The following is a 56,921-nucleotide window of genomic DNA, read 5'->3' as shown; positions in this document are numbered from 1 at the left end:
CGATTGCGGCGCGTGTTCAGTCACGGTTGATGGCCGTCTGGTCTGTTCCTGCCTGATGCTGGGCGCTGAGGCCGAGGGTAAGACCATCGAAACCGTCGAAGGTATCGCGGATGGGGATGTGCTGCATCCGCTGCAGCAGAAATTCATCGAACATGCCGCCCTGCAATGCGGCATCTGCACGCCGGGCATTCTGGTGGCGGCCAAATCGCTGCTGGAGAAAAACCCCAACCCGACCGAGGAAGAAACCCGGTACTGGCTGGCGGGTAACCTGTGCCGCTGCACCGGCTATGACAAGATCATTCGCGCCGTCATGGAAACGGCAGAAGAATTGCGGGAGGCTTCGTAATGGCACTGGACGATCGTAAAACGGATTTCACCTTTGTCGGCACCCGTCCGAACCGCCCTGACGGGTTGGACAAGGTGACAGGCCGCGCCAAGTTCGGCGCGGATATGTCGGCACCGGGGATGCTGCACGGCGCCATCCTGCGCTCGCCCCATGCTCATGCGCGGATCGTGAAAATCGACACGTCGAAGGCTGAGGCGCTGAAAGACGTCAAAGCCGTGGTGACACGCGCTGATTTCGCCGACGTGCCGTTCAAGCCCGGTTTGGCGGGCGAATTCTGGAACGTGCTGGAAAACGTCATGGCGGGTGAGAAAGCTCTCTATGATGGTCATGCGGTGGCTGCCGTGGCGGCGACCTCGGCACTGGCCGCGCGGGATGCGCTGAAGCTGATCGAGGTCGAGTATGAGGTGCTGCCTCATGTGACCGACGTAGACAAAGCGATGGCCCCGGATGCGCCGGTCATCCGCGAAGGTGCGGCGGATTATTCCGTGCCCGAAGGGATGCATCCCAACGTCGTGCGGTATCACGAAAGCGGTCATGGCGATGTCGATGCAGGCTTTGCCGAGGCAGATCTGGTCCTCGAAGACAGCTTTGTCACCGAGGCGACCCATCAGGGTTATATCGAACCCCACGCCTGTCTGGGCCTGCTGGGCAGCGACGGCAAAGGTGAGCTTTGGTGCACCACCCAAGGCCATTGGATTGCGCAAAAGACATGTGCGGCGTTGCTGGGCATCGAAACCTCGCAATTGCGCGTTACCGCGTCCGAGATTGGCGGCGGCTTTGGCGGCAAGACCACGGTCTTCATCGAACCGGTCGCGCTGGCGCTGAGCCGCAAGGCGAACCGCCCGGTCAAGCTGGTCATGACCCGGTCCGAGGTCTTCCGGGCGACGGGGCCAACCGCCTCGGCCTCGATGGATATCAAGATCGGCATGAAGAAGGACGGCACGATCACCGCCGCGCGGGGTGAGTTCCGTCTGCAGGGCGGCGCGTTCCCCGGAGCACCCGGCGATATGACCGCCATGTGTGCCTTTGCGGCCTATAACCTGACCAACGTCAAACAGATCGGTTATGACGTCATGGCCAACCGTCCCAAGCAAGCCGCTTATCGCGCGCCCGGCGCGCCGATGGGGGCGTTTGCGGTCGAGTCGGTCATTGACGAGATGTGCAACAAGCTGGGCCTCGACCCGATTGAGGTGCGTCTGAAGAACGCCGCGCATGAGGGCACCAAGGCCAGCTATGGCCCGCGCTATGAACGCATCGGTCTGGTCGAAACGCTCGAGGCCGCCAAGGCGCATCCGCATTATTCGGCGCCGTTGAAGCCGGGGCAGGGACGCGGCGTCTCCTGCGGCTTCTGGTTCAACCACGGGGGTGAAACCTCGGTAACCTTGGCATTGTCCGAAGACGGATCAGCCCAGTTGATGGTGGGCACACCCGACATTGGCGGATCGCGCGCGTCTATGGCGCTGATGGCGGCTGAGGTGTTGGGCATTCCATATGAGAACATCCGTGTCACCGTCGCTGATACCGCCTCGCTGGGGTATAACGACGTCAGCCATGGCAGCCGAGTGACCTATGCTTCGGGTCTGGCGACGATCAAGGCGGCCAAACACGCGGTTGAAAAGCTGTGCGAACGTGCAGCGGCCAAATGGGATATCCCGGTTGAAGCCGTAAAGTGGGAAAACGGTTGCGCCGTGCCTTCGGGCCCGAACGCGGGCGACTTTGACCCGATGCCGCTGGCGGATATCACGGCCAAAATGGGGCGCACCGGGGGTCCGATCTCGGGCCATTTTGAGGCGACGCCCGAAGGCGCAGGCGTGTCCTTTGGCACCCATATTGTTGACGCCGAGGTCGATCCGGAAACCGGCAAGACCACGATCACCCGCTACACGGTCATTCAGGACGCCGGTAAGGCGATCCACCCGACCTATGTCGAGGGCCAGTTCCAAGGCGGTGCCGCGCAAGGTATCGGCTGGGCGCTGAACGAGGAATACATCTATGGCGAGGATGGGCGGTTGCAGAACTCGATCTTCCTTGACTATCGCATCCCCGTTGCCAGCGACCTGCCCATGATCGACACGGTGATCGTCGAAGTGCCCAACCCCGGCCACCCCTTCGGTGTGCGCGGTGTGGGTGAGACGGGCATCGTGCCGCCCTTGGCCGCCATCGCCAATGCTGTGTCCAACGCGGCTGGCGTGCGGATGAAGCAACTGCCAATGTCCCCGCCGCGCATTCTGGCGGCGCTCAAGGACAATGGTTGAGGTCCACCTCTGGTCCGGCCTCCGGTCTTTGACCGGGGGTCAGCAAGTGGTGGAGGTCGAGGCCAAAACCACCGGCGATCTGTTGCGGGAACTGATCCGGGCGCATCCGCAACTGGAAGGCCCGATCGAGGCGGGCGTGTCCATCGCCATCGACGGACGCGTCATCGCCACCGGCCTGACCGAACCGATCCCCGAAGGCAGTGAAGTTTACCTAATGCAGCGTCTGCGCGGCGGTTAGGACGGCGACCAAGGCTCGCGCCCGACCATGCGGTCGGCCTCGGCCGTGATGTCATTCATATGTTGTTCAAGGCTAAGGCGCAGCGCCTCAATCTGCTCGTCCGAGGCTTTGCGCGGCACGGTTTCCGTCCATTCCCGGCAAATAAACACGCCCTTGTTGCGCCAGGGACGCGGCATTAGCAGACGATCCCATGTGCCCGCCTCGCGACCATGTTCCGCGGAAAAGGTGATCCCGAACACCCGCTTGCCCGATGTCCTCGCCCAGACCAAAGGCACCGTGGATAGCACCCGTTCTGGCCCGCGCGGGCCATCAGCAGCAATGCCTATCGAAATGCCCCGCTTGATCTTGCCGATCACTTCGCGTGACACAGCAATATTGTTGGCGTTCTTGCTGGTCATGGCGATTGTGTCCATGCCGAACAGTTTCTGAACCCGCCCCACCATACTGCCGGCCCGCGCAGACGAGGTGATCGAGCAGATGCGCCCCTTGTCCAATGGATAGAAATAGGGCGACTGGGCAAGGCGTTGATGCCACAGAACAACGATAACCGGCTCGCCCTTTTCGGCCAGATGATCCAGTTCCTCATAGCCGATGCGCTGCCATTCGGTGTTGCGATGGACCAGCCGGATATACCACGCAATGCGCCGCGCGGCCCAGTTCAACAGGGCTTCACTGTCGGCTATCTTCGTTCGGATGCTCACGGGCGGGGTCCTTCTGCTGGCGCAAAACGTGTCTTATAGAACTCAACGTGACGCGCAACTTGTTTGTCAGCTACAGAAGTGGTGTGGAATCTGAAAAAGCCTCTTGAGTCCGCCGCGCGGCTGGCATATCTGATGCGCACCTTAGGGGTATAGCTCAGTTGGTAGAGCGACGGTCTCCAAAACCGTAGGTCGCGGGTTCGAACCCTGCTGCCCCTGCCAAATTACACTTCGTATCAGTATGTCGGGAGATCGGATCCCGGGATCCGAGGCTTTTTGTGTCAATACGCAACTAACGGACGGTGTTGACACTGCGCGTAGAACGGGCAGATTCGTAATAAAATTACGAGGCTCAGATATGGACGCACCTATTATCCAACTTGTTCTTTTGCTCTTGTTGTTGATTTTCGTGATCTGGCTCTATGTTCTGCCGATCACGATGGCGGGACGCCGCAACCGATCCGGCCTCATCTGGTTTCTGATAGGTCTTGTCGCATCACCCTTATTGGCCATCCTGTTGTTGCTTGCATTGGGTGACGCACCAGGGCGACCAACGGCCTGACCGTACGCGAAGGTAATGTAATTTGCTCCAAAATCCCTGACGACGGACGGTCAATTTGGGCTATTCCTTCGCATTCCGGTTTCCTCGGCCCCGCGATTGGCATATTGTCCGGTGAAACACCCAAGGGCCGGATGAGGATACATGTCGCGTTTCGATGGATATTTCCTGCGACAATTGCTGATTCTGTTCGGCTTTTTCACTCTAATTCTGGTGGGGGTTTTCTGGATCACTCGCTCGGTCAGCCTGTTTGACCGGGTAATCAGCGGCGGTCAGTCGGCGCTTGTGTTTCTGGAATTCACCGCCCTGACTCTGCCGACGCTAATCCGAACCGTGATGCCAATGGCTGTATTTGCTGCGGCCGTCTACGCAACTAACCGGCTGAGTCGTGAAAGTGAACTGACCGTAATGCTGGCGACCGGGTCCAGCCCGTGGCGCCTTGCGCGCGCGGTTTTCCTGTTTGGTCTTGTGTCTGGCGCCATGATGGCGTCGATCAGTGTTTTCCTGCGCCCTGCATCGGTCGAACAGCTGGAACTGCGTCAGGCCGAAGTCGCAGGCGACGTGACCGCTCAACTGTTGAACGAAGGTGAGTTTCTGCACCCGACCACTGGCGTCACGGTATATATCGGTCGGATTGATCTGGATGGGACTTTGCACGAGGTCTTTGTGTCCGACCGCAGGGATGAGGCAACTCCCGTGAGCTACTCCAGTAAAACGGCCTATCTGGTCAATGGCGGTTCGGGTATCCATCTGGTTATGGTGGACGGTGTTGCTTTGCGCCTGGATCAAGAGGGCAAAACGCTTTCTTCGACACTGTTCGAGGACGCCTCGTACGACATCTCAGGGTTAACGAACACCAATCGGATGACAGAACGAAGCCTCGAGGCGATCCCGACCAATGAGCTTCTTCAAAACCGGGCGGAAATATCAGCGGCGGAAGGGTTCACTGAGGGCGAATTGATCGAGGAGCTGCATCAGAGGTTCTCGTGGATTGCCATTTGCGTCGCCGTTTCGATGGCCGGATACGCAACCCTGATGCTGGGTAGTTTTTCGCGATTTGGCCTATGGCCGCAGATCTTCGGTGCCTTTACGATTTTGGTGCTTTTAGAAGGTGTGCGCGGTTTTGTTTCGCCCATTGTCGTTGCCGATCCGGGGTTATGGATCGTGCTGTATTTGCCGGCAATTATCGGTATCCTGATATCATGTCTGTTCCTGCTGATCGCAGGGAGGCCGTTGGTAAGAGGGCGGTCCAGACTGCGGCAAACGTCTGCGGCTTAGACGGGTTTTCTCAGATCAGTCAGGCAATCCCGAATGTTGTCAAACGCGGGGCTGGAACGGCGCGTGACCAGATAGAGTGGCAACATCAGATCGCGCGCGTCGGGCACAGCCGTCAATTCGCCAGATGCCAGATGGTCGGCGATAACGTAGTCTGGAAAATAGCCGATCCCGCCCCGCCGCAGGATATAGCGAAGCGCCATCATGCAATTGCCCAAGAACACTGTTTGCCCAGATACGCTGCGTGCAGCCGAGCGGACGTGGTCCTGATAGACCTCACCCAGTTCAAGGTTGACGAAAACGGGGTCGCCGTTTGGCGTTGGGGACTGCACAAGCCGTAGGCGCTCTGGGGCTAGTTCGTCAGAAATGATCCGTGTGTCTGACGGTCTTTCGTGGGTAAGGGCCGCGTCCAATACATGAGTGGAGACCGCGTCGATCATGTCCAGATCATGGTCGTAGTTAAGGGTCAGTAGCAACTGGCCCAGTTTCTGCTCAAATCGAACAGCAAGATCGACAAGCAATGGATCCCAGATGCTGAGTTGCGCTCCAAGACGCAGAGCTATCCGGTTTGTCGATTGAGCAGGCAGATCCCGCGAAGCAAAGGACCACAGAGACAACATCTGCTCGGCATAGGGGCGGAATTGTCGCCCAAAATCAGTTAGGGCGGTGCCACCTGCACCGCGGTTAAACAGCTGTTTTCCGGTCGCTTCCTCGATCGACCGGATACGGGCACTGACTGCGGTCTGTGTCACGTTCAGCTTGCGGGCGGCGGCGTGGAACCCGCCGGTTTCGGCCACGCATAGGAAAGTCTCGAGCGCTGTAATTTGCATGTCGAAAGTATTTTTTCATCGAATTGATAAAATCAAATCATTTTTTTGGAGGCATGGTTCCGCGCTACTCTGTGGTGAACGATGTGCATAAGGACCGTGCCATGCTGGACAAAAGCCACAAACCCACCTGGACCAGTTTCGAAGAGGCGACGAAAGCCGATTGGGATGCGGTCATGGAGTATGAAGAGGCGTACAACGCCGCTTTGCCCGACCGTATTCTGGACGCGATCCGGTCGCTGGACGAGGAGTGGACGCCATACCCGGTCAACCGCTATCAGCATAGTCTGCAGGCCGCGACCCGCGCCTATGAGGATGGCGCGGATGAGGAACTTGTCGTGGCTGCTCTGATCCATGACACCGGCGATATCCTGTCGCCCTACAATCACGGTGAGCTGTCAGCGGCGATGATGAAGCCCTATGTCAGTGAAAAGACCTATTGGATTTTGAAACATCACTGCGTGTTTCAGGGCTATTACTATAACCACCACCTTGGTGGCGATCGAAACGCCCGCGACAAGTACCGCGACAGCCCGTACTGGGAGGATTGCCGCTATTTCTGCCATGAATATGATCAGAAGGCGTTCGACCCGGACTACCCGACCAAACCGCTGGAGTTCTTCGAGCCCATGCTGCGCCGTGTCCTGAACAAGGGCGAGGGGCATATGGAATTGAACGAGACTTCCGAAGGTTAACAGGACGCCATCAGCCGATAGACGATCTGCGCGGCGGTGAAATCCCACGCCGCGTTGCCATCGGGGGCCAATTCGACCACGTCAAAGCCCACGCATTTGCGGCCTTTCAGGGCATGTTCGACCAGCCGCAGCGCCTGATAGTATCCCAAACCACCCGGAACCGGGGTGCCGGTAGCAGGCATCAACGAGGGGTCAAGCCCGTCCACGTCAAAACTAACATAGACCAGCTCGGGGAAATCCTCGGGCAGGTCGACGGCGTGGATATTGCCTGTGACCAGCTCCTCGGCATCCACATGGAAGACGTGGTTTTTCAGACGGCTTTGCGCCTCTTCGGTGGAAAAGGCGCGGACGCCGAATTGGGCCAGCTTAATGCCTTCTTCAGCCAGCAGATGCATAACTGACGCGTGCGAATGCTTCTCGCCCTGATAGGCATTGCGCAGGTCGGCATGGGCGTCGATCTGGACGATGCCGACGGGCTGGTTCAGCGCCCGCGCCACGCCCATCACCGCGCCGTAGCTGAGCGAGTGCTCTCCGCCCAGCGTCACCGGCACTTTGCCGGCGCGAATTGCGGCCTCGGTGCGTTGCGCAAGGCGCTCCATGATCTCGGCCAGGGAGGCATCGCAGTCGATGGCTGGTTCGGTAAAGATACCCTCGACACAGGGTTCCGAGTGGCCGGTGATCCGCTCCAGCTCGTTGCTGGCCTCGATGATCGCCTCGGGCCCTTTGGCGGTGCCTGATCCGTAGGACACGGTGCGCTCCAGCGGCACGGGGATCACGCGGAACCGCGCGTCTTCGGTGCGTTCAGACGCGGTCAGTTCACTGTCGAGGAAAATGCTCATGAGAGGCGGTCCTTAAAGTCGTCATAGCCGAATTGTTTGATGATCTTCAGCTCGTCCGTTTCGCTGTTCCACAGGGCGATGGTCGGCAGGGGCACGCCATTGAAGGTGTTGGTCTTGACCATCGAGTAATGCGCCTGATCGAGGAAGGCAAAGCGCTGACCGATCTGCAGCGGTTTGTCCCATGTGTAGTCGCCGATCACGTCACCGGCCAGACAGGACGGCCCGCCCAGGCGGTAGGTATGGCCAGTCTCGGCCTCATCCATTAGGGCGGGGCGGTAGGGCGCCTCGATCACGTCGGGCATGTGACAGGTGGCCGAGATATCGGTGATAGCGAGATTCATGCCATTGGTGGGCAGGTCGAGGATTTCACCGACCAGAATGCCCGCGTCCAGCGCAACGGCTTCACCGGGTTCGAGATAGACATCGACGCCATGCGTTTCACGGATGGTCTTGATGAAAGCGATCAGCCCTTCGCGGTTATAATCGTCGCGGGTGATGTGGTGTCCGCCGCCGAAATTCAGCCATTTGAGCTGACCGAGGAAGGGTTTGAGTTTTGGTTCGACCGCATCCCATGTCCGTTGCAATGGCTCGAACCCCTGTTCGCAGAGCGTGTGCATGTGCAGCCCGTCGACGCCGCTCAGGGTCTCGGCGGTGAGTTGGCTGACGGGTGTGCCGAGGCGCGAGCAGGGAGCGCAGGGGTCGTATTTGGGGATCTCGCCTTCGGAATGTTCCGGGTTGATGCGCAGTCCGACCTGAACGTTTGCGGCTTGGGCTTTCGTGAGAAACCGGTCTTTTTGCGCGGGCGAATTGAAGATGATGTGGTCCGACAGCGACAGGATTTCTTCTATATCCGCGTCTTTGTAACCAGCGCAAAAGGTAGCGACTTCACCGCCATATTCCTCGCGGCCGAGGCGGGCCTCGTAGATGCCACTGGCGCAGGTGCCGCTGAGGTGCCGGCGCACCAGCGGGGCGAGCGAGAACATGGAGAAGGCCTTGAGCGCGCTCAGGACATGCGCGCCAGATTTTGTGCCGATATCGGAGAGGATGCGCAGGTTTCGCTCGATCGCCTTTTCGTCGACCACGAAGCAGGGAGTGGGGACGCGGCTGAGGTCGAAATTGCGAAAGGCACCGGCGTCGCCGGCTTGGGTGGTCATCATGTCGGACATGTCAGGCGTCTCCGATTGTGGAGAAGCCGGGGGGCCAGCCCCCCGGTCCCCCCGAGGTATTTTTAGCCAGATGAAGCAGGGCGACCGTGGAGGGCGCCCGCGCGGATCAGAAGGTGACCGGGCCGTCGAGCTCGTGGACCTGCCACGGCAGGCCGTGGGTGTTCAGCATGTCCATGAAGTCATCGGGATCGAGCTGTTCCATGTTCCACACGCCGGGCTCGGTCCAGTTGCCTTTCAGCACCTGTGCCGCGCCGATCATTGCCGGGACGCCGGTGGTGTAGCTGACGGCCTGAGAGCCGACCTCGGCGTAGCACTCCTCGTGGTCGCAGATGTTGTAGATGTAGAAGGTCTTTTCGCCTGAGCCATCCTTGGCCTGACCGGTGGCGATGTCGCCGATGCAGGCTTTGCCTTTGGTTTCCGCGCCCAGATCGCCGGGATCGGGCAGCAAGGTTTTCAGGAACTGGATCGGGATGATTTCTTTGCCGTCATGCATCACCGGGTCGATGCGGGTCATGCCGACATTTTCCAGCACTTTGGCGTGAGTGATATAGGCGTCGCCGAAGGTCATCCAGAAGCGGGCGCGCTCGATCTCGGGGAAGTGGGTGGAGAGTGACTCCAGTTCCTCGTGATACATCAGGTACATGTTCTTGGGGCCGATGGCGGGGAAGTCGAACTCGACTTTGTGGGTCATGGCGGGGCTGGTTTTCCACTCGCCGCCTTCCCAGTGGCGCACTTCAGCCAGCACTTCGCGCAGGTTGATTTCCGGGTTGAAGTTGGTGGCGAATTCCTGATCGTTGCTGCCGCCATTGGCGTCCAGTACGTCGATCTGGCGGATCGTGTCCAGCTTGTGTTTCTTGAGCCATTTGGCGAACACGCTGGTTACACCCGGATCGAAGCCCGAGCCGAGGATGGCGGTCAGACCGGCCGCTTTGAACCGCTCCTGATAGGCCCATTGCCAGTGGTATTCGAACTTGGCCTCATCCTCGGGCTCATAATTCGCGGTGTCGATATAGTGGATACCGGCCTCAAGGCACGCATCCATCAGCACCAGATCCTGATAGGGCAGGGCAAGGTTCACGAGGATTTCCGCCCCGGTTTCCTTGATCAGCTTGACCGTGTCTTCGACCTTGTAGGCGTCGAGCTCGGCGGTTTTGATCTCAACGCCGACGCGGTCCTTAACGGCTGCGGCGATGGCATCGCATTTCGATTTCGTGCGGCTGGCCAGTGTGATCTCGGTAAAGATATCCGAGTTCATCGCCATCTTGTGCACGGCTGCGTGCGATACGCCGCCTGCGCCGACAACCAGTGTTTTGCCATTCAAAGTTCCCATGGGGGTCATCTCCTCTCAGGGGGTTATTCGTAATAGGTGTAGCCGTTGATGGAGTCGCGATAGGCGCTCATCAGGGTTTTGCGGTCCTTGGCCATCAGAGTACCGGTCGAGATCGCCTCGTCCACCATTTTGCGGAAGGCGGCGACGCAGTCCTGGGGGTCGAACTCGACATAGGACAGGACCTGGCTGATCGTGTCGCCCTCTTGTTCGTGCAGCAGGTCAAAGCCGCCATCGGCGCGCAGGTCGATGGTGACAACGTTGGTGTCGCCGAACAGGTTGTGCAGATCGCCCAGCGTTTCCTGATAGGCCCCGACGAAGAAGACGCCCATGAAGTACTCACCATCCTCAGGCAGGGAATGCACCGGCAAGCTGGGTGAGACGCCATCGGCCAGAATGAACCGGTCGATCTTGCCGTCGCTGTCGCAGGTGATGTCGGACAGAACGGCGCGGCGGTCGGGGGTTTCGTTCAGCCCTTGCAGCGGGACGATCGGGTGAAGCTGGTCGATGGCCCAGACGTCCGGCAGCGACTGGAACAGCGAGAAGTTGCAGTGATAGATATCGGCCACTTTCTCAAGCTGATCATCCACATCCGTGTCCAGTTCGTCACTGGCCGCCAGCGCCTTGAGGCGCGCCATCAGCGACAGGTAGATGCGCTCGGCGCGGGCCATCTGGCGCAGGTCCACATAGCCCCGGCGGAACAGGGCGCGCAGTTCGTTGCGGTAGAAGGTGGCGTCGTTCCAGCATTCCTGCAGACGGTCTTGGCTGAGGTACCCGTGAACGGCGGCAAGGTCGGCGACCATGTGATGATCGTCGGGTTCAACCTCGGGGCCTGTGGGCGCGTCATAGAGCGTGCTTTCCAGCACGTTGAAGACCAGCATCGACGAGGTCGCCACCACGGCGCGTCCGCTTTCGGTGACCAGTGTGGGGTGCGCAATTTCGGCCTCATCCATGGCATAGGCCACGGTTTCGACCACATTGGCGCAGTATTCCTCAACCGTGTAGTTGATCGAATTTTCGGCGGCCTTTTTCTCACCAGTATAATCCACGCCCATGCCGCCGCCGAGGTCCAGATGGGTCAGCGGCACGCCCTCGCGCGTGAGTTCGGTATAATACCGGCACGCCTCACCTACGGCGCGGCGCACATCGTTGACGTCCTGCACCTGAGAGCCCAGATGCGAGTGCTGCAGCTTCAGGCAATGCAGCAGCCCCGCCGCCTTCAGCTTGTCCACCGTGGCGACCAGTTGGTCCGTGTTCATGCCAAAGGCCGAACGGTCGCCCGAGCTTTCTTCCCATTTACCGCTGATCTGGTTGGTCAGCTTTACTCGCACACCGATCAGGGGTTCGATGCCCAACTCGTTGTAAACCTCGATCACCGTGTCGGCCTCTTTCGGGCTTTCCAGAACGATGACTGTGTTGAAGCCGATCTTGCGGGACAGGATGGCCAGTTGGATGAACTCGGCATCCTTGACGCCGTTGCAGACGATCAGCGCCTCGGGGGCCAGACGATGGGCCAGCGCCACGACCAGTTCGGGTTTCGATCCGGCTTCAAGCCCATAGTTGTATTTCTTGCCGAACGCGACGATGCGGTCGACCACCTGCGCCTGTTGGTTGACCTTGATCGGAAACACGCCGCGATAGGGGCCTTTGTAGCCCACCCGCGCGATGGCGTCGGCAAAGCTCTCGTTCAGATGCGCGATCTCATGTTCCAGATAGGAACTGACCCGCAGCACCATCGGCGCCTTGATCCCCCGGTCATCCAGATCGGCCAGAATACCCGGCAGGCTGATCGCAGCCGCGTCGGGGGCCAGTGGGTTTCGCAGACCGATCTCGCCCTGCTCTGTCACCTCGACAAGGCCCTTGCCCCATTTCTCAACTCCGTAGACGGAATGCGGTGCGTCGGGCGTCTGTTTCAATCAAGTCAGTCCTTTGATCCGTGGGGGTGCAGTTTTGCGCCTGCCCATACGGCAGCAGTTTGATTCGTCCAAGTGTAATCTATGTGACGGGAACTGACGAAGTTACGCGCAAGTGCCGACCGGGATCAAGTGATTGTCCCACTGGCAGTCCGGACGTGCCGATATGCGGGCGGTGGCCGCCAGCGCGCCGACCAGACCGGTGCCGGTGGTAAAGACGAACCCATCGGGGCCGGTGCCGATACCGCAGACATCCTCAAGCGCGATGGCGGCGGTCAGGGTGCCGGTGGCGACGTTGAACTGATGCAGCGCATTGCCGCGTGGGCAGGTGATGGCGACGCTTTGACCGTTGGCGGCAAAGGCGATGCTGCCGGCATAGCCTTGCAAGGTACTCTGCTTGGCTTCAGGTGCGGCCAGCAAGCGTGGGGCCGTTCCACGCCGGTGCAGGCCGAGCAGCGGGGGGTGCTGCGTCGTGCCCCCCTGCCATTGCATCGCAAATGCTACCAGTCCGTCAGCCCGAACAGCCAGATGGCGGATCGAGTTCTTGTGCAGCACCCGAGGCAGTGTGACTTGCTCTTGCACGGCTCCAGCCATGTCCAGATAGGTCAGGCTTGGCTGCATCACCGGCAGGTTCAGCTTGGCGCGGCCGGTCTCGGGGTGGGTTTCGATCCCGCCATTGGCCACCACCAGCGTCTTGCCATCGGGCATCAGGCGCAGGTCATGCGGACCAACCCCGCCCGAGGGAAATTCGCCCAGCCGGGTATAGCGGGCCGTGTCCCAGACGCCGATCACACCCGTGCCCGCCTCATAGTCGTTTTCGGTGGTGAAGAGTTGCGAGCCATCCGCTGAAAACACGCCGTGGCCATAGAAATGGCGACCTTCGGGTGCCTTCAGCCGCGCCATCTCAGCACCTGCCGCGCAGTCGATGACCACGGCGAAAGTACCTGGTCGTCGGGCAAACGCGACGGCCTGCGCGCGGGATGGGTGGGCAGCTGCAGCGTGGCCCCGAGCTGGCAGCGGAAGGGAAAATTGGATGTCACCGTCTACTGCTAGCCCGACAAGCCGGTAGGAGTCGTCTGGAAAGAGCGCAGCGGCTAGAAAATCAGGCGCGCCGACCTCTGCCCAACCGCGCATCGGGACGAGACCTGTAGCCACCAGACCGGCCAGAAAATGACGTCGGTTGGTCATCCGTCAATCCCCGTCCAATGAGTTGAACCCGGCGCTGATACCCAAAGTCGGGCCTAGCCGAGTTGCGGCAATCTGACGGGCATCCTCGATTGACTGCTGCAGAGCCTCGATACGTAGCCGTCCTTGCGGTGACGACACTCCGCCAAGTGTCGGATCATCCAAGGATTGTGCGCGGAGGATTGCTTTTTCCAATGCACGATTGAGATCGGCCGAAATTTCGGGGTGGTTTGCGGATAGATGTGTCGCCAGGTCTCTCAGTGCGATCAAAGATAGCTCTACGTGCCTCAGCGAGCGGCCAGAGCGACGTGCCTCGGCGCGCTTGGGACGGGGTCGGTCGAAAGTCCCCATCGGACGCCCCAAACGTGTTTGGGCGGTGAATTCCAGCCCTGTGACCAGCGATTTATATAACTCTTGCAGGGCTTCGTTATCCGAACGGTAAGGGCCATCGGCACCTGGCTGGGTCAACGATGGCGCGTAGACTTTCCAATCTTCCGACATGGCGTTGGCGTTGCTGTTGATGTCAGTGGTGATGGCACGAATGAGCGCGCAACGATAAACCTTGGTTCCCTGGTCCGAAAACTGAGGTTCGTAAATCATCTGTTCCAAAGCAAAAAATCCGCGACCGGCGATCGAGGTTTCAGCGAAGAGCCCAGGGGTTGCGACAGCGGTGTCCTCCGAAGCAATCAGCCCGGACAACGCTTTGGCTGTGAACCCTTTGGTGTCAGGCCAGAAAGCCAAAGCAAACGCACGGTCGTCCACTTCGGATGGACCAAACCTAAGGTGGCTGGCGGAAATCCATTTGTCAAAAGCAGCGTGATAAGCGGCGCGCAGTTCAGACGATTCAGGTGTACAATCTGCCTGCGCTGTTGCGAAGAGCACAAAGGTTGCCTCTGACAATTCAGAAAATCTGGGCAGTATGTGTTCTTCAGTCACATCCGCAAGAACTTGCCCACGATCCTGTGCCGACACCACTGCAGGCAGACATATTGATAGGGCCAAAGCGAATTTACGCATCATAGACTCTCTAGAAAGCGGATCAGGGCGTCGCGATCGGGTTTTGGCATGGCAACAACTGTGTCACGAGCGGCCTGTGCTTCCCCTCCGTGCCACAAGATCGCTTCGAGCAGCGAGCGTGCGCGCCCGTCATGCAGAAACTGGGTATGACCCGAAACCTGTTGTGTCAGGCCCACTCCCCACAGAGGAGCAGTGCGCCATTCCCGGCCTGTGGCCCGCGCTTCGGGGCGATTGTCGGCCAAACCTTCGCCCATATCGTGCAGCAACAGATCGGTGTAGGGCCAGATCAATTGGAAACTGTGCTCGGGGCGGTCTTCCAAGCGGTGAGTCACATATGACGGGGTGTGGCACGACGTGCATCCCGTTTCGTGGAACACCTGTTTGCCGCGGAGAACTTGTGGATCGTCCAAGTTGCGGCGCTCGGGCACCCCCAGATTCCTGCTGTAAAAGGTGATCAGGTCCATTCCTTGCTGGTCGATCTCGAAAGTTCGGTCGTCGCCATCGCCATGCGGCGCCTTCACGCAATCCACTTGCAATTCAGTACAATCGCCGTGGCCAGCTGGATAAAGCGGGCTTGAAATTCCGATATCTCCGGCAAAGGCCGCTGCCGATTGCTCCATGATCGTGGGCATTCCGGCCTTATGGCCGAAGCGGCCCATCATGGGCTGTGCATATTCTGTAGCCCAAACGATATTGGGTCGTCCGGAAATGCCGTCTCCGTCTGCGTCGTCGGGATCGGTCTTGGCCAGTAGGTCTTCGACCGGAATCGCTTCCAGCAATCCCAAGCCGATCATTTGTGGCGCGACCCGCGGGCTAAGCATGGCCTGAGGGTGTAACGGCCCGTAACCCAGATCTGCCGCGACATATGTCGGTTTGCGCAGCGTGACAGTTTCGCCATCTGCAAGCGTAACTGGGATGTCCTCATAGGTGATGTCCAGCCGGTATTCTGCCGGATGGCCGGGCAGTGCCAGATCCTGCATCTGCCCGCCATAGTTTGGTTCAGGCTGCGTGGCGATGTAATCTTCGATCTCGGTAGGGTTGGCCCCGCCGGGGATCGAGATGCGCAGGAACATTGATACTGCGCTGTCATTCGGCCCATTTGGCGTATGACCGCGCCCGTCTTTAATGTGGCATCGCTGGCACGACCGCGCATTATAGAGCGGGCCCAGCCCATCTGACGCCAAAGTCGATGACGGAGAAGAGACCCAGAGCTTTTTGAAAAGCCCATTGCCGACCTTGAAGTCCAGCTCCTGTTCGAACTCCAGATTGCCTGACGGTTGCGAAAACGCGTCCGCATCCGTGCGCAAACGAACAGTCGCCGCCCCTGCGGGTAACTCTTCGAACTGTTGCGGTGCGCTGAAATCTTCAGGCGGGGCGGTCACTTTGGCGATCCGCGCGGCCTCGTCTTCGGTTCTCGGCAGAAAGTTGAGGTGAAGGTCCTGCAATTCGCCAGACAGTGAGGGGGTGGCCGCCAAAGCCGCCACCGCCGCGATCGAAAGCTTACTCGCCTTCGTCCATTTTCGATGCGTTGAGATGCGCATAATTGGCTTCGCCAATCCTTTCATACAGATCAAGCTGCGTTTCGAGGAAGTCGATGTGACCCTCTTCGTCGCTGATCAATTCTTCAAACAGGGACATGGTTACGTAGTCCCCGGCTTCGCGGCAGTATTCGCGGGCCTCAACATACAAAGCGCGCGCGTCGTGTTCGGCGGCCAGATCGCACTCCAGTGTTTCTTTGGGCGTCTGTCCGATCCGGAGAGGGTCCAGCTTTTGCAGGTTGGGGTGGCCTTCCAGAAAGATGATCCGTTCGATCAGTTTGTCTGCGTGGCCCATCTCTTCGATGCTTTCCTCGCGGCTTTTCTTGGCCATATGGCCAAGACCCCAATCTTCCTGCAAACGGTAGTGAAGCCAATACTGGCTGACCGCTGTCAGCTCATGCCGCAGGGATTTGTTGAGGTATTCGATTACTTTGGGGTCGCCCTTCATCTGCACTCTCCTGTGATACTTCGCTGCGTAACGCGCGAAGTTGCATGGGGACTTCCAGCTTATCGCTGGAACGCATGGTGTCTAGGAAAAGTGGCATGCATCCGCCACAATCCGCTGATTTTCCAAGGGCATGATAGATTTTGCCCGGGGTGATCACTGCATGGGGGTCCGACGCGCGCATCCAGTCGATCGCGGCATGGATTTCGGTGTCCGAGATGTTCGTGCAATGGCAAACGATCATGGCAAGGCGCCTTAGGCTGATAATCTGACTATAATAGTTGGTTAATTGACAGAAGTCCTGCGTCATACTGTCATTCAGCTCTCAAAAGCCCGAGAGGCGGCGGTGAGCCGCCTCTCGGCCAAGGTCATTGAAATACTGCGTTCGGGTTATCCAGACTGTCCGAACCTTCGATGCTGATCTGATCCAGCTCCAGCGTCGTAACGATCCGTTCGATCGTTTTGGTCTGATCGACCAGACCGTTCACGCCGCCCATGATCAAGGCTTCGCCACCTTCGTTGCCGCGTTCCAGCATCTGGTCATAGGCAAAACCGGCTTCAGCAGTCGATTTGATCAGGCCCAATGCCTGCATGGTGTTGGCCAGCTTAACCTTCATCTCGGCGTCCAGCGCCGGGTTGGTAGCGGTGACCAGATCAGACAGTGACGCGCCCGAGATCGGCGTTCCGTCGATCCGGGTGTAGCTGCCCAGATAAACGTTCTGGATGCCCAAGCCGTCGTAATAGTGGCTGTTATGGGTGTTGTCGGAAAAACAATCATGCTCTTCTTCGGGGTCGTTCAGCATCAGGCCAAGACGCATCCGCTCGCCCGCCTGTTCGCCATAAGACAGCGAACCCATACCCGTTAGAATTGCGCTGACACCTGCAGCTTCGTTTTCGGTCAAAGCAACGCGCGCGTCACCACCTTCGGCCCACTGGGCTGCCATCCACTCCAGATCGCTGACTAACAGGTCGGTGGCTGCGCTTAGGTATTGACCGCGTCGGTCGCAATGTCCGCCGGTGCAGTCGTCACCTTGGGCAAAATCGGTCCACGGACGGTCACCTGCGCCAGCATCATGGCCGTTCAGGTCCTGACCCCACAAAAGAAACTCGATCGCGTGGTAACCGGTGGCCACGTTTGCCTCGATTCCGTCTGCTTCGTGAAGGGTTTCTGCCAGCAATTCAGGCGTGATTTCCGATGCGTCGATTGTTTCGCCGGATAGTGTAAAGCTTGGGTTGGCGATGACGTTCAGTGCTGCAAACTCGTTTTCATCGGACGGCCCGCCGTAGGTGGCATCGACATAGTCGATCAGACCTTCGTCCAGAGGCCACGCGTTCACCTTGCCTTCCCAGTCATCAACAATGGCGTTGCCAAAGCGGTAGACCTCGGTCTGCTGATAGGGAACACGGGCGGCGATCCATGCCGCGCGGGCGGTGTTCAGGGTTGCATCTGACGGATTGGCGATCAGCGCGTTCACTGCAGATTGCAACGTCTGGGCTGCAATCAGGCTGTCTTCATACTTGGCTTCGGCAATATTGGCGTAAGTGGTCAGAACATCAGTTTTCGCCGGGGCAGCGACCGCAGAAACGGCGCAAAGTGTCAGGGCGCTTGTGGTTGCAATCAATCTGGTCATTGGGGGCAGGTCTTTCATCTCAGAAATTCAGATCCGGCGCCACGAAAGCGTCGGTTGCCTGATAACTGAGTGAATTAGTCAGCAATGTCAACCTGAGTTTTACTGTCAGGTATTTGGGTGTAGAGACTTCCCCAAATATAGTGGGCTTCCATCTTCAAGGCCGCACCTGTAGGAGGTACAACCAGTTTAAGTTAAAGTTAGTTGATTGGTTTTTTTGTGCGTAGGATTTGTTTTTCTACTGTTTTCGCGGCACTGTCGTTTTTATTTTTCAGCCAGGCCGGTCCGGCAACAGCGTGGCGCGATAGAGAGCCGAGTAGTGACGCAGTTCACTCTGGTTCCCGTCTTCTGATATCCATGAAAGTCGCCACTTTCGATGTGTTAGGCGACGTCTCTGCCAGTGAGGTTGCCGACGACAACGTGCTGATCGCTCGGGTGATCTCGGATTTGTCGGACCCACATGGATTTTTGGGCCTTCCGGTCGAAGCCGATTGTTCAGTGACGTCTGCGCGTGTGGTTCTTTCGGGTCATGGGCTAGGTCGCGGGACCTTGGTGGCCGGTGATGTTTTGGATTTGAAGTTCGAAGCGAAGTATGAAGTTGCGTGCCAGGATGCAGCTGTGTTGAAGCGCTTTGGGGAAACTCTTACCCCTTTTGCCAACACCAAAGGTTTCAGCATCCATATGGCAGATGCGGGTTTGTCCTTGCAAAGCTCCTGAAGTGCGGGGCCAAGCTGGGTGTCAGGAATTACTTCAGCCCGGCTCAGTCTTTAAAGGTAATGCGACTCCAGACGCAGTCATGATCCGAGAGTGGCTTTCCATCTTTTGATATGGACGTCACGATACCTGTCTCTAACGGGGTCAGTTTCCGACCAGCCAGCCAGTCCAGTTTCATCTGACGTTCGGGATGCGGCGTGATAAGGCTGGGGCGTGTGGTGAAACCCGGCGCGGTGAAACCCCAATCATAGCCCTGAGACTCGGCCAATCCGAACAGGGTTTCGTCCCTCCAATCAAAGGCGGGGGGTATATGATTGCCGGTGTTCAGGTCTCCTCCGATCAGAACGGGCAGACCGGGCGCGAATTCGTCTATAGCTTGCAACAGCTTCTGGAATTGACCGAAACGATGCGCAGCATCGGCATTGCTTTCCAGATGTGTGGACACCAGACATAAAAGCCCACGGTCGGTTGGAACCACCGCAGCGATCGCCATGCGACCTCCGATTCTTGGCTGCTCTGGGTCAGCGGCGCCGGAATCGGTGCAGAACCAGTGTCCGTGATCGTCCAGCCGGATCAGCGCCGTACGTTCGAACGGAACCGAGGACAAGATCGCGTTGCCATGCCAACCGAGAGAATTGGTAGCGTCCGTGCAATAGGCGCGTTCGGTTGCCCCGCCCAAGCCAAGTTCGTGAAACTCGACTCCGAAAGCGTAGGTCATGCCAAGTGCGCTTGCCATCACCTCGGTCGTGTGCCGTTGCGCCGTGCGGGCCATGCCGTGGTCCACTTCGGACAACAGAACGACATCAGGAGAAACACTTTGCAGATGCGCGGCCGTCTCTTCCGGAAACAAACAGCGCTCAACGTTCCAGGCGGCGACCGTGAATTCTGACGGCAACTGGTCTGCCTTAGGTGTTCCACCGACCTGGACAGCATTCAATGCCGGAAGATCACCAAGCAAATGGCGGTGTGTTTGTGCCGTGCGATCCGCCGACAGGATTGTGGCCCGCTGGTTCGGTGAAACCGCAGGTAGCGTCGCAAGGGTTTGAGTAATCACAGGCGCAGCCCCGTATCCTTGTCGAACAGGCGTAGTGCTTCGGGCTTCAACTTGATCCGTGTTTCACCTGTATGGGCTGTATCTTCTTTACCAATCATGACCGAGAACGGCTGGTCATCGATCCGCCCATGCAGCAGGCGATGAGCGCCCAATTCCTCAAGGATATCAACATGAAACTTCACCTGGCCTTGGTCGTCCAGCTCTACATCTTCGGGGCGTATTCCCATTGTGATCGGGCCGCTAAACGCCTCAGGGGCGACCATTAACCCGTCATACCCATTTATTTTGACCTGTTTCTGATCGATTTCAGCCCGGATCAGGTTCATCGGTGGTGCCCCCATGAACGAGGCCACAAAGGTCGAGGCGGGGTTGTGATAGATCTCGGACGGCGTGCCGATCTGTTCGATCCGGCCCGCGTTCAGGACGATGATCCGGTCGGCCATCGTCATCGCTTCGACCTGATCGTGGGTGACATAAACGGCGGTGGTACCAAGGCGGCGCTGCAGGGCCTTGATCTCGATCCGCATCTGGTTGCGCAGCTTGGCGTCGAGGTTCGACAACGGTTCATCAAACAAGAACAGCGCCGGGTCACGCACTACGGCACGGCCCATGGCGACGCGCTGGCGCTGACCGCCTGACAACTGCGCCGGTTTGCGGTCCAGATACTCGGTCAGGTTCAGCATCTTGGCGGCGTCTTCGACCTTGGCCGCGATCTCGGAGGCCGGGGTGCCGCGATTCTTGAGGCCATAACCGATATTCTTGCGGACGGTCATATGCGGATATAGCGCATAGTTCTGGAACACCATCGCAATGTCCCGATCCGCCGGGTCCACATCGTTGACCACCCGATCGCCGATTTTAAGCGTACCTTCGGTGATGTCCTCCAGCCCCGCGATCATCCGCAGCAAGGTAGACTTGCCGCAGCCCGAGGGGCCGACCAGCACGACAAACTCGCCGTCCTGAATGGTGAAGCTGGTGGTCTGAACCGCCTGAAAGCCGTTGGGATAGACCTTGCGGATGCCCTCTAATGAAACCTGAGCCATGCGCGTATTCCTTATTTGTCGGATTCTGTGAGGCCCTTGACGAACCAGTTTTGGAAAAAGACGACGATCGCCACGGGTGGGATCATCGCGACAATGGCCAGCGCCAATGCCTGCCCGTGTTCTGGGATCTGACTATCTGTGTAGGACAGCACGATCTGTTTGATGCCCCGGACCAGGGTGAAAAAGCTCTCATCCGTCGTGATCAGCGTGGGCCACAGATATTGGTTCCATCCAAAAACGAACATGATGATGAAGATCGCCGCGATCATCGTCCGGCTAAGCGGCACGAGGATATCGACAAAGAACTTCCATGGGCCTGCGCCGTCGATCCGGGCGGCCTCGGCCAGCTCCTCAGGGACGGACATGAAGAACTGACGGAAAAAGAACGTGCCGGTTGCGGAGGCGATCAGCGGCACGATCAGCCCGGTATAGGTGTTGGTCAGACCCAGTTTCTGGATCGCCTCGTATGAGGGCAGGATGCGCACCTCCAGCGGCAGCAACAGGGTGGTGAAGATCACCCAGAAGGCCAGCGTGGCAAAGCGCAGGCGGAAATAGACGATGGCATAGGCCGCCATCATCGAGATGATAATCTTGCCCACCGCAAAGCCAATGCCCAGAATGAACGAGTTCATCAGCATCAGCATCCCGTCGACCGTTTGGGTAAAGCCGCCCTTTTCGAACATGGCGGAGTGAAAGTTCTTGCCCAGATCGTCGCCCAGCGTCAGCTGCAACCCCTCGCGGTGGATCGTTACCGCATCGTGGCTGGCCGTGGTCAGCGCCAGCAGAGGCGGCAGCATCATCAGCAGCGACCCGAGGATCAGAACGGTGTGATCGCCGATCGCGCCCCATTTGATCCGGCGGGGACGATGGGTTTCAACGGGAGTTTCGAGTGTTGTCTCAGCCATGTCCAAAGCCCTTACGTATAGTGAATCCGGCGTTCCACCAGCCGGAACTGAAACACGGTCAGCAGCAGAACCAACACCATCAGGATGACCGATTGTGCCGATGATCCGCCCAGGTCGTTGCCTCGAAAGCCGTCCAGATAAACCTTGTAGACCAACGTCATCGGGTTGTTGCCCGGCTCGCCTTTCATCAATGCGTCGATGATGCCGAACGTGTCGAACAGGGCGTAGGTGATGTTGATGATCAGCAAGAAAAATGCGGTGGGGGCCAGCAGCGGGAAGGTCACTTGCCAGAACCGTCCAGTGGCGGATCGGTTGTCGATCATCGCGGCCTCGCGCACCGATCGGGGGATGGATTGCAGGCCGGACAAGAAAAAGATGAAGTTCACCGGGATCTGCTTCCAAACGGCCACGATGACCATAGCGGTTGCAGTTGCGTTGTAATCCACGCCCAGTTTGAAATCCCACCCGAACATCTGAAAGAACTTGGTCAGCGGTCCGGTGCTTTGATCAAAGAACAGGATACCCATGAAGCCCGCGACCGGCGGCGCGATGGCATAGACCCACATCAGCAGCGTGCGATAGGTCTTGGCGCCTCGGATTACCTTGTCTGCCTTCACGGCCAGCAACAGCGCGATGGCCAGAGAGAAGAACGTCACCAGAACCGAGTAGATGATCGTAAATCCGGCGACACGCTTGTACTGGTCGTTGCCTACAAGCGACGTGTAGTTCTCGCCACCCACAAAGGTCGAGCCAAACCCGAAAGGGTCCTGCAGATAGAATGAGGATTGCAGTGCCCAGCCCGCAGGCCAGTAGAAAAAGATGGCGATGATCATTAACTGTGGCAGCAGTAGCGCCACAGGCAGCCAGATATTGTCGAAGCCCGCACGTTTCATTGAGTGGTCCAGTAAGAAAAAAGAGCGATGGCCGCGCCGTGATAGCGCGACCATCCCTGGGGGTGATACGGGTGCTTAGCCCTGGGTCTTGGCGAAGCGGGCCAGCAGTTCGTTGGCTTCCTCTTCGATGGTTTTGAACGCGGTTTCCACGTCGGTTTCACCGGTCAGGATACGGCCATATTCGCGGTTCATGATGTCGCGGATCTGAACGTAAAAGCCCATGCGGTAACCCTTGGTGTTGTCGCCCGCCTTGTCTTGCAGCTGGTTGACGCCAACTTCGGCAGCCGGGTAACGGTCATAGTGGCCGTCTTTCTTGGCAACTTCATAAGCGGCCTCGGTGATCGGCACATAGCCGGTTTCCTGATGCCAGAAATACTGGGTTTCAGGCGCGGTCAGGAAGCGGAAGAATTCGGCCGTGGCTTTGTTTTCCTCGTCCGATTGGCCGGACATAGCAAACAGAGCCGCACCACCGATAAAGGTCTGTGTAGGCTCGGCGGTCACTGCTTCCCAATAGGGCAACTCGGTCGCGCTGAATTCGAACGGCAGATCTTTCTGCAGCAGGCCGCCGAACGAGCCCGAAGAGCCCAGCCACATGGCCACTTTGCCTTCCTCGAACGGCTTGGCGTTGTCGCCCCAGCCGGTGCCGTACCATTCGAACAGACCGTCGTCTTTCCATTCGGACACAGCGGTGAAGTGCGCTTTGATCGCGTCGTTGTTCACCAGAATCTGTGTGTCGGTGCCGTCATAGCCATTGTTGTTGGTGGCAAACGGCAGGTTGTGGCGCGACATGAAGTTTTCGGTGAAGATCCAGGGCAGGTGCGACTGGCTCAGTGCGATGTAGCCTGCGTCTTTCAGCGCGGGGGCGGTTGTCGCCTGGAACTCTTCCCAGGTTTTCGGCGGGGTCACGCCTGCCGCTTCCAGCGCGTCGACATTATAATACAGGATCGGTGTCGACGAGTTGAACGGCATGCCGATCATCTTGCCGTCGCTGTCGGCATAGAAGTAACGCACACCGGCGATATAGTCGTTGATGTCGAAGTCGACGCCATTGTTGGCCAGAAGGTCCTGAACCGGGATGGTTGCGCCCTTGGCTCCGATTACGGTCGCGGCACCGGCGTCGAACACCTGCATGACGTTGGGCTGTTCGCCCGCGCGGAAGGCGGCGATACCTGCAGTCAGGGTTTCCTCGTAGCTGCCTTTATAGACCGGAGTGATCTTGTATTCGTCTTGCGAGGCGTTGAAATCCTCGGCCAGTTTGTTGACGGTTTCGCCCAGCTGGCCGCCCATGGCGTGCCACCAGGTGATTTCGGTTTCGGCAAAAGCCGCAGTCGCGGAAAAGGCGACGGCCGCAGCGGTTGCGCAGAATGTCAGGTTGGTCATGTCTCTCTCCGGTTTGGTGGTTCCCGCGTTTGCGGCCAACACACCAGTTCGCGGGGCTGGTGCCCCTTGCAGCAAAAAAAGCAGAGCAAACGGACATGGTCCGCTTGCGAATGCACAGTGTGTGCACACGTGGTCACATACGCAGTTCCTGTGACAGTTCGGTGAAAGATTTATTGCAATATTGACAAATTATATGGAAACGGAGGACAGCTTAGGGGTGGCTGACGACAACAGTAAACCTGCCGAAAGGCCCCGCCGTGTAACGGCGCAAACCGTCGCTGACGCCGCCGGGGTTTCGCGGTCTGCCGTGTCGCGCGCGTTTACTCCGGGCGCGTATCTTGATGCGGGTAAGCGCCGGAAAATTCAAGAAATTGCCACACATATGGGGTATCAACCAAATGCGTTGGCCGCAGGGTTGAAGGGCGGACGCTCGCATCTTGTGGCGGTGTTTGTTGGCAATATGCGCAGCGCGTATGACTCGGAATTCGTGCATCGTTTGGTCGGTCGATTGAATGCTTTGAACAAGTGGCCGGTCCTGATTGATGGTGAAGATGATCGGGCCGGCTCCGCTATCGACCAGGTGCTGCGCTACCCGCTGGACGCTTTGATTCTGCGCGGCGGCAGTATGCCTGAATCGGTAGTGACGCAATGCAGTAAATTCGGCGTCCCAATGATCTCATCAGGGCGCATCGTGGATGCATTGGGCGTAGACAATGTATGCTGCAGAAACGCGCTAGGTATGCAGATAGCGACTCGGGCTTTGGTTGATCGCGGTCGCCAGCGATTTGGTTACATCGCGGGTGCGTCGGGATTTGGGTCCTCCGCCGACCGTCAAGCCGGTGTTTTACAAGCTTTGCGGGAAGCTGGACTTTCACTACTGGTTGAAGAAGCCGGAGAGTTCACGGTCGAAGCTGGGTACTGTGCAGCGGTCAGGATGTTTGAAACTCATCAGTTGGATGCACTTGTTTGCGCCAATGATGCAAGCGCAATCGGCGCCCTAGCAGCTGCGCGAGAGCTGGGCTTGGATGTGCCGGGTGCACTGTCGATTGTCGGTTTTGATGACATTGAAATGGCGGGCTGGCCCATGTTTAATCTGAGTACAGTAAACAATCCAATTGACGAGGCTGTCGAGCAGGTCATCTGGCTGCTAGAGCGGCGTCTCGCCGACCCGGCAAAAGAAAGTGAGACAGTGTTGATTGACCCCTTCTTCGTTCCGCGTGGGACACACTGAAACGTGTGGGAAGAAATGGTAGCGGAGGTCCGTCTTGGACACAAACCCCACACATTAACACTCTGTAAAATACGGGTACCGTGACCTTCAAGGGGTAAGCCGAAAGGTCAATTGTCGTAGCGGTGCCCTGACTGGCGAATTCGTTCAAAGAGATTGGCCTTCACCGGGGTGCTCTGCGTTGAAGGCCGTCGCTATTGCGGCAAGGGGAACGTCTTACATGGCCTCCAAGGTATGCTGGAGGCCATTTCGAATGTGATCTTCCAACAGCCTCTTCGCCGTGTCGGCGTCTCTGGCCAGCGCGGCATCGAACATGCCCTTGTGCTCCTTGACCGCTTCTTCGCCGCGATAAGTCAGCACAAGCATTTGATACCGCAAGTACTTGTCGTAGATGATGGAGTGCAGAGACAGAAGGTTCTTGGAGTTACAGGCTGCGATCATCGCTTGGTGAAACTCCCAATCATATCGTTTCCAGGTTTCTTTCTCGGACTCGTCGCCCTTGAGAAGCTGCTGTTCCATCAGGTGCAGTTTGTGGTGTGCGGCAACGAGGTTGCCTTCCCAGTCAGTGTCGCCATTCACAATGGACAACTCCAACGCGTGGCATTCCAACAGGACACGCAGCTCTGATATCTCGATCAGGTCTTCACGGGAGACCGGTGTAACCAGGAACCCCCGTTGCTCGGGAGCTTCGACAAATCCGTCGCTGGCGAGCCTGTTCAGCGTTTCACGAAGTGTCGAAAGGCTTGCCGAGTAGCGTTCCTTCAAAGCGTCCAGCTTCAGTTTGGAGCCGGGTTGCAGCTCTCCGAAGATGATATCCCGCTTGATGCGCTGATAGGTGCTCGCACCTATCGTAGACGGCTGTTTCGCCATGCGTTTCACCCGATATTATCAGTTTCCTCGTTGAATTAGCATTTTTCGGAGACATCAGCAATCCAAACTGATGTATGGTAAAAATAAAAATATCATACATTATTGCGGAATCGCGAAAACCCCAATACGGTCGTGGCCAAGTTGGGCAAAAGCAGCCTGATCGCAATCATCGGTTTCGGGATTTTCCGGACCCTCCGGAAGGAAGCAAAGTGTCTAAGAACTTTCGCATTGCCATTGTCGGCATTGGTCTTGTTGGACGCCGCCACGCAGACGCTATCCGAGCGTTGCGCCATGTTGATCTCGTCGCGGTGGTCGACCCCAGTGATGAAGGTCGTGCTTACGCCGTTGAACACGGGGTCGCATGTTACGAGACCCTAGAGGAAATGTTTGCAAATCAGACGCCGGACGGAGCTGTGCTTGCGACCCCGACCACGCTTCATGTCGAACAAGGCCTCAAGTGTGTTCGACGTGGTTGTCCCGTTCTTGTCGAAAAACCGATCGCCGTAGAAGCCACCGCTGCACTTGAGCTTGTTCAAGCAGCGGAGAAGGCCAATGTGCCACTGATGGTCGGACATCATCGTCGACACAATCCTCTGATCCGGTCAGCTAAGGAAGCCATTGTCGATGGGAAGATTGGAGATGTGCGCGCTGTCCATGCGAATTGCTGGTTCTATAAGCCAGACGAGTATTTTGATGCTGCGCCCTGGAGAAAGAAACCCGGTGCAGGGCCCATCTCGGTCAATCTTGTCCACGACGTTGATCTGCTGCGGTACCTGGCCGGAGAAGTCATGACCGTACAGGCTCAGTCGGCTGCATCGCAGCGGGGTTACGACAACGAAGATGTTGCCGGTGCTCTGTTGACGTTCGAAAGCGGGGCGATAGGAACCATAAGTGTGTCCGACAGCATCGTTGCGCCATGGAGCTGGGAGATGACGTCTCAGGAATATCCAATCTATCCTTCAACCACTGAGAGTAGCTACATGATAGGTGGCTCTCATGGTTCGTTGTCCGTTCCCGATCTCCGCCTATGGAGTTACCAGAGAGAGCAAAGGGATTGGTGGACGCCAATCTCATCAACCGCGCTGAAGAAGGGTGCCTCTGACCCCCTGGTCAATCAGCTTAGGCACTTTGTTGAAGTAGCTCGACACGAAGCAGAACCGATTGTGTCTGGATGGGAAGGCTTCAGAACGCTTCAAGTTATTGAAGCTATTCAGAATTCCTGCAGAACAGGTGGAACGGTCAGGATCAAAAACTCACAAAAAACACCAATGGTAGGTATGACAGCAGTGTAAAATATCAGATATTTTGTAAAAAATCTTGCAAAATGTCCAAAATAGGTCAAAACTCTGAATCGCAAAAAAGAAGCATCATGATGTCTCAGGGAGGAGCAAAGTGATTACCAAACTTACCCGCCGGGCTGCTGTATCAGCCCTGGTCGCAACCGGTGTTCTGTTTAGCGCAACAAGTGGTGCGCTGGCGGAAGACAAAGTGCAACTTCGCCTTGCAACATCAGGATCGGAGACCGATCAGCGCTCAGTCGCTATGGCCGAGGTTTTCGCGCCCATGGTCGCTGATTTCGCAAGTTATGAGCCCAGTTATAACGGCACGATTTTCGCTCAGGGTACTGAGCTGGATGCCATCAGCCGGGGTAACCTGGAAATGTCGATTACCTCGGCGCAGGAACTGGCACAGTTCTTCCCCGAGTTTTCGATCTTTACCGCAGGCTATGTCCACCAGGACGCCGCGCATCAGGTGGCTGTCTTCAACGATCCCTTGATGGATGCCTTTAAGCAAAAGGCCGAGGAAGAACTGGGCGTCAAACTGCTGTCGGTCATGTATCTGGGCCGTCGTCAGGTGAACCTGCGCCAGCCCAAGGATGAACTGACTGTCAGCACCCCGGCTGATCTGGAGGGTGTGAACCTGCGGATGCCGGGCACAGATGCGTGGCAGTTCCTTGGCAAAGCGCTGGGTGCCGCCCCGACCCCGATGGCGTTCTCGGAAGTTTACACCGCTTTGTCGACCGGTGCCGTTGACGGTCAGGACAACCCGTTGCCGACCGTGGTTGACGCCAAGTTTTACGAAGTGACCAATCAGATCATCCTGACATCGCACTTGGTCGACTTGAACTATATCGCCATCGGCAAAGAGGTTTGGGACGGGTTGACGCCGGAACAGCAAGCCAAGGTTCAGGAAGCTGCGGACGCAGCAGCTGAATCAGGCCGTCAGAAGCAGCTTCAGAAAGAAGAGGATCTTGTCAGTTTCCTGAAAGAGCAAGGCATGGAGATCTACGAACCCGATCTCGCGGCGTTCCGCGATCAGGTACAGTCTATGTATCTGGAAAGCGAGTTCGCGGGCTCATGGCCCGAAGGCGTTCTGGATCAGATCAACGCTCTGGGCAACTGAGCCCAGCAAGACAAGGGAGGGAGAACCATAATGAAAGCCTTTATGAAGGGGTTCTCCCGACTGACCGAAGCGATTGCCGGCGGGATGCTGGCGGCAATCTTCCTGATCTTCCTTCTCCAAATTCTTCTGCGGTACTTCTTTACCCCCGCTGGCTGGACTCTGGAATTGATCGGCATTCTTTGGGTCTGGGTGATTTTCTTCAGCTGCGCTTTCATCGTGCGCGAACGGGATCACGTGAAGTTCGACATCATCTATCTTTCGGTGCCGATGCGCGTGCGGCAGGTCTTTGCGATGCTGGCGGCCGCGGCGATTGTGGTCGGGATGCTCTACAGCTTCCTTCCGACGTGGGACTACATCGACTGGATGAAAATCCGCAAAACCTCGACTGTGCGCAATCCGTTCTCGGGTGAAAAGATACCGCTGCGCACCGTGTTCTCAATTTATGCGGTGTTCATGCTGGTCGTGGCCGCGCGGTATGGATGGCTGTTCTTTGACATCTTGCGTAATGGCCCACCTAAAACCGAGCTGGAACTGGTCGTTGGGTACAACGTGGTTGACGATCATCCCCGCGTCGACGGTGAAGACGACGAGGAAGCAGACAAATGAGTTTTGAACTTCTTTCCTGCCTGCTCGCTCTCTTTCTTCTGGCAGGCATTGGGACACCTATCGGCTATTCCATCCTCTTGGCCTCATTGGTGTATCTGGGCACGGCCGGATTGGACGTCGCCCTCGCGGGCGAGAAAATCCTGCAAGGCTTCTACAAAAGCACGATCCTGCTTGCCGTGCCTTTGTTCATCGTCGCCGCGAATATCATGAACGCTGGTTCGATCACGGACCGTCTGCTGAACTTCTGCGTCGCTGCGGTCGGGCGGTTCAAGGGCGGCCTCGGGCACGTCAACGTGGTTGCGTCGTTGATTTTCTCGGGCATGTCCGGCTCTGCCGTCGCGGATGCTGCCGGGATCGGCAAGATCATCATTGAGATGATGACCAAGGATGGCCGCTACAGCCGAGGTTATGCTGCTGCTATTACCGCGGCGTCGGCGACGATCGGCCCGATCATTCCGCCCTCGATTCCAATGGTCCTTTACGCGCTGGTGTCGAAAGCCTCTATTGGGTCCTTGTTCCTGGCTGGCATTCTGCCTGGCCTGATTATGGGCGTCGTTCTTATGGCGATGAACTATTATCTGGCCGGAAAGCGCAACTTTGCTTTGGAAGAACCTGTTCCACTGCGTGAATTGCCTGCAAAAACCGCCAACGCATTTCCGGCACTGCTGATGCCCGCAATCCTGCTGTACGGCATATATGGCGGCGTAACCACTCCGACCGAGGCTGCAGCCGTGGCTGCGTTCTACGCCCTGTTACTGGCAGCGTTGTTCTACCGCGCGCTGACCTTCCGTGGCCTCTACCAAGTGTTCGTCGACAGCGCGCGCTCCTCCGCCGCCGTCGGGGTGGTCATTGGTGGCGCGTTCATTCTGAACTTCATCGTCATTCAGGAACAGATTCCACAGTCGATCTCGGCACTGCTGGAGGGTTCGGATATTAGCCCGATTGTATTCCTGATCCTCGTAAACCTGCTGATCCTCGCGCTGGGATGCGTGTTAGACGCAACAACGATCATCCTGGTGATCGTGCCCCTGTTCATTCCAACCTGCGAAGCGCTCGGGATTGATCTGGTGCATTTCGGAGTGCTGGTCGTCGTGAACTCAATGATCGGTTTGATCACGCCGCCCTATGGCATTCTACTCTTTGTGATCAACGCCGTGACGGACATTCCACTGCGTGAAATCATCTCGGAAATCTGGGCTTTCCTCGCGGTTCTCATCTTCGCCTTGGTGATCATGATGCTGATGCCGGATCTGGTTCTATGGTTGCCGCGTATGTTTGGATATCAGGGATAATGTGCCTCTCGGTTTCGACAACGTCGATCCCCGGTGATCTGGCCGAAAAACTAAGTGCTATCGCTGAAGCGGGATTCGGGGGTGTCGAATTACACGAACCGGATTTGACCGCTTTTGACGGATCGCCATCGCAAGTCCGCGAAATTGCATCAGACCTCGGTCTGAAGATTTGCCTGCTTCAACCCTTCCATAATCTTGAAGGCCAGCCCGAAGCCGGACGTGAGCGCGCCTTTGATCGACTGAAGCGCAAACTCGACCTGATGAGCGAGCTGGGAACGGAATTGCTGCTTATCGGGTCTGCCTTCGAGGTCGATGTCGCCGCGACCGAAGAACAGGTAATCGCAGATCTTGGCGAGGCGGCCCAAATCGCTAAAGAAATGGGGATGCGTCTGGCCTATATGGGCTTGCCATGGTCGGATCTTGTTCACTCGGATGAACAGGCGTTAGGCGTCGTTGATGCTGTCGACAGCCCTAATCTGGGGTTGGCTTTGAATTCCTTCTTCTCGCTTGCCGACGGATCCAAACCAGCCCGCCTTCGGGACATTCCCGGAGAGCGGCTGTTCCATGTGCAACTGTCCGATGCACCCCGGCTTGAGATGGATATACGTCGGCTCAAGCGGCACTTTGGGCTTCTGCCGGGGCTTGGGTCGCTGAATCTTGCGGGCTTCGTTCGCGTGTTGTCCCGCGCCGGTTACAAGGGGCCTTGGTCCATTGCGCGCGTCAACGAAGCAGCTCCTCAACCCGGTGGCCGAACACTGGCCCGAGACAGCTACAGGTCGCTGGTGAACCTCCTGGATGAGGTATCCCGGACCGAGCCGGGAACCGATTTCGGCATCCCGGACCTGCCGGAACGCGTCTATGCGTCAGGCTTCGAATTCGTCGAATTTACAGCTGATGAGGTAAGCGGCGCGCAGCTGGCAGATATGTTGTCAGCAATGTGTTTTCGAATGGAGCGAAAACACGTCACCAAGTCCGTCGAGCTATGGCGGCAGGGCGCGATAAACATCGTCGTGAATACGGAAAAGGAAGGATTTGCCCATTCGGCGTTCCTGGGTCACGGCCCCTCCGTTTGTGATATGGGGTTGCGTGTCAAAGATGCGGATCAGACGGTTCAGCGAGCGACCGCGTTGGGCGCGCCGAATTTCTCACAGCCGGTAGGGACCGGGGAACTGGACATCCCGGCCATTCGGGGCGTTGGCGGCAACGTCGTTCATTTCATCGATGAGAAATCCGATCTCCATCGGGTATGGGACATCGAGTTCGAGCCGGTTGCGAAAACCAAAGCCACCCAACCTGCCGGTCTGCGTCGTATCGACCATCTGGCCCAGACGATGCGTCACGATGAGATGCAAAGCTGGCTACTCTACTACATTTCGACTTTCGAGATGGCAAAATCCCCTATCGTTAACGTCGCCGACCCGTCTGGTGTCGTGCAAAGCCAGGCTATCGAAAGTCCCGAAGGCGAAGTGCGCTTAAACCTGAATGGGGCAGTTGGGCGTCGAACACTGGCGGCGTCATTCCTTGAAGATGGCTTTGGGGCTGGTGTTCAGCACATCGCCTTCCAGTCGGATGATATTTTTGAAACGTCGGATCAGCTGCGGAAGTCCGGGTTTCCCAGCCTCTCTATCCCAGAAAATTACTACGCGGATCTGCAAGCGACATTCGGATTGGAGGACGATTTGGTCACCCGATTGCGCCGGGGTAACATTCTTTATGATCGGGCGGTGGGTGCCGAGTATTTTCAGATCTATAGCCGCCCGATCTTTAACGGCTTCTTCTTCGAAATTGTTGAACGCCGCATGGGCTATGCCGGGTATGGCGCGCGCAACGCGCCCATTCGCCTCGCTGCACAAAGCAAAACCCAAGCGGTGGCAGAGGTGCAGACTCAATGACCACACAGATGACAAGCGACGAGCGCGCAGTTCGCCAATGGTGGCGCACTTCCATCATCGACATGAAGCCCGGCCAGATCGCGTTTCGTGGCAACGCTATAGAGGACCTGATCGGGAACGTATCTTTCCCGCAGATGATCTGGCTGATGGTGCGGGGCGATCTGCCCAGCGATGCACAAGCCCGCCTGTTCGAGTCTGCTTTGGTCGCAGGCGTGGATCACGGCCCGCAGGCCCCCTCGATCGCGGCGGCGCGTATGGCTGCGACCTGCGGGGTCGGCCTCAACAACGCGATGGCGACTGCGGTGAACATGCTGGGCGACGTGCACGGCGGGGCAGGAGAGCAGTGTGCAGAGCTGTACTATGATATCGCAGTCCGCATGGATGCGGGAGCTTCGCTGAATGACGCTGTTCGGGATGGCTTGGACAGCTGGCGCGAGACCTACGGCAAGATCGTTTCGGGCTTTGGTCACAGGTTCCACAAACCCGTCGATCCACGCGCACCCCGATTGATGCAACTTGTTAGAGATGCGGCGGCAGAAGGCACAGTTTCTGGCCGGTTTGCCGATATCGGAGAAGAGGTTCAAGCCGAACTCGGTCGTCAACGAGGCGGTCGGCCAATTGGCATGAATATTGACGGCGCGACAGCAGTGATCTTCTGCGAACTTGGCTTTCCTGCGCCCTTGTCGCGAGGGCTGTTCTGCCTGTCCCGCTCGGTCGGAATACTCGCCCACGCTTGGGAACAGATGAACCAGGGCGGTCGGAACAAAGGGCCCATGCCCCCGAATTACTTACCCCTCTACGAAGACAGGAATGATGACACGTGAGACATCGAAATCCTTCCGGGTCGGCCTTATTGGCTGTGGTCGTATCAGCGATATTTATCTAAGAACACTATCCAAATTCTCAAACGTAGAGGTCGTGGCTTGTGCAAGCCTTGATCCTTCGGAAAGCCGCGCCAAAGCGGATCAATACGGTGTCGCCAAGGCCTGCACTCCAGATGAAGTGTTTGACGATCCGACGATTGACTGCGTTCTGAATCTGACAATTCCGGCGGCGCATGCCGAAATCAGCCTGCGTGCGTTAGAGGCGGGCAAGCACGTCTATTCCGAAAAGCCGCTGGTTATGAACCGAACGGATGGTAAGGCGATCCTGCATATAGCCGCCGAAAAGGGGCTTCTGGTCGGCTGCGCACCCGACACATTTCTGGGCGGTCGTTGGCAAACCGTTCGGCGCTTGATCGATGAGGGTGCCATTGGCAAACCGACAGGGGTTTTTGCCCATGTCGGTACCCACGGGACGGAACGCCACCATCCCAACCCGGATTTCTACTACCAGGCCGGTGGCGGGCCCTTGCTGGACCTTGGGCCATATTACCTGACCGCCATGGTTTGCTGCCTTGGTCCGGTTGACCGGGTCGCCGGAATGGCTCGGCGCACGTTCGACAAAAGGATGATCGAAAACGGCCCTCGCAACGGTGAATGGATGGATGTCGAGGTCGATACGCACTCGCTGAGCCTGCTTCAGTTCTCGTCCGGTGCCATTGGGTCAATGACCATGAGCTTTGATGTCTGGGATAGCGAAACCCCCCGGTTCGAGATCTATGGAGAAGACGGCACCATCAGCATCCCTGACCCTGACCCGGTTCATGGTGCCAATATCTTTCAGGGGGATGTCTGGTTGAAAACGCGGGACACCTCGCGCTGGTCTCATCAGCCTCGTCCAACTGGTCGCGAGGACTGGCAGGTGGTCGTCAACAAACATGGGTTCAATGAAGACAGCCGTGGGCTGGGCCTTTTGGACCTCGCATTGGCGGCACAAGAAGGACGCCAACCCCGTGCAAGTGGAGCGCTTGCCTACCACGTTTTCGAGGTCATGGACGCGATTGAACGGGCACCGAAATTCGGAGCGTATCAGACAATAGAAAGCCGGTGCTCGGCACCAGCGCCTCTGCCTGTCGATTTCCTGAACGATGAGAGGAAGGAGTTGGCGCATGCCGATTGAGACACTCGATTTTGCCCAGCCATTTTTTCGCGTCCAGCACATAACCGATGAAGACGGAGTATCGGTAGAGGGTCGCGCCATTGTTCTGAACCTTGGGGGGAGGGGCCTCTCTGTCGAGGATCAAACCGTTGCACCGCTTTCCTCCGTGATCGTGCAAGACAGCACGCTTAGCGGTGTGGAACGTGCAGTCATTGTCCACGGTTTCGACGCCCATGCCGATGAAAACGAGTTGTTCGCATGGGTGAAAGATACGTGGCCATCTGCTTTTGATGTCCGCCAAGAGGAGCGTCTGCGCGGTGTCAGCCACTACATGTCGCCGAAGGTCTTCGTAGGTAACGTTGGGCTGACCATGTACCATTCCGGCTCGGTGCCGCTGAATGTCGGATTGCACAAGGATCATCCGTTCTGCCCGGTACCGGGGTTTCGCGAAGTGCATACGCAAATCGTAGGCTTTGGCAAAATGCAGCAATGCCGTGAGCGGGATGTTGAAACCCTTTACCTCGAAGAATTCATGGCCCCCGGCACGACGCACAAGCCGATGTATGACGCTGAAGGCAACTATCCCTGGCATCAATACGAGACGATTACCCCCAGCATTTTCATGGCGGTGGAAATGCTGCCGGAAGGCGTACGGGTCCCGGAAATGGAGATGCAGAATGGCTGAGAGACTTTTACCCGAAGACCTGAACTTTGACGGACCTTTCCCCCGGTTGTCTCGCCGTTTGAGGCTGGGTGTTGTTGGCGGCGGACGTATATCTGTCACGCAAGCAACGGCTGCGCGGATGACCGACCGGTGGGAGGTCGCCGCAGGAGCGCTCAGTTCTGACGCCATGCGAAGCAAGGCGCGCGGGGCCGAGTGGTTCCTGCCGGCCGACCGGTGCTATGCGTCCTTCGACGAGATGGCAAAGGCCGAGGCGGCACGCCCGGATGGCGTAGATGCCGTCATGATCACTACCCCGAACCACGTTCATTTTGAAGCTTCCAAAGCGTTTCTGGAGGCAGGCATTGATGTACTGTGCGACAAGCCCCTGACCAACGAAGTTGCCGAGGCCGAGGGGCTTGAGGAGGTCGCCACGCGCACGGGACAGGTCTTTGCCGTCGGATATGCGATGTCGTGTTTTCCAGTGATCCGGCAAGCCAAGCAAATCGTGGCGGAAGGCGGCATCGGTAAAATCAACCAAATCCACGTCGAGTTCATGCAAGACTGGATGACGCCCGATGATGTGGCTGATGCGCCCCATGTCAAATGGCGGCTGGACCCAAAGATTTCTGGCCCGACCAGTTGTGTCGGCGATATCGGCACCCATGCTGCGCATCTCGCCAGCTTTGTCTCGGGTCTGCCCTTGACCGACCTGAGGGCCGAGTTCCATGTTTGCGGCGCGCCAAAGCCTTTGGAAGACACGGTGTTCATGTTCACCCGCTACCAAAATGAAATTCCGGGAACCTTGATGGCAACACGCCTTGCCCCGGGAAATCGGGGTGGGTTGAGGTTGCGGATATTTGGGAGCGAAGGCGGCCTCGAGTGGGATTTAGAGAATTCGGAGCAGCTGAAGTTCAATCGGTTTGGTGAACCGGATCGTATCATCAGCCGAGGTCACGGGCATGGCATCGGACCCGGTGCAGAACGTCTGATCCGGACCGCGCGCGGCTTCCCCGAAGGGATTATCGAAGCCTGGGCCAACCTCTATATGGAGTTTGCCATGGCCGTAGCCGCGCGCCGGGACGGCGTCGCGATTCCGGTCGATTGGCTGACCTATCCCAGTGTCAATCAAGGCGCAGACGGTGTCCGATTCATTGATGCCTCAGTGCGCTCTCACCAGTCTGGAGGTGACTGGGTCACTCTCTAAGGCTCTGCCAACGAGAATGAAAAACACGCCCGGGCAGTTGCCCGGGCGCTTTCATTTCCTGCTCAGTATTAAAAGTTGATATTTTAAAAAATATCAGATATTTTTTACTACGTGTGATGAATTTGAGATTCGCAGACACGTGGAGCTGCCGTTCATGGTGAAACCCGAAGAGGCTGGCGCAAGCCCCTCTCTCTATTCCTTGGCGCATCTGACGCTGATTGGCTGTACGCCGCCCGAGTTGGTCTATATCGCCGCGCGGGCCGGTTACGATGCCGTCAGTCCTCGATTCATTCCGATGCATGTGCCCGGTGAATTCACTCAATCTCCAATCGACAAGGCACAGGTGCAGGCCACCAAAACCGCTCTCTCAACCACCGGCTTGAAAGTCCTTGATGTCGAACTTGCGCGCATCACGGAAGATGTCGATCCACGCAGTTTTGAGCCTTCTTTTGAGATCGGTGGGGAATTGGGTGCCAAGCGCATGATCATGAGCGCGTGGACCAATACCCGCGATGATCGTGACTTCCTGATCGACGTCTATTCGGAAACCTGCGAACTGGCGGCACCCTACGGGCTAACAGTGGACCTGGAGTTCCCAAGCTTTTCCCGCCTTCGTACTCTGGATGAGGCGCTTGACATTGTCCGCGCCTCTGATCAGCCGAATGGCGGTATTCTGGTCGATACGCTTTATCTGCACCTCAGCCGAGTGGATCTTGGAGAGCTTTTGCACGTCCCTTCGGACCTGTTTCACTTCCTGCATATCTCTGATTGCCTGCCTGGCATCGCCGATACGCGAGAGGGCATGATTCAACTGGCCCGCGATGCGCGGCTCTATCCCGGCGAAGGCTGGATTGACTTCACCGGCATCATCGAACGGATGCCGCCCGTCGACTACTCCATTGAATTACCAAACCAAAGCCGCGTTGCCGAGTTGGGATATGAAGAACACGCGCGTCGCTGTCTCAGCCACGCCAAGCGAACATTCGGCGAGGCGCGGTCACAGCGTCGTGTGCCCGATGCTGCAATTCTAAAACACCAAGAGGATCATTATGGGCAAAGAGCTCACTGAAAACGACCGACAACTCGCGGCCGATATGCTGGCACGCGCCCGCGCTGCCATGGCCGAGATCGAGGATTGGGATCAGGACAAGCTGGACCGCCTGTCTCAGGCCATTGCGTGGTACGCAGGGAACGAGAAAACCTTCACACGTCTGGCCCAGCAAGGCGTGGACGAAAGCGGTATCGGAGATCGCGAAGGGCGCCCAGCGAAGCGATTTAAAATTCACATGGTGCTGCGTGATGTCCTGCGCACTCCATCGACCGGTATCGTCGAGGTGGATGAGGAAAAAGGTCTGGTGAAATATGCCAAGCCTGCCGGTGTGATCGCATCCCTGATTCCGATGACCAATCCAGCGATGACACCACCGGTGACCGGCGTGTCCGCCGCCAACGCCCGGAATGCGGTCATCTTCAGCCCGCATCCGCGAACCGCCCATACCACCTTCGAGATGGTCGAGGTCATGCGCGCGGCCTGCCGTGCCGCCGGTGCCCCCGAGGATTTGTTTCAATCCATTCGCAAACCGTCGATCCCATTGACGCAACATCTGATGGAGATCTGCGACCTGACTTTGGCGACGGGCGGTAAGCCCATGGTCAAAGCGGCGTACAGCTCAGGGCGTCCGGCCTATGGCGTCGGCGCGGGCAATTCATCCATTGTCATCGATGAGACCGCCGACTTGGATATCGCCGCTCAGAACACACGCATTTCGAAGACGTCCGACTTTGGGTCAGGCTGTTCGGCGGACGGCAACATCATTATCCAGCGTTCGGTCTACGACAATATGATCAAGGCGCTTGAGGCCGAAGGTGGGTACCTGTGTTCGGACGAAGAGAAGGCCATGCTCGAAGCGGCCATGTGGGATGAAAAGGGCAACCGTACGTTTCCGACCATCGCCTGTCCGCCGCAGCAAACGGCCAAGGTCGCCGGTTTTAGCATCCCCGAAGATCGCAAGTTTCTGATGGTTGAAAATCAGGGGCAAATCGGCCCGCAGCACAAGTTCTCTAAGGAAAAACTGACCACTCTGATGGCGCTTTATCACTTCGACACGTTCGATGACGCGCTGGAAACGGTCAGCCAGATCTACAACACCGGGGGCAAAGGTCACTCCTGCGGCATCTACAGCCACAACGACGATCACATCGATCGGTTAGCGCGCTTGGCCCCGGTCAGCCGCATGATGGTGCGACAGCCACAATCGAAGGCCAACGCAGGTGCCTGGACCAACGGCATGCCCATGACCAGCAGCCTGGGCTGCGGCATCTGGGGCGGCAACATCACCAACGAAAACGTCACCATGAAACACATGATGAACTACACTTGGGTCAGCCGTCCCATCCCCGAGGATCGACCCTCGGAGCCGGACTTGTTCGGTGAGTTCTACGGACAGGAGGTCGCGTGATGGACGCAAGCAAACTCGAGGGTAAAACCGTCGCCGAACACATCGTTGATTTCCTCGAACGCCGTGACGTCAAGCATGTGTTCGGGCTTTGTGGCCATACAAATATTGCAGTTCTGGCTGCACTGGCCGAAAGTCCGATTGATTTCGTCACGGTGCGGCACGAACAAATCGCCAGCCACGCGGCGGACGCATATGCCCGCGTGACGGGCAAGGCCTCGGTGGTGTTGTCACACCTCTCCCCAGGTTTGACAAACTGCGCCACCGGGGTCGCCAACGCGGCACTGGACTGTATCCCCATGGTGGTGATCGCGGGTGACATTCCAACGCATTACTACGGTAAACACCCGCATCAGGAGGTGAACCTGCACGCGGACGCTGCCCAGTGGGAAATCTACCGCCCCTTTGTCAAACGTGCGTGGCGGGTGGATCGGGCCGACCTGATGGCCGAGATTCTGGAAAAGGCGTTCCATCTGGCCGAGAGCGGTCAGCCCGGGCCGGTGCTGGTCAATGTGCCGATGGACATCTTCTCTGAGGTGATCCCGTCGGATAGTTTCGATCGTATTCTGGGCAACACAAGCGCGCTCAAGAAACCGTCGATTGACGATGAGACTGCGCGAGAGATTGTCGAAGCATTGGCAAAGGCCAAAAACCCGGTTGCCTATGTCGGCGGCGGTATCCTGTTGGCGCAGGCCAGCGAGGAGTTGCGTGAGTTCGTTGAACACATGGGACTGCCAGTCGCGCATTCCCTGATGGGTAAAGGTGCGTTGCGAGACGACCATCCGCTTGTGCTGGGAATGACCGGGTTTTGGGGCACCGAGCTGGTCAACCAGTCCTGCTTGAATGCGGACTACATCTTTGCGGTGGGAACCCGGTTCAAAGAGGCCGATTGTTCCAGCTGGTATCCCGGCTATACGTTCAACATTCCCGGCTCGAAGGTCATCCATATCGACATTGAGCCGCAGGAGATCGGTCGGAACTATCCCACCGAGATCGGAGTCGTTGCTGACGCCAAGGCCGCATTGCGCGTCCTCAACCGGGTCGCCCGCGAGATGTATCCAGAGGGCTTCAAGCGCCCCACGCTGGAGCAGAAGATCGCTGGCTTCCGGACGGACTTCAAGGCGCGCAACGTTGAAATGGCGACCTCATCGGCCTTTCCAATGATGCCCGAGCGTATTCTGGCAGATACCCGCAAGGCACTGCCCGAGGATGCCATCATCACCACGGACGTTGGGTGGAACAAGAACGGTGTCGGGCAACAGTTCGACATTTTGACGCCGGGTTCAATCCTCACCCCGGGCGGGTTCGCGACGATGGGTTTCGGTCCTCCGGGCGCGATCGGCGCGAAACTGGCGGCACCTGATCGAGTCGTACTAAGTTTGGTTGGCGATGGTGGCTTCGGTCAAAACCCGTCGATGCTCGCAACGGCCGTCGAACTCGATCTGGGCATTATCTGGCTGGTCATGAACAACAACGCCTTCGGAACGATCGCCGGCCTTCAAAAAGCGCACTACGGTCTGACCTATGGAACCACGTTCCCCGGATCAGCCGCCGCACCCGCAAACGGACCGGGCTATGCCGACATAGCGCGAGCCTACGGCGCGGAAGGGCACAGACTCAGCGCTGCTGACGAGTTGTTGCCTGCATTGGAAGCGGCAATCGCCAGCGGCAAACCAACCGTGCTGGATGTGCCAATGATCAACAATCCGACACCAACGACCGGTCATTGGAACATCCTGGACATTTATTCGCCGGACAAGGATGTTTCTCACGTCGCGACCTGACGATACTGAGCGCGGTAAGCCGCGCCAGTTTTTTTTCTTTCAATAGGCCCAAGTCAGCCAAACCTTCTGAGAGCGTGCAGTGCCTCAAGAAGATCTAACTGGGTTTACAGCCCTAATCCGAACCCAAAAGCGCGTGACGCGGTGCGCGGCTTGATTTCGGAGATCGTTGTGTCTCCAACCGAGAAAGACGGCGTGCCAGTCGAGGTGAAGGGCCGCCTTAGCGCCTTGGTATCAAATCGTTCCAAAAAGCTGGGGGGTTTGGTGGTAGCGGAGGAGGGACTTGAACCCCCGACACGCGGATTATGATTCCGCTGCTCTAACCAACTGAGCTACTCCGCCATGGGTGAGAGGCGATGTAAGCGAGGGGCCCAAGAGGGTCAAGAGGGAAATGGCCCCGGTAGGAGATTCTTTTTTAACCCAGTCTCACGTCGTTCCGGTATCGGAGTTATCCGCTTCCGCTTTGCTTTTCGCTATGCGGCGAATGAAGTCCGCGCAGGTGTTGGGCGCGGTTATCGGGATCATGTGACCCAGCCCCTCAAGTCGCTCTTCAGCCAGGCCGAATTGAGCCATCGGAGCGCCATGTGCCTCGGGTGAAAGGATCGCGTCCTGTGCGCCGTACAGGATGCCTCCGGGGGTTTTGAGGTCACCGTAGCGGGCCACTTGCCCCTCAAGGCTTTCGTCAATGCCGACAATGTCCTGCGAGGCGGTTATGAATGCCGAAGCGCGCAGGCCCAAAGCCCCACCAGCGCGGTCGAGAAAATCACTGGGCGCCGGTTCGGGATCAAACACCGCGCTAAGTGTATGTGGGGCAGTTTTTGCGGCGATTGGAACGGCAATGGTGTTGCCGATAAAGGTGCGAAGCCATTGGGTGCGGATCTCTAGCGGTTTGAACACGGCGGGTGGCCCGGGCATCACCTGTGTCAGCGGGGCCAACAGGGCCAACGCTCTTGTTTTTTCAGGATAGTCCAATGCCATGGCCAATGAGACCGCTCCCCCGAGCGAATGCCCGACAAGGATCGCATCAGACACGCCTTTGGTGTCCAGAAACTCCTGTATCATGCGGCCCTGTTCCGGTAGCCGGCCCAGTTCAGCAGCATCGCGGGTCGAGTAGCCGCAGCCGGGGCGGTCCACAGCGAGGACGTGGTAATCCTCGGCCAGCAGGTCGACCATCGCATAGGTATAGTGTTGCAGCTGCCCACCGAGGCCATGAATCAGCACAAGCGTCTGTTTGGACGGGTCGCCTTTTTCGACATAGTGGATACTGCCCCCACGCACAGGAGTGATCTGACCCAGTTGAGGAACACGGACAAGCCCGTCGCGGGTCAGTTTTCGGGTCCAGACATTCATGACCACGAAAAATGCGGCGATCAGAAGGACAAGGATCAGAATTACGTTCATCTCAATTCTCCTCATGTTGGGAAGGAAGGGGTTGGTAGTGTTCTAACCCCGAGCGCGCCATACGCTTTTCAAATTCGGATACGGTGCCGGGCCATAGCGTGGTGTTGCGGCCTTGGGCGTCCTGATACCATGACGTACATCCGCCCGCCTGCCAAACGCTGTCCGTGTGCCGGTCCTGCATTTCTTGGGTGAAGGCTGCCTGTTTTTCGGGGTCGGGCGTCACAACCTGCAGACCGTCGCGCTGCATTTCGTCCAAAACACGGCCGATATGGCGAACCTGCGCTTCGATCATCAGCACCACAGAATTGTGCCCCAATCCCGTATGGGGCCCAAGCAGAATGAAGAAGTTCGGGAAGCCTGCAATCGAAGTACCCAGATTGGCTTTCATTCCGTCAGCCCATGCGTCGCGCAGACTTACACCGTCGTCGCCCGAGATATTCAGGTACTCGACCATATCGGTGACGTGAAATCCGGTGCCCCAGATCAGTATATCGGCCTTAGATTGGGATCCATCCGCAGCTGTGATCTGATCACCCTCGATTGAGGTCACGCCCTGCGGCACGACGGAAACATTGGCGCGCGCAAGAGTTGGATACCAGTCGTTTGAGCTTAGGATACGCTTGCAGCCAATTTGATAGTCAGGCGTAAGCTTGGCGCGCTCGTCCGGGTCACTGATCGCCTTTTCCATAGCAGAGCGCCACATCTTCATGGCAAAGTTCACAGCGCCTTTTTCTCCGCGAAAAACCCGGTGGCGGTATTCGAACACCATGTAGATCAGCTTGCGGCGCAATTTGGGTAACATGGGAACACGCTGGTACAGCCTGCGGACCCACGGCGCGATTGGGCCATCCGGGCGCGGCAGAACATATGGGGCGCTGCGTTGGTAGATTGTGACATGCCCCGCCATTTTCGCGATCTCGGGGACGAATTGGACTGCGGAGGCTCCGGTGCCGATCACCGCGATCCGTTTACCCGATAAAGAGACGTCGTGATTCCACTGGGCAGAGTGGAAACTTGGCCCGGTAAAACTGTCCGCGCCGGGGATGTCTGGAATGCTGGGCACGTGCAGTGCGCCTATGGCGGAAACCAGTATCCGCGACGACCAATGCTGTCCGTCTTCGGTTTCAACCTGCCATTGGGCTCCGTCCCACCGCGCGGACTTAAGCTGTTGATGAAAATGGCACAGATCGTACAAGCTTTCGTCTTGTGCGACTTTACGCAGATAAGCCTGGATTTCCGCCCCGCCTGCATACGCGCGGCTCCAGTCGGGGTTCAGATGAGTGGCCATTGAATAAAGGTGAGAAGGCACATCGCAGGCAACGCCGGGATAGGTGTTTTCCCGCCATGTGCCGCCGATATCGCCCGCTTTTTCAAGGATCGCGATATCGGTGATCCCGCGCTTGCGGGCCTCAATCGCCATGATCAGCCCCGAGAACCCGGCGCCAATAATCAGCATGTCGGTCTTATGTTCCACGCGCCCCGCCCCTCCCAAAACGATCCAGATGGTATGTGAAGGATATAGGCAGGGCAGGGCGCGTGGATAGGGTCTCGTAGGGTCAGGGGTAGATCACGGTTCGATCAGGCGCGCAGTTTTTCGCCTTTTGCATCGAACGGAGGCTCTTGCAGGATGGTGGCCTTGTGCGCACGACCCAGTACCATCACCTCGACCTCATCGCCGGGCTGGGCGTTTTTGACATACCCAAGCGCCAGCGACATTCCGACCGTGTACCCGTAGGTGCCCGACGTTACACGACCGATGCCTTCGCCGTCTTTGAAGATCGGCTCACCGCCGGTTGCGTCCGCGTTGGAGGCCGTCACGTCGGCCTCAGACAGATGCAGCAGGACCAGCTGTTCGCGGGCGGGGTTTTCAAGCACCTTTTGCGCGGCTTGCTTGTTCAGGAAATCCTTGTCGAACTTGCACAAACGGTCCAGGCCAACTTCGTGCGGCCAGTATTCGGGGCTGTATTCGCGGCTCCACGAGCCATAGCCCTTTTCCACCCGCAGCGACATCAGTGCGCGACTGCCCACGGGGCCTACACCGAACTCTTTGCCCGCTTCCAGCAGCGCCTTATAAAGCTGCGCCTGATCTTCGGTCTTGCAATGCAACTCCCACCCCAAGTCACCGGTGAAGGACACGCGGAGGGCCAGAACTTCGACGCCTGCAAGCTCGATCATCGCCGAACGCATGAACGGGAAGTCCTCGGTTGCCAGCGACGTGTTGGTCAGGCGTTGCAGGATCTCACGCGATTTGGGACCGGCGACGTTAAAGCCGCACATGGCCTCGGTGTGGCTGTCGAAAGTGGTGCCTTTGGGCAGCGGAACCTGCTTGAAGAAGCGTTTGTGATACCGCTCGGCCATGCCCGAGCCGATGATCCAGAATTCGTCCTCGGCAACGCGGGTGACAGTGAAGTCGCCTGCAATGCCCCCGCGTTTCGAGATCAGCGGCGTCAGGCAAGACCGGCCAACCGCCTTGGGCATGGTGTTGGCGAAGACCGCATTCAGCCAGTTCTCGGCACCCGGCCCTTTGCAGATATATTTGGCAAAGTTCGAGATATCGATGATGCCCGCCCGCTCGCGCAGCATCCTGCATTCTTCGCCCACAGGGCCCCACCAGTTCTGGCGGGTAAAGCCGTTGGTGTCCGCGGTGCCCTGTTCATCCGCGAACCACAGCGGATGTTCCCAGCCGACATTCAGGCCAAAGACCGCGCCCATGGCCTTTTGGGTTTCGTAGATCGGGCGCACGCGGGCTGGGCGGCCTGCGCTGCGTTCCTCGTTCGGGAAGTGAATGGCGAAACGGTGCGCGTATTGATCCTGAACTTTGGCTTTGGTGAATTCCTTTGTGGCCCAGGTGTCAAAGCGGGCCATGTCCCACGCGAACATGTCGTATTGGGTTTCGCCTTCAATGATCCATTGCGCGGCCATAAGGCCCATGCCACCGGATTGTGAAAATCCGGGGATGATGCCGTTGCAGCAGAAATAGCCATCAACCTCGGGCACCGGCCCCATCAAGACATTCGAATCCGGAGACCAGATCATCGGGCCGTTGATGACGCGTTTGATCCCGGCCTCACCCACGGCAGGCAGGCGTTCGATGGCGTTCATCATGTTCTCCTCGATCCGCTCAAGATCGTCGGGGAACAGGTCATGGGCAAAATCCAGCGGCGTGCCGTCCTCGGCCCAGAACTTCATGTCTTTCTCATAGGCCCCGACCAGCAGGCCGTTGCCCTCTTGCCGCAGATAATATTCGCCGTCCCGGTCACTGACCGAGGGCAGGCGGGCGCCATGCGCCTGCACATCGGCCATCGCTTCAGTGACGAAATACTGGTGTTCGGTGGGCTGTAGCGGCAGCTCAATCCCCGCCAGCTGCGCCACTTCGCGCCCCCAAAGACCGGCGGCATTCACAACCCACGGCGTGCGGATATCGCCCTTGGGGGTGCGCACGATCCAGCTGCCATCCTCTTGCTGATCGGTCGCTGTGACGGGGGTAAAGCGATGGATCTCGGCCCCGCGCTGGCGCGCGCCCACCGCATAGGCGTTGGTCACGCCCGACGGGTCCACATTGCCGCCATCGGGTTCGAACATCACACAGCGGATACCGTCATAATTGACCAGCGGGTTCAGGCGCTGTGCCTCGGCGATGCTGATCTCATAGAAATTCATGCCATAGAGCTTGGCCTTGGCCGCCTGCAGGCGAAGCTGATGCTCGCGCTCTTGGGTCTGCGCCAGATAGAGCGAGCCGGGCTGGAACACGCCGCAGCTTTGGCCGGTCTCGGCCTCAAGCTCTTTGTACAGGGTCATGGTATAGTGCTGAATGCGGCTGATATTGGTGCTGTCATGCAGCCCGTGGATGTTCGCCGCCGCGTGCCAGGTTGAGCCCGAGGTCAACTCGTCTCGTTCCAGCAACACTACATCCGACCACCCCAATTTGGTCAGATGATACAGGATAGAACACCCGATCACCCCGCCGCCAATTACCACCGCTTGTGCATTCGTTTTCATGAGCCTGCCATATCCAAGTTGGGTTCTTCGCGCTTTGTGTCACCAAGGGTATTGCACGGACAACGGACATAAATTTCAAGTTGAGTTGAGCGAGTTTAACCTGACGCTAATCTCAGAATTCCAACCGATGAGCCCGCCCGTAGGCGGTCAGTCGCGCGTTCAGGGTCTTTGCCTCAGGCGCGCCGGATTCCAGAGCGAACACAAAAGCATGGGTCAGATAGAAACAGGTCGCGTCGATATCCTGCACTGCTTCGCGTTCGTCTGCGGCCAAGGTGTAGTAGCGGATCAGAGCGTCATGATCGTTGCGATCATGGGCTTCAAGCAGCAGGCGATCCAGATCGGTCTTGTCCATCGGGTCTCCATCAGGGCCGATCAGCAAAAAGCCGACCAGCCCGCTATCTTAGTCTGCGCGACCGTTTTCGATCTGCGAGGCAACCCAATGGTGGAAGTTATGGGTCGGACCGTCCATCGCGGGCGAAAAACGACCTCCGTCGAACAGCACTCCGTGGCGGCCTTTCTGCATCCCTTCGACAACAAAGACGTCTTCTTCGAATACGGTCTTCCACAGCTGCGCATTCGAGGCGCGCAAGCCGTCGTGCTGTGGTGTCTCGTCGATGCTTTTCGCATAGTATAGCTCGATGTGTTCGACCGTGTTTTCCTGGTCGACCGGCTCCAGCACAATTGCGAAGGCGTGGTCGCGCTGCACGCCCAGCAGGACATTCGGGTACAGCGCCACATATTCCGCGCCCTCATTCCATTTGTCGCTCAGGCCCTCAAAATCATCAAAGGTAGCGCCGTCTTGGTCGGTCAGCTGTCGATAGACCAATGTGCCCTGACCCGAGTAATGCCCGCGCTCTTCGATGTTGTAATGGTCTTCCAACCGGGAATAGCTGTTCAGGCCGGGGTGAACCCACGGCAGGTGATAGCTTTCGCAGTAGTTTTCGACCGCCAGCTTCCAATTGGTCTTGACCTCAAGCTTGAACGAGGAGGTCTCGCCACCATGATGCACCGGTTTGTCGAACTCTTTCCAACGGTCCATTAGCGCGGCGTGGGCGTCCTCGAATGCGGGGGCGTTGCCGTCCACGTTTACAAAAATCACGTCACGCCAGACATACGAGCGGACCCGGACAAGACCCAGATCCTTGCGGTCAACATCCTTGTGTGTGTTGTGACCGGGGCCGCCCACATGAGGGGTCGCGCGTAGCTCGCCTTTCAGGCTGTAGCACCAGCTGTGGTAGGGGCAGCGGATCGCGCCGCCGATCTTGCGGGGGGTGTCGACCAGTATCATGCCCCTGTGGCGGCATGTGTTCTGGAATACACCGACCTCACCATCCCGGTCGCGGACGATCAACAGGGGCATGCCCAGAAAATCGACCGGTTTGGCATCGCCTTCCTCGGGCACGTCCTTGCCGAACCCGATCCCTGACCAGTTCGCATATAAGACGGACTTGCGTTCCTCGGCAAAGACGACCGGGTCGATGTAATGCTCGTTCGGCAGACCGTTGGCCACATTCACATCGGCCAGAACCGAGGACAGCGGGCTATATTTGTTCATCGGGCTCTCCTGAGGGTATTGCTGGATGCGTTTCATCCGTTTTGGCGGAAGGGCCTGCCTTTTCTCAATACCAGAAAACCTCATCACTGGGTGACTTCACCTAAACCGAACCATCCCGTACCTCTTGAAGAATCCAGTTTTTCAACGCGCGTGCGCTTTCAGACAGTTCGTCATCCGGCCGCCCTACAAGGTAGAATTGGTTAGGCGCGGTCAGGTGATGCGGCCCAAGGGTCACCAGTTTTCCCGATTGCAGCATGGGTTGAATAAGGCGCTGCCAACCAAGCACCAGGCCCGCCCCTTTGCGCGCCAGCTGCAACGCGACCGAATAGCTATTCACGCGGGATACGATCGGGATTTTACCGGGGTAGCCAAGCTGCTGGAACCATTCGGGCCACGTGGTCCAACTGCGGTCATCTGATTCAAGATGAATAAGGCGCTGCGCGGCAAGCTGTTCCAGATCCGCGCCGGTCAGTTGCCGGGCCAGTTCCGGGCTTGCCACAGGGGTCAAGTGGTCGCGAAACAGTGGTGTATGCGATAGGCTCGGGTCACTATCGCGACCATAGCGTATAAAAAAGTCGATATCCGGCCGGTCACGGAATGGTCTGTCCTGCGCAATTTGATCCACGTTGACCTCGGGCATCTCGCGCCAGAATCGGATCACAGCCGGCGACAGCCATAGGGCTGCTACGGCGGTCGTGGATCCGACAGTGACCTTACCCACCGACACGCGACCACGAATTGTGGCCAGAGTCTTTGAGATGTTGGAAAATGAAGATGACAGTGCCTCGAACAAGGCTTTTCCGTCTTCTGTCAGTTCAACCCCGCGATGCTTGCGTTGGAAAAGGGCCGTTTCCAAATCGCCTTCCAACGCCTTGATCTGGTGGCTGACGGCACCGGGCGTCACCGATAGCTCTTCGGCCGCATTCTTGAAACTCAGATGCCGCGCGGCGGCCTCGAACGCGGCAAGCGTTGTCAGCGGGGGTAGGCTGTAGTGACGTCTGGACATGATCGCAGGGACCTTGGGTAGTGCATTCGCATGAGTTTGGTTCACGTCAATATCGGTGTATCCGTGCAAGAAAACCAGTGTTCTCAGGTTTTTTGAAAGCGATCGAACAAAACGGTCAACCGGCTTGCGGCCTCGCGCGCGCGCCCGGGGTGAGGGTATTCAAAGCAGGCATCTGTGTCGTTTCCTGCAAACAGGTTTCGCAATCAGTGACGTAGGGCGCCTCCGAATCCCTCAATCTGGACCACAAGATCGGAGGACCGCCCAATGAACATTCGCACCGCAACCCGCGCCGGAGGCCGTCAGGCCCGTCGCGCCCTGCGCACCGCGCCGAATTTCGACATGCTGCCTGGCCTGACCCGAGGCATTCCCTTGTGCGAAGTTATGGATGGTGCGCAAGTAGACCGTATCGATGCGGCCTCGATGGACATTCTGGAAAATGTGGGTGTTCAGTTTCGTGACCCTATCGCGTTAGAGGATTGGAAACGGGTTGGGGCCAAGGTCGAAGGAGAGCTGGTCTATCTGGACCGCGGGTTGGTGCGTCAGCTGATTTCCTCGATCCCAAGCGATTTCACCTATCACGCGCGCGATCCGCAAAAGAATGTGCGTTTGGGCGGACCGCATTCGATCTTTGTGCCGATGACCGGGGCGCCGTTTTTGCGCGATCTTGATGATGTGCGCCGCAATCCGACGCTGGATGATCTGGCGATGTTTCACAAGTTGTCGCATATGTTGCCTGCGTTGCATTCCAGCGCGCACCACATCGTCGAACCCTATGACCACCCGATCAGCCAGCGCCATCTGCGGATCACCTATTCGTCGATGAAGCATTCCGACAAGACTTTCATGGGCATGACCACCAGCCCCAAAAACGCCGAGGACGTGATGGAGATGTGCGCCATCCTGTTCGGCGAAGACTACCTTGAGGATCACCCCGTCACGACTGGCAATTGTAACGGCAACTCGCCACTGGTCTGGGATGAGACGATGCTGGGCGCGATGCGGGCGTTCTGCCGTCGTAATCAGCCGGTTCTATGTTCGCCCTTCGTCTTGGGCGGCGCAAACACGCCTGCCAGCGTTCCCGCCACTGTGGCGCAGTTGAACGCCGAGGCGTTAAGCGCGCTGGCTTATACGCAGGTCATCCGTAAAGGTGCGCCCGCGATCTACGGCCATTACCTGTCGACCGTTTCGATGAAATCCGGTGCGCCGATGGCGGGCACGCCCGAGATCAGCCTGATGAATTTCATGATCGGCCAGATGGCGCGGCATTACGGTGTGCCGTGGCGGACCTCGAACACATTGGGCGGGGCCAAGACCTTTGACGCGCAGGCCGGATACGAATCCGCCACTACCTTGCAGGCGGTGATCCATGCGGGGGCCAACTATATCTGGCATTCGGCGGGCTGGAATGAGGCCGGGATGCATTGTTCCGTGGCCAAGTTCATCGTCGATGCCGAACAATGCGCCATGGCCTATCGTATGGCCGAGGGGCCGAAATGGGGTGATTTCGATCAGGCTTTGGCGGCTGTGCCGGATGTTGGCCCCGGCGGGCATTACTTGGGTCATCCGCACACGCAGGACAATTTCCAAAGCGCCTTCTTCATGCCGGAACTCTTCGACAACAACTCGATCGAGCAATGGCAGGCCGAAGGCAGCGTCGAGATTACGGAACGCGCCCTGAATCGCGCCAAAACTCTGTTGGCCGAATACCAGGAACCGAAACTGGACGAGGCGAAGGATGAGGCCCTGTTGGACTATATCGCCCGGCGCGAGCGCGAAATCCCGGCCGCCGACGAGTTGAATCAAAGCTACTGAATAGGGTCGGGTCCGTTCATTCGTCGCGGGCCCGCCACTCCTTCCAGCGCAGTAACGTATTCGCGCCAAGCTCGCGAAAAGGCTGTGGAGGCAGGCGTTTTGGTGGTTGTTCCTCATCAAAGTGGCGGGTGATGTCGGATTGATGTCCGCAAGCACGTTCTGCAGCAGCGATACCTGTCAACGTGCCGCGCGCGGTGCCCAGCCCGTTCTGAACGCAGCCCGAGAAGACACCGGGTTCGATCTGCCGCGCGACCGAAACGCCGTTCAGGCTCAGGCACAGATGGCCCGCCCATTGGTATTGCATTTGCAGACCCGCCAACTGCGGAAAGCGTTGATCGAACTTGCGTTGCATGACGCGGCCGGCCCGGTTCAGATCGCGCGCCGTGACCGCCATGCCGGGGCGCAGCGCAGCGCAGGTTCGGGTGATGATCCGGTTGCCGCCCTGACCGCTATCAATCCTACGCATCGTCGTTCCCATCGGGTCGGACGGTGTCACACCCCAGCGCGACTGCCCGCCGATATGGGTCATCTGCTCGGCGTCCAGCTCGGGCGTCATGGCGGCAAACAGGAACAGTTGCATCAGCCGATCGGTCTCGATCCCGAAGCTTTCCAGATGCCCATTGACCGTCAGGATCACCGTGCCCGTGCTGACCGACCCGTACGCCGTTTGAACTTGCCACGCGTTGTCTTGTTTCGCGAACCCTGTGACAGCCGAGTTTTCAAACAACGCGACCCCATCTCCGACTAGCCCTGCCGCTAAGCCGCGCACATAGCCCGCCGGTTGCAGCATCACCGTCCCCGGCGTGTAAAGCCCCGAGCGATAGTGGCGCGATCCGGTCAACTCATGCATCTGCTGTGGGTCCAGCATTTCACCGGTCTCGCCGAGATTGGCCAGATGCTGCGCGTAGCTTTCGTTATGGGCGTGCCCGGCTGCGCTGGCCGCACCATTCACCTTGCCTGCCGGGTCGAAATAGTTCGGGTCGATCTGATATTGCGCGACGGCCTCGCGCGCAAAACCGATGGCTTGCCGGTTCAGCGCGATCATCGCCCGGTCATCGCCCGCGCCGGCATAATCGTCGGACGCTAGATCATGCGGCAGGTCGATCATAAAGCCCGAGTTCCGCCCCGCAGCCCCCTCGGCCACACGTCCGGCCTCTAGCAACACGATCTTGGCGTCGGGCTGCAATTGGGTCAGCCGCCGCGCCGCCGACAGCCCGGCAAACCCGGCGCCGATGATGGTGAAATCGGCGGTGATGTTATCGCTGAGTTCCCGCGCGGGCGGGGGATCGCCCAGAAGGACGCTCCACGCCGCTGGCCCGCGATGTAGGGGCAGGGATCGGGCGGTGTAGCTGCTCAATCCACCGCCTCATCCGCGTCGTCAGCCAGATCAATCCAGATGGTTTTCAGCTGGGTGTACTGATCGTGCGCGTGAACGGAATTGTCGCGCCCGCCAAAGCCCGACTGCTTGTAGCCGCCGAAGGGCGTGGTGATGTCGCCCTCGCCAAAGCTGTTGACCGTGACCGTGCCCGCCCGGATTGCCCGCGCACCGCGAATGGCGCGTTTGACATTGGCCGTGAAGATCGAGGCGCAGAGGCCATACTCGGTGTCATTGGCGATCTTGATGGCCTCATCGAAACCGGACACCTCGATCAAGGATAGAACCGGGCCAAAGATCTCTTCGCGCGCCAGCACCGCGTCGTTGCCGGGCACCTCGACCACCGTGGCCTCGACAAACCCATCCTTCGCGGTGCCACCGATTACGACATTCTCGGCCTGTTCAAGATAGCCGCAGACCTTGGTGAAATGCCCCGCGCTGACCAGCGCGCCCATGCGGGTTTCCGGGTTCAGTGGGTCGCCGATATTCCACTGTTTCGTGTGATGGGCGATGCGGTCCAGCAGCTCGGCCTTCACGTCCTTATGCACGATCAGGCGGGACGCGGCCGAGCAGTTCTCGCCCATATTCCAGAACGCGCCGTTGACGATATGCGCGGCCACCCGGTCCAGATTTTCGGCATCGTCCATCACGATGGCGGGGTTCTTGCCGCCCATCTCAAGCACGACCTCTTTGGCGTTGCTTTCCGCCGAATAGGTCAGAAACCGCTTGCCGGTGACGGTCGAGCCGGTGAAGGACACCATGTCGATATCCATATGCCGCCCGATGGGCTCGCCCACCTCGGCCCCTCCGCCGGGAACGATGTTCAGCACGCCGCGCGGCACCCCGGCCTCACTTGCCAGTTCGGCCAGACGCAGGGCGGTCAGCGTTGTTTCAGCCGCCGGTTTCACCACCACCGAACAGCCCGCCGCCAAGGCAGGCCCGATCTTCCATGCCAGCATCAGCAGGGGGAAGTTCCACGGCAGCACCAGACCCACAACGCCAATCGGCTCGCGCACCACCATGGCGATGTGGTCGTCGCTGGCGGGTGACACCTGATCATATATCTTGTCGATCGCCTCGGCATGCCATTTCAGGCAGTGGATCGTCTCGGGGACGTCCACGGTTTCGCAGTCATAGATGGTCTTGCCGCTGTCGATGCTTTCCATCACCGCCAGTTCGCGGGCGTTGCGGGTCATCAGCTTGCACAGCCGGATCAGCACGTCCTTGCGCTCGGAGGGGTGAAGCTTCGACCAGCGGCCATCGTCAAACGCCTCGCGCGCTTTTTCGACCGCAAAGTCCACATCCGCCGCGCCACAGGCGGCGATGTCGGTCAGTTTCGCGCCGGTTGCGGGGTTCACTGTCGCAAACGTTTGGCCCGAGATTGCGGGGCGATAGCCGCCGTCGATGAACGCCCCGGTGGGCAGGTCCAGCCCGGCGGCGATGGATGTGTATTCGTCCTGTGTCAGCAGTTCCATGCTTTATCCCTCCGCCACGATGTCAGCGATTGTCTTTTTCAAAACGCGCGTCACCTGTTCCAGCGCGCGCTTGTCATCCTTGTTCAACCCTTTCAGCGGGGGTCGCATTGCGCCCGCATCAATCCCGTTCATGGTCACGCCATGTTTGATGGTCTGGATGAACTTGCCGCCCTGTTCCAGCACCCGCATCAGGGGCATCATCGCCGACATGATCCGCCGGCCCTTGGCAAAATCCCCTTCGACCACGCAGGCCTGATACAGCGCCACATGCTCGGCCGGCAGAAAGTTCGACCCGCCGCAAACCCAGAAGGGTGCGCCCCAGGCAAAGAACTCCAACGCCTGATCGTCCATGCCGCAACCCAGTTGGATATGCGGGTAATCCCGCGCCAGCAGATGCACCCGGTTGATATCGCCCGAGCTTTCCTTGATGCCGCAGAAATTGCGGCTGCGGCCGACGCGGTCAAGGAACTCCTCTCCCATCATGGTGCCGGTGCGGTGCGGATAGTTATAGAGCATCACCGGCAGGTCGGCGGCCTTGTCGATGGCCAGCGCGTTCAGCGCGTTTTCCCGGTCGGTGGGCACCGCATAGGGCGGGCTGGCGAGCAGGATCGCATCGGCGCCGATCTCTCGCGCGCCCGAGGCCAACGCAATCGAATCCGCCGTCAGCATCGCACCGGTGCCGACCACCAGGGGCAGGCGACCGTTCAACTGCTGATGCGTGAACCGTGCCAGGTCCAGCCGCTCCTCGACCGTCTGGGCATAGTTCTCACCCGTCGACCCGCCAGAGATCAGCCCATGCACCCCATGGTCGATCAGAAACTCGATCACCTGCGCCAAGGCGTCCCAATTCACGGACCCATCGGCGTGGTGGGGCGTGACTACGGGGGTATAGATCCCCTCAAACTTGAAAATCGGGTTCATTGCGTCCTCATGCAGGTTTCGACAGGGGCGCGCCCATGGGCACATCCAGCGCGTCAGGCATCACGAACAGCTCAATCTGATCGCGTGACAGGTTCCAGTGGTCCTCGGCCAGCTGCGCAGCAGCCGCCTCATCGCCCGCCTCGATGGCGGCGATGATGGCGTCGTGCTGGGTGCTGGCCTGGGACAGGTTTTCGGTCATTTTGGGGGTCTGAGGCCGGTAGAATGTCATCCCGATCCGGGCGTGATCAATCAAAAGCCGATTGAACGAGGGCAGCAGGTAGACATTGCCCGACATCTCTCCGGTCACGTCATGGAACCGATTGTTGGCAAGCGCGCGGTCCTCGGCGGACCCAGCCCTCAATGCCGCCTTGAACGCCTGCTGGGCGTCCTTCAGCGCGTCGATCTGCGTTCCTGTGGCGTTTTGTGCAGCCAGTCGCAGGATAGCGCCGTAAACCATCGGTGCGGCCAGAAAGAAATCGCGCAGAGTGATATATGACATCTCGGATACGCGCGCGGATCGGTTGGTGCGCAAGTCCAGATAGCCCTCACCGGCCAGTTGACGGAACACCTCGCGCAGGGGTGTGCGCGACAGGCCGAACGCATCCGACAGATGCGCCTCATCCAGATCGGTGCCGGGTTGCAGACGCAGAGTCAGAATGCTGACCCTCAGATGTTCGGTCAGCCCCGCTTTGCGGGATTTGGCGTCGTCTTTCATCCGGTCCTCCGTCGATGCACGATTCGCGCTGGGCCTTTCGTTCTGTATTCTATAAAAATACAAACTGTATACAAAAAAGAATCGTGCAGCATGATTTATGCTCAGCCAAATGGAACCACCCATGCGTCAGCCTCGGCACATCACCTTCATTTTGATCGAGGAGTTCTCGCACCTTGCCTTTTCATGCGCGGTCGAACCTCTTCGAATCGCCAATCTGGTCAGTGAGGAAAAGCTGTATGATTGGACGCTGATTTCTGAGGACGGTGAGCGCGCGGTCTGTTCGAACGAGTTGGTGACGCTGGTGCATGGCGGGTTGCAAGACCTGCCTAAGACCGACCAGCTATTCGTCCTGTCCGGCATCCATATGCGCAACCACGTCACCCGACCTTTACTGGCGGCCTTGCGCCGCGAACGCGCGCGGGGCACGGCCATTGGTGCCTTGTGTTCCGGCGCGTGGCTGTTGGCCGAGGCAGGGTTTCTGGACGGAATGCAAGCGGCGATCCACTGGGAATACCACGACGCATTCATGGAGGCATTCCCCGAGGTGAATCTGGTGCGCAGTGTCTTTGTGGCGGATGAAAAGCACATCACCGCGTCGGGCGGGACGGCCACGGCGGATCTGATGCTGCACCTGATTGAGCGGGATCACGGCGAAGAGCTGGCTGTCGCTGTGGCCGACCAGATGGTTTACAACGCCGTGCGAAATGCGACCGCTAAACAACGCGTATCGCTGCAATCGCGCAACGGGATGCGCAATGCCCATCTGGCCAAGGCGATCCACATCATGCGCGATTGTATCGAATCTCCGATTTCTCCATCGCAGATCGCCGATGGACTTGGTATTTCAACCCGACAGTTGGAGCGTTTGTTCGGCAAATACCTAAACACCTCACCTAAGAAATATTTCATGGAACTGCGGCTGGAAAAGGCGCAAAGGCTGTTGCTGCAGACCGAAGCCTCGGTCACAGAAGTTGCCATGGCGTGTGGTTTCGAAAGCCCCGGTCATTTTTCGCGGGTGTATCGCTCAAGCTTCGGGGTCACGCCCCATGCGCAGAAAAGCAAGATCGATTGATCTGTGGTGACGGGGGGAGCCGCTCTGTCAATTGGCGAGGTGGGCTGGACATGCGCTCACCCCCGTGTTCCCGCTTGTACCCCCTCGTTAAAATCCAACTGGTCAACAATTCCGCGAGATTGACTATGCTTAAACCGTAATATGGGCGTAACTATTGCCAGAAAATGTCATCTCCGCGCTGTTTTTTGGCGGGGAAACGATCATCCTGCCTCATTTCAAATGCCTCTTCTGGGCCACAGTTTGGCCCTTAAGGATAAGTTAATCATAGGCATGTTTGCCTTAAGCGCGAGTTTGTGGCACTTTTGTAAAGTCAGAAATCAGACTGACATGTTAATTTATGGCAGAAAATCACATTCGAATGGCCTTGAAGTTTCCCATGTCCTTCTCAGGAGTTAAAGCTGGAGGACCGAAATGAATTTAGAAACTCAAGAAACTGCAATTTTCTCGGGTTTGCACGGCTTGCCTGTCGAACAGCGCGAGGCGCAGATTTGTGAAGCGGCACAGTCAGCCCAAACAGCATTCGAACAGATTTCCCAAAGCGCATCCTGCAACATGGAAGCGAGTGGTGATTTCCAGAAGCGGGTTTTCAAAATCTTTCGGTGGTATTTCTTGTCTGCCTTCTGCACCCGGTTGTTGTCCGAATCCGTCCATCGGCTTGAGCATCAGACCCTGCAGGTATCTATGGATATATGCAGCGCCGTCAAAATGATCCTGTCCGAAAGCGATGTGGAAGAGTCGATGGCGCTGGTTCGGGTTGAAAAGACTTCTCCGATGGTGGTCAGGGCCAACGACATCGGTGCGCGTGGACATACTGTAGGATGGGTCGCCGCTGGGCTGCACGAAAAAGGCCGGAGCTTTCCGGGCGAGATTGAAAATGCTCTGGCAGGGGCGTTAGCTGCGTCTCGCCGTCTGAACTAATTCACAGCTCTGAAGTGTTCAATTGCGCGGCAAATGGCGGTGATGCTGCGCAATAACGCTTTGTCGGCGCAGGGACATTAGGCTCTGGACTCATTGATTTACAGCCAGAATAGGACTGTAGCCGCGAGCGCGATTGCAGAGAGGAAGACCTTGGGGCATCTGTCATAGCGGGTAGCTACACGCCGCCAGTCCTTCAGGCGCCCGAACATAATCTCGATCCTATTGCGTAGTTTGTAGCGCCGCTTGTCGTATCGGACAGGCGTGTCGCGCGATTTTCGACCTGGGATGCAGGGCGTTATTCCCCTGTCATTAATGGCTTCGCGGAACCAGTCCGCGTCGTAGCCGCGATCTCCCAG

At 58.1% G+C, this 56,921-nt stretch carries 52 protein-coding genes and 2 tRNA genes (1 of these 54 running past the window's edge); 24 read left to right on the top strand and 30 right to left on the bottom strand.

Features of this window, described 5'->3' with window-relative positions; all coding sequences use genetic code 11:
- The 3 genes in view from J7380_RS07585 to J7380_RS07575 are tightly spaced (each overlapping or abutting the next) and all read left to right on the top strand, a layout consistent with a single transcriptional unit that may run on beyond the window.
- Positions 1-346, top strand: the 3' portion of a protein-coding gene (locus tag J7380_RS07585) for a (2Fe-2S)-binding protein (protein WP_170353362.1). Its footprint begins 134 nt before the window's first position; 346 of the gene's 480 nt are visible here — the last part of the coding sequence; its start codon lies beyond the left edge, outside the window; it ends in the stop codon at positions 344-346.
- Positions 346-2,601 carry a xanthine dehydrogenase family protein molybdopterin-binding subunit gene (locus tag J7380_RS07580; protein WP_209195192.1) on the top strand — a complete coding sequence of 752 codons (2,256 nt, stop codon included), beginning with the start codon at positions 346-348 and terminating at the stop codon, positions 2,599-2,601. Before J7380_RS07585 ends, J7380_RS07580 begins: the two co-directional genes overlap by 1 nt.
- Positions 2,594-2,839 (top strand): MoaD/ThiS family protein, encoded by a 246-nt coding sequence (locus J7380_RS07575; RefSeq protein WP_209195191.1) that lies wholly within the window; start codon positions 2,594-2,596, stop codon positions 2,837-2,839. Before J7380_RS07580 ends, J7380_RS07575 begins: the two co-directional genes overlap by 8 nt.
- Here J7380_RS07575 and J7380_RS07570 read toward each other — a convergent pair.
- Entirely contained in the window at positions 2,836-3,540 is a 705-nt protein-coding gene (locus J7380_RS07570) for a DUF374 domain-containing protein (protein WP_209195190.1), read from the bottom strand. The genes J7380_RS07575 and J7380_RS07570 overlap by 4 nt on opposite strands.
- 143 nt (positions 3,541-3,683) lie before the next feature.
- Between J7380_RS07570 and J7380_RS07565 the strand changes: the two genes are divergently transcribed.
- From J7380_RS07565 to lptF, 3 genes are all read left to right on the top strand, one after another.
- Positions 3,684-3,759 (top strand) — tRNA-Trp (locus tag J7380_RS07565).
- Positions 3,760-3,895: 136 nt separating this feature from the next.
- A complete protein-coding gene (locus tag J7380_RS07560; protein WP_209195189.1) occupies positions 3,896-4,099 on the top strand; it encodes a hypothetical protein in 204 nt (67 codons plus the stop codon).
- Positions 4,100-4,240: 141 nt separating this feature from the next.
- Positions 4,241-5,374, top strand: a complete 1,134-nt coding sequence (gene lptF, locus J7380_RS07555; RefSeq protein WP_209195188.1) for an LPS export ABC transporter permease LptF — start codon at positions 4,241-4,243, stop codon at positions 5,372-5,374.
- Here lptF and J7380_RS07550 read toward each other — a convergent pair.
- Positions 5,371-6,201 carry a LysR family transcriptional regulator gene (locus J7380_RS07550; protein ID WP_209195187.1) on the bottom strand — a complete coding sequence of 277 codons (831 nt, stop codon included), beginning with the start codon at positions 6,199-6,201 and terminating at the stop codon, positions 5,371-5,373. The genes lptF and J7380_RS07550 overlap by 4 nt on opposite strands.
- A 101-nt stretch (positions 6,202-6,302) precedes the next feature.
- Between J7380_RS07550 and J7380_RS07545 the strand changes: the two genes are divergently transcribed.
- On the top strand, positions 6,303-6,893 hold the full coding sequence (locus tag J7380_RS07545) for an HD domain-containing protein (protein WP_170773868.1): 591 nt from the start codon (positions 6,303-6,305) through the stop codon (positions 6,891-6,893).
- Here J7380_RS07545 and speB read toward each other — a convergent pair.
- The 10 genes from speB to J7380_RS07495 all read right to left on the bottom strand — a co-directional run bounded on the left by speB (position 6,890) and on the right by J7380_RS07495 (position 17,954).
- Entirely contained in the window at positions 6,890-7,732 is an 843-nt protein-coding gene (speB, locus tag J7380_RS07540) for an agmatinase (protein ID WP_209195186.1), read from the bottom strand. The genes J7380_RS07545 and speB overlap by 4 nt on opposite strands.
- Entirely contained in the window at positions 7,729-8,898 is a 1,170-nt protein-coding gene (gene nspC, locus J7380_RS07535) for a carboxynorspermidine decarboxylase (RefSeq protein WP_209195185.1), read from the bottom strand. The genes speB and nspC overlap by 4 nt, the downstream gene beginning before the upstream one ends.
- A 106-nt stretch (positions 8,899-9,004) precedes the next feature.
- Positions 9,005-10,228 (bottom strand): saccharopine dehydrogenase family protein, encoded by a 1,224-nt coding sequence (locus tag J7380_RS07530; RefSeq protein ID WP_209195184.1) that lies wholly within the window; start codon positions 10,226-10,228, stop codon positions 9,005-9,007.
- Between the two features lie 23 nt (positions 10,229-10,251).
- Positions 10,252-12,141, bottom strand: a complete 1,890-nt coding sequence (gene speA, locus J7380_RS07525; protein WP_209195183.1) for a biosynthetic arginine decarboxylase — start codon at positions 12,139-12,141, stop codon at positions 10,252-10,254.
- Positions 12,142-12,243: 102 nt separating this feature from the next.
- Positions 12,244-13,326: a DUF1513 domain-containing protein gene (locus tag J7380_RS07520; protein ID WP_209195182.1), complete on the bottom strand. Its 1,083-nt coding sequence runs from the start codon at positions 13,324-13,326 to the stop codon at positions 12,244-12,246.
- Between the two features lie 3 nt (positions 13,327-13,329).
- Positions 13,330-14,343 (bottom strand): imelysin family protein, encoded by a 1,014-nt coding sequence (locus J7380_RS07515; protein ID WP_348539088.1) that lies wholly within the window; start codon positions 14,341-14,343, stop codon positions 13,330-13,332.
- The gene (locus J7380_RS07510; RefSeq protein WP_209195181.1) at positions 14,340-15,881 is read right to left on the bottom strand and encodes a di-heme oxidoredictase family protein; all 1,542 of its coding nucleotides are present in this window, start codon (positions 15,879-15,881) and stop codon (positions 14,340-14,342) included. The genes J7380_RS07515 and J7380_RS07510 overlap by 4 nt, the downstream gene beginning before the upstream one ends.
- On the bottom strand, positions 15,841-16,326 hold the full coding sequence (gene bfr / locus J7380_RS07505) for a bacterioferritin (RefSeq protein ID WP_170751522.1): 486 nt from the start codon (positions 16,324-16,326) through the stop codon (positions 15,841-15,843). The genes J7380_RS07510 and bfr overlap by 41 nt, the downstream gene beginning before the upstream one ends.
- On the bottom strand, positions 16,274-16,567 hold the full coding sequence (locus J7380_RS07500; RefSeq protein ID WP_170724151.1) for a (2Fe-2S)-binding protein: 294 nt from the start codon (positions 16,565-16,567) through the stop codon (positions 16,274-16,276). Before J7380_RS07500 ends, bfr begins: the two co-directional genes overlap by 53 nt.
- A 124-nt stretch (positions 16,568-16,691) precedes the next feature.
- Entirely contained in the window at positions 16,692-17,954 is a 1,263-nt protein-coding gene (locus tag J7380_RS07495; RefSeq protein ID WP_209195180.1) for an imelysin family protein, read from the bottom strand.
- Between the two features lie 354 nt (positions 17,955-18,308).
- Between J7380_RS07495 and J7380_RS07490 the strand changes: the two genes are divergently transcribed.
- Positions 18,309-18,668, top strand: a complete 360-nt coding sequence (locus tag J7380_RS07490; RefSeq protein WP_209195179.1) for a hypothetical protein — start codon at positions 18,309-18,311, stop codon at positions 18,666-18,668.
- A 43-nt stretch (positions 18,669-18,711) separates the two neighbouring features.
- Here J7380_RS07490 and J7380_RS07485 read toward each other — a convergent pair whose 3' ends face one another.
- From J7380_RS07485 to J7380_RS07465, 5 genes are all read right to left on the bottom strand, one after another.
- The gene (locus J7380_RS07485) at positions 18,712-19,719 is read right to left on the bottom strand and encodes an endonuclease/exonuclease/phosphatase family protein (RefSeq protein WP_348539087.1); all 1,008 of its coding nucleotides are present in this window, start codon (positions 19,717-19,719) and stop codon (positions 18,712-18,714) included.
- On the bottom strand, positions 19,716-20,762 hold the full coding sequence (gene ugpC / locus J7380_RS07480) for a sn-glycerol-3-phosphate ABC transporter ATP-binding protein UgpC (RefSeq protein WP_209195178.1): 1,047 nt from the start codon (positions 20,760-20,762) through the stop codon (positions 19,716-19,718). Before ugpC ends, J7380_RS07485 begins: the two co-directional genes overlap by 4 nt.
- 11 nt (positions 20,763-20,773) lie before the next feature.
- The gene (locus J7380_RS07475) at positions 20,774-21,667 is read right to left on the bottom strand and encodes an ABC transporter permease subunit (RefSeq protein ID WP_209195177.1); all 894 of its coding nucleotides are present in this window, start codon (positions 21,665-21,667) and stop codon (positions 20,774-20,776) included.
- An 11-nt stretch (positions 21,668-21,678) separates the two neighbouring features.
- Positions 21,679-22,560 (bottom strand): ABC transporter permease subunit, encoded by an 882-nt coding sequence (locus tag J7380_RS07470; RefSeq protein WP_170353343.1) that lies wholly within the window; start codon positions 22,558-22,560, stop codon positions 21,679-21,681.
- A 75-nt stretch (positions 22,561-22,635) separates the two neighbouring features.
- Positions 22,636-23,940: an extracellular solute-binding protein gene (locus J7380_RS07465; protein WP_170353342.1), complete on the bottom strand. Its 1,305-nt coding sequence runs from the start codon at positions 23,938-23,940 to the stop codon at positions 22,636-22,638.
- 217 nt (positions 23,941-24,157) lie between these two features.
- Between J7380_RS07465 and J7380_RS07460 the strand changes: the two genes are divergently transcribed.
- Positions 24,158-25,171: a LacI family DNA-binding transcriptional regulator gene (locus J7380_RS07460; RefSeq protein ID WP_348539086.1), complete on the top strand. Its 1,014-nt coding sequence runs from the start codon at positions 24,158-24,160 to the stop codon at positions 25,169-25,171.
- A gap of 213 nt (positions 25,172-25,384) precedes the next feature.
- Here J7380_RS07460 and J7380_RS07455 read toward each other — a convergent pair whose 3' ends face one another.
- The gene (locus tag J7380_RS07455) at positions 25,385-26,038 is read right to left on the bottom strand and encodes a GntR family transcriptional regulator (protein WP_209195175.1); all 654 of its coding nucleotides are present in this window, start codon (positions 26,036-26,038) and stop codon (positions 25,385-25,387) included.
- A gap of 209 nt (positions 26,039-26,247) precedes the next feature.
- Here J7380_RS07455 and J7380_RS07450 point away from each other — a divergent pair, with 209 nt between their 5' ends.
- The 12 genes from J7380_RS07450 (at position 26,248) to J7380_RS07395 (ending at position 40,319) form a co-directional block, all read left to right on the top strand.
- Complete coding sequence (locus J7380_RS07450; RefSeq protein WP_209195174.1) at positions 26,248-27,330, top strand: Gfo/Idh/MocA family oxidoreductase; 1,083 nt, start codon at positions 26,248-26,250, stop codon at positions 27,328-27,330.
- A 100-nt stretch (positions 27,331-27,430) separates the two neighbouring features.
- Entirely contained in the window at positions 27,431-28,441 is a 1,011-nt protein-coding gene (gene dctP / locus J7380_RS07445) for a TRAP transporter substrate-binding protein DctP (protein WP_209195173.1), read from the top strand.
- Between the two features lie 30 nt (positions 28,442-28,471).
- Positions 28,472-29,047 carry a TRAP transporter small permease subunit gene (locus tag J7380_RS07440; RefSeq protein WP_170745320.1) on the top strand — a complete coding sequence of 192 codons (576 nt, stop codon included), beginning with the start codon at positions 28,472-28,474 and terminating at the stop codon, positions 29,045-29,047.
- Positions 29,044-30,339 carry a TRAP transporter large permease gene (locus J7380_RS07435; RefSeq protein ID WP_209195172.1) on the top strand — a complete coding sequence of 432 codons (1,296 nt, stop codon included), beginning with the start codon at positions 29,044-29,046 and terminating at the stop codon, positions 30,337-30,339. The genes J7380_RS07440 and J7380_RS07435 overlap by 4 nt, the downstream gene beginning before the upstream one ends.
- Entirely contained in the window at positions 30,306-32,231 is a 1,926-nt protein-coding gene (locus tag J7380_RS07430; RefSeq protein ID WP_247742457.1) for a sugar phosphate isomerase/epimerase and 4-hydroxyphenylpyruvate domain-containing protein, read from the top strand. The genes J7380_RS07435 and J7380_RS07430 overlap by 34 nt, the downstream gene beginning before the upstream one ends.
- An 8-nt stretch (positions 32,232-32,239) precedes the next feature.
- A complete protein-coding gene (locus tag J7380_RS07425; RefSeq protein ID WP_209195638.1) occupies positions 32,240-33,055 on the top strand; it encodes a citryl-CoA lyase in 816 nt (271 codons plus the stop codon).
- Positions 33,045-34,232, top strand: coding sequence for a Gfo/Idh/MocA family oxidoreductase (locus tag J7380_RS07420; RefSeq protein ID WP_247742455.1), 1,188 nt, complete (start codon positions 33,045-33,047; stop codon positions 34,230-34,232). The genes J7380_RS07425 and J7380_RS07420 overlap by 11 nt, the downstream gene beginning before the upstream one ends.
- A complete protein-coding gene (locus J7380_RS07415) occupies positions 34,222-34,896 on the top strand; it encodes a hypothetical protein (RefSeq protein ID WP_209195170.1) in 675 nt (224 codons plus the stop codon). The genes J7380_RS07420 and J7380_RS07415 overlap by 11 nt, the downstream gene beginning before the upstream one ends.
- A complete protein-coding gene (locus J7380_RS07410) occupies positions 34,889-36,079 on the top strand; it encodes a Gfo/Idh/MocA family oxidoreductase (RefSeq protein WP_209195169.1) in 1,191 nt (396 codons plus the stop codon). Before J7380_RS07415 ends, J7380_RS07410 begins: the two co-directional genes overlap by 8 nt.
- Positions 36,080-36,233: 154 nt before the next feature.
- Positions 36,234-37,148 (top strand): sugar phosphate isomerase/epimerase, encoded by a 915-nt coding sequence (locus tag J7380_RS07405; protein ID WP_209195168.1) that lies wholly within the window; start codon positions 36,234-36,236, stop codon positions 37,146-37,148.
- Positions 37,129-38,538 carry an aldehyde dehydrogenase family protein gene (locus J7380_RS07400; RefSeq protein ID WP_209195167.1) on the top strand — a complete coding sequence of 470 codons (1,410 nt, stop codon included), beginning with the start codon at positions 37,129-37,131 and terminating at the stop codon, positions 38,536-38,538. Before J7380_RS07405 ends, J7380_RS07400 begins: the two co-directional genes overlap by 20 nt.
- Complete coding sequence (locus J7380_RS07395) at positions 38,538-40,319, top strand: thiamine pyrophosphate-binding protein (protein ID WP_209195166.1); 1,782 nt, start codon at positions 38,538-38,540, stop codon at positions 40,317-40,319. The genes J7380_RS07400 and J7380_RS07395 overlap by 1 nt, the downstream gene beginning before the upstream one ends.
- A 262-nt stretch (positions 40,320-40,581) precedes the next feature.
- Here the strand turns inward: J7380_RS07395 and J7380_RS07390 are convergent.
- The 7 genes from J7380_RS07390 to J7380_RS07360 all read right to left on the bottom strand — a co-directional run bounded on the left by J7380_RS07390 (position 40,582) and on the right by J7380_RS07360 (position 48,277).
- Positions 40,582-40,658: transfer RNA gene (locus J7380_RS07390), tRNA-Met, on the bottom strand.
- Between the two features lie 84 nt (positions 40,659-40,742).
- Positions 40,743-41,717 (bottom strand): alpha/beta fold hydrolase, encoded by a 975-nt coding sequence (locus tag J7380_RS07385; protein WP_209195165.1) that lies wholly within the window; start codon positions 41,715-41,717, stop codon positions 40,743-40,745.
- A gap of 1 nt (position 41,718) precedes the next feature.
- Positions 41,719-43,191 (bottom strand): NAD(P)/FAD-dependent oxidoreductase, encoded by a 1,473-nt coding sequence (locus tag J7380_RS07380; protein WP_209195164.1) that lies wholly within the window; start codon positions 43,189-43,191, stop codon positions 41,719-41,721.
- Positions 43,192-43,295: 104 nt separating this feature from the next.
- Positions 43,296-45,716 (bottom strand): FAD-dependent oxidoreductase, encoded by a 2,421-nt coding sequence (locus J7380_RS07375; protein ID WP_209195163.1) that lies wholly within the window; start codon positions 45,714-45,716, stop codon positions 43,296-43,298.
- Between the two features lie 112 nt (positions 45,717-45,828).
- Positions 45,829-46,068: a hypothetical protein gene (locus J7380_RS07370; RefSeq protein ID WP_209195162.1), complete on the bottom strand. Its 240-nt coding sequence runs from the start codon at positions 46,066-46,068 to the stop codon at positions 45,829-45,831.
- A 48-nt stretch (positions 46,069-46,116) separates the two neighbouring features.
- A complete protein-coding gene (locus J7380_RS07365; RefSeq protein ID WP_209195161.1) occupies positions 46,117-47,271 on the bottom strand; it encodes an aromatic ring-hydroxylating dioxygenase subunit alpha in 1,155 nt (384 codons plus the stop codon).
- A gap of 100 nt (positions 47,272-47,371) precedes the next feature.
- Complete coding sequence (locus J7380_RS07360) at positions 47,372-48,277, bottom strand: LysR substrate-binding domain-containing protein (RefSeq protein WP_209195160.1); 906 nt, start codon at positions 48,275-48,277, stop codon at positions 47,372-47,374.
- A 264-nt stretch (positions 48,278-48,541) separates the two neighbouring features.
- Here J7380_RS07360 and J7380_RS07355 point away from each other — a divergent pair, with 264 nt between their 5' ends.
- Positions 48,542-50,089 carry a trimethylamine methyltransferase family protein gene (locus tag J7380_RS07355; protein ID WP_209195159.1) on the top strand — a complete coding sequence of 516 codons (1,548 nt, stop codon included), beginning with the start codon at positions 48,542-48,544 and terminating at the stop codon, positions 50,087-50,089.
- A 16-nt stretch (positions 50,090-50,105) separates the two neighbouring features.
- Here the strand turns inward: J7380_RS07355 and J7380_RS07350 are convergent, their stop codons facing one another.
- Genes J7380_RS07350 through J7380_RS07335 form a run of 4 tightly spaced genes read right to left on the bottom strand, consistent with a single transcriptional unit; the run spans position 50,106 to position 54,575 of the window.
- On the bottom strand, positions 50,106-51,446 hold the full coding sequence (locus tag J7380_RS07350) for an FAD-binding oxidoreductase (RefSeq protein WP_209195158.1): 1,341 nt from the start codon (positions 51,444-51,446) through the stop codon (positions 50,106-50,108).
- Positions 51,443-52,939, bottom strand: a complete 1,497-nt coding sequence (locus tag J7380_RS07345; protein ID WP_209195157.1) for an aldehyde dehydrogenase — start codon at positions 52,937-52,939, stop codon at positions 51,443-51,445. The genes J7380_RS07350 and J7380_RS07345 overlap by 4 nt, the downstream gene beginning before the upstream one ends.
- Before the next feature lie 3 nt (positions 52,940-52,942).
- Positions 52,943-53,860, bottom strand: coding sequence for a dihydrodipicolinate synthase family protein (locus J7380_RS07340; RefSeq protein ID WP_209195156.1), 918 nt, complete (start codon positions 53,858-53,860; stop codon positions 52,943-52,945).
- Between the two features lie 7 nt (positions 53,861-53,867).
- Positions 53,868-54,575, bottom strand: coding sequence for a GntR family transcriptional regulator (locus J7380_RS07335; protein WP_209195155.1), 708 nt, complete (start codon positions 54,573-54,575; stop codon positions 53,868-53,870).
- Between the two features lie 121 nt (positions 54,576-54,696).
- On the opposite strand from J7380_RS07335, the gene J7380_RS07330 reads away from it, so the two are divergent.
- Both J7380_RS07330 and J7380_RS07325 read left to right on the top strand, forming a co-directional pair.
- Positions 54,697-55,647, top strand: a complete 951-nt coding sequence (locus J7380_RS07330) for a GlxA family transcriptional regulator (RefSeq protein ID WP_209195154.1) — start codon at positions 54,697-54,699, stop codon at positions 55,645-55,647.
- A 411-nt stretch (positions 55,648-56,058) separates the two neighbouring features.
- On the top strand, positions 56,059-56,565 hold the full coding sequence (locus J7380_RS07325; RefSeq protein WP_209195153.1) for a hypothetical protein: 507 nt from the start codon (positions 56,059-56,061) through the stop codon (positions 56,563-56,565).
- A 98-nt stretch (positions 56,566-56,663) separates the two neighbouring features.
- On the opposite strand, the gene J7380_RS07320 is transcribed toward J7380_RS07325, so the two are convergent.
- On the bottom strand, positions 56,664-56,921 hold a 258-nt coding region (locus J7380_RS07320; protein WP_209195152.1), incomplete at its 5' end, for a transposase.

Source organism: Ruegeria sp. R8_1 (assembly GCF_017743815.1).
Taxonomy (GTDB): Bacteria; Pseudomonadota; Alphaproteobacteria; order Rhodobacterales; family Rhodobacteraceae; genus Ruegeria; species Ruegeria lacuscaerulensis_A.
The sequence above is the reverse complement of the archived record's forward strand: the minus strand, read 5'-3'. Positions and strand labels throughout refer to the sequence as shown.

What these genes read in the sequence shown, in the direction of transcription:
- J7380_RS07580 (WP_209195192.1), top strand. Translation starts at nt 346, where the DNA reads ATGGCACTGGACGATCGTAAAACGGATTTCACCTTTGTCGGCACCCGT.
- J7380_RS07575 (WP_209195191.1), top strand. Translation starts at nt 2,594, where the DNA reads ATGGTTGAGGTCCACCTCTGGTCCGGCCTCCGGTCTTTGACCGGGGGT.
- J7380_RS07560 (WP_209195189.1), top strand. Translation starts at nt 3,896, where the DNA reads ATGGACGCACCTATTATCCAACTTGTTCTTTTGCTCTTGTTGTTGATT.
- lptF (WP_209195188.1), top strand. Translation starts at nt 4,241, where the DNA reads ATGTCGCGTTTCGATGGATATTTCCTGCGACAATTGCTGATTCTGTTC.
- J7380_RS07550 (WP_209195187.1), bottom strand. Translation starts at nt 6,201, where the DNA reads ATGCAAATTACAGCGCTCGAGACTTTCCTATGCGTGGCCGAAACCGGC.
- J7380_RS07545 (WP_170773868.1), top strand. Translation starts at nt 6,303, where the DNA reads ATGCTGGACAAAAGCCACAAACCCACCTGGACCAGTTTCGAAGAGGCG.
- speB (WP_209195186.1), bottom strand. Translation starts at nt 7,732, where the DNA reads ATGAGCATTTTCCTCGACAGTGAACTGACCGCGTCTGAACGCACCGAA.
- nspC (WP_209195185.1), bottom strand. Translation starts at nt 8,898, where the DNA reads ATGTCCGACATGATGACCACCCAAGCCGGCGACGCCGGTGCCTTTCGC.
- J7380_RS07530 (WP_209195184.1), bottom strand. Translation starts at nt 10,228, where the DNA reads ATGGGAACTTTGAATGGCAAAACACTGGTTGTCGGCGCAGGCGGCGTA.
- J7380_RS07520 (WP_209195182.1), bottom strand. Translation starts at nt 13,326, where the DNA reads ATGACCAACCGACGTCATTTTCTGGCCGGTCTGGTGGCTACAGGTCTC.
- J7380_RS07515 (WP_348539088.1), bottom strand. Translation starts at nt 14,343, where the DNA reads ATGATGCGTAAATTCGCTTTGGCCCTATCAATATGTCTGCCTGCAGTG.
- J7380_RS07510 (WP_209195181.1), bottom strand. Translation starts at nt 15,881, where the DNA reads ATGCGCATCTCAACGCATCGAAAATGGACGAAGGCGAGTAAGCTTTCG.
- bfr (WP_170751522.1), bottom strand. Translation starts at nt 16,326, where the DNA reads ATGAAGGGCGACCCCAAAGTAATCGAATACCTCAACAAATCCCTGCGG.
- J7380_RS07500 (WP_170724151.1), bottom strand. Translation starts at nt 16,567, where the DNA reads ATGATCGTTTGCCATTGCACGAACATCTCGGACACCGAAATCCATGCC.
- J7380_RS07495 (WP_209195180.1), bottom strand. Translation starts at nt 17,954, where the DNA reads ATGACCAGATTGATTGCAACCACAAGCGCCCTGACACTTTGCGCCGTT.
- J7380_RS07490 (WP_209195179.1), top strand. Translation starts at nt 18,309, where the DNA reads ATGAAAGTCGCCACTTTCGATGTGTTAGGCGACGTCTCTGCCAGTGAG.
- ugpC (WP_209195178.1), bottom strand. Translation starts at nt 20,762, where the DNA reads ATGGCTCAGGTTTCATTAGAGGGCATCCGCAAGGTCTATCCCAACGGC.
- J7380_RS07475 (WP_209195177.1), bottom strand. Translation starts at nt 21,667, where the DNA reads ATGGCTGAGACAACACTCGAAACTCCCGTTGAAACCCATCGTCCCCGC.
- J7380_RS07470 (WP_170353343.1), bottom strand. Translation starts at nt 22,560, where the DNA reads ATGAAACGTGCGGGCTTCGACAATATCTGGCTGCCTGTGGCGCTACTG.
- J7380_RS07465 (WP_170353342.1), bottom strand. Translation starts at nt 23,940, where the DNA reads ATGACCAACCTGACATTCTGCGCAACCGCTGCGGCCGTCGCCTTTTCC.
- J7380_RS07455 (WP_209195175.1), bottom strand. Translation starts at nt 26,038, where the DNA reads ATGGCGAAACAGCCGTCTACGATAGGTGCGAGCACCTATCAGCGCATC.
- J7380_RS07440 (WP_170745320.1), top strand. Translation starts at nt 28,472, where the DNA reads ATGAAAGCCTTTATGAAGGGGTTCTCCCGACTGACCGAAGCGATTGCC.
- J7380_RS07435 (WP_209195172.1), top strand. Translation starts at nt 29,044, where the DNA reads ATGAGTTTTGAACTTCTTTCCTGCCTGCTCGCTCTCTTTCTTCTGGCA.
- J7380_RS07430 (WP_247742457.1), top strand. Translation starts at nt 30,306, where the DNA reads ATGGTTGCCGCGTATGTTTGGATATCAGGGATAATGTGCCTCTCGGTT.
- J7380_RS07425 (WP_209195638.1), top strand. Translation starts at nt 32,240, where the DNA reads ATGACAAGCGACGAGCGCGCAGTTCGCCAATGGTGGCGCACTTCCATC.
- J7380_RS07420 (WP_247742455.1), top strand. Translation starts at nt 33,045, where the DNA reads ATGACACGTGAGACATCGAAATCCTTCCGGGTCGGCCTTATTGGCTGT.
- J7380_RS07415 (WP_209195170.1), top strand. Translation starts at nt 34,222, where the DNA reads ATGCCGATTGAGACACTCGATTTTGCCCAGCCATTTTTTCGCGTCCAG.
- J7380_RS07410 (WP_209195169.1), top strand. Translation starts at nt 34,889, where the DNA reads ATGGCTGAGAGACTTTTACCCGAAGACCTGAACTTTGACGGACCTTTC.
- J7380_RS07405 (WP_209195168.1), top strand. Translation starts at nt 36,234, where the DNA reads ATGGTGAAACCCGAAGAGGCTGGCGCAAGCCCCTCTCTCTATTCCTTG.
- J7380_RS07400 (WP_209195167.1), top strand. Translation starts at nt 37,129, where the DNA reads ATGGGCAAAGAGCTCACTGAAAACGACCGACAACTCGCGGCCGATATG.
- J7380_RS07395 (WP_209195166.1), top strand. Translation starts at nt 38,538, where the DNA reads ATGGACGCAAGCAAACTCGAGGGTAAAACCGTCGCCGAACACATCGTT.
- J7380_RS07385 (WP_209195165.1), bottom strand. Translation starts at nt 41,717, where the DNA reads ATGAACGTAATTCTGATCCTTGTCCTTCTGATCGCCGCATTTTTCGTG.
- J7380_RS07375 (WP_209195163.1), bottom strand. Translation starts at nt 45,716, where the DNA reads ATGAAAACGAATGCACAAGCGGTGGTAATTGGCGGCGGGGTGATCGGG.
- J7380_RS07370 (WP_209195162.1), bottom strand. Translation starts at nt 46,068, where the DNA reads ATGGACAAGACCGATCTGGATCGCCTGCTGCTTGAAGCCCATGATCGC.
- J7380_RS07365 (WP_209195161.1), bottom strand. Translation starts at nt 47,271, where the DNA reads ATGAACAAATATAGCCCGCTGTCCTCGGTTCTGGCCGATGTGAATGTG.
- J7380_RS07360 (WP_209195160.1), bottom strand. Translation starts at nt 48,277, where the DNA reads ATGTCCAGACGTCACTACAGCCTACCCCCGCTGACAACGCTTGCCGCG.
- J7380_RS07355 (WP_209195159.1), top strand. Translation starts at nt 48,542, where the DNA reads ATGAACATTCGCACCGCAACCCGCGCCGGAGGCCGTCAGGCCCGTCGC.
- J7380_RS07345 (WP_209195157.1), bottom strand. Translation starts at nt 52,939, where the DNA reads ATGGAACTGCTGACACAGGACGAATACACATCCATCGCCGCCGGGCTG.
- J7380_RS07340 (WP_209195156.1), bottom strand. Translation starts at nt 53,860, where the DNA reads ATGAACCCGATTTTCAAGTTTGAGGGGATCTATACCCCCGTAGTCACG.
- J7380_RS07335 (WP_209195155.1), bottom strand. Translation starts at nt 54,575, where the DNA reads ATGAAAGACGACGCCAAATCCCGCAAAGCGGGGCTGACCGAACATCTG.
- J7380_RS07330 (WP_209195154.1), top strand. Translation starts at nt 54,697, where the DNA reads ATGCGTCAGCCTCGGCACATCACCTTCATTTTGATCGAGGAGTTCTCG.
- J7380_RS07325 (WP_209195153.1), top strand. Translation starts at nt 56,059, where the DNA reads ATGAATTTAGAAACTCAAGAAACTGCAATTTTCTCGGGTTTGCACGGC.